The 56,761-nt window shown below is 43.2% G+C and carries 63 protein-coding genes and 1 other annotated feature (2 of these 64 cut by a window edge); of the genes, 55 read left to right on the forward strand and 8 right to left on the reverse strand.

Features of this window, described 5'->3' with window-relative positions; genetic code table 11:
- A protein-coding gene (locus AC4CV5_RS12835) for a peptidoglycan recognition protein family protein (RefSeq protein WP_373923105.1) crosses the window boundary here: on the forward strand, positions 1 to 139 show its 3' end. It extends 614 nt beyond the left edge of the window; the window shows 139 of its 753 coding nt (coding positions 615–753); its start codon lies beyond the left edge, outside the window; its stop codon occupies positions 137 to 139.
- A gap of 247 nt (positions 140 to 386) precedes the next feature.
- Positions 387 to 1,118, forward strand: a complete 732-nt coding sequence (locus AC4CV5_RS12840; protein WP_373923106.1) for an SGNH/GDSL hydrolase family protein — start codon at positions 387 to 389, stop codon at positions 1,116 to 1,118.
- A gap of 304 nt (positions 1,119 to 1,422) precedes the next feature.
- On the opposite strand, the gene AC4CV5_RS12845 is transcribed toward AC4CV5_RS12840, so the two are convergent.
- A complete protein-coding gene (locus AC4CV5_RS12845) occupies positions 1,423 to 1,563 on the reverse strand; it encodes a sporulation histidine kinase inhibitor Sda (protein ID WP_003226124.1) in 141 nt (46 codons plus the stop codon).
- 360 nt (positions 1,564 to 1,923) lie between these two features.
- Here AC4CV5_RS12845 and AC4CV5_RS12850 point away from each other — a divergent pair, with 360 nt between their 5' ends.
- Genes AC4CV5_RS12850 through AC4CV5_RS12885 form a run of 8 tightly spaced genes read left to right on the forward strand, consistent with a single transcriptional unit; the run spans position 1,924 to position 6,936 of the window.
- The gene (locus AC4CV5_RS12850; RefSeq protein ID WP_003226126.1) at positions 1,924 to 2,442 is read left to right on the forward strand and encodes a YqeG family HAD IIIA-type phosphatase; all 519 of its coding nucleotides are present in this window, start codon (positions 1,924 to 1,926) and stop codon (positions 2,440 to 2,442) included.
- 3 nt (positions 2,443 to 2,445) lie between these two features.
- Positions 2,446 to 3,546 carry a ribosome biogenesis GTPase YqeH gene (gene yqeH, locus AC4CV5_RS12855; protein ID WP_166850590.1) on the forward strand — a complete coding sequence of 367 codons (1,101 nt, stop codon included), beginning with the start codon at positions 2,446 to 2,448 and terminating at the stop codon, positions 3,544 to 3,546.
- An 18-nt stretch (positions 3,547 to 3,564) separates the two neighbouring features.
- Positions 3,565 to 4,407 carry a shikimate dehydrogenase gene (aroE, locus tag AC4CV5_RS12860; protein WP_222143199.1) on the forward strand — a complete coding sequence of 281 codons (843 nt, stop codon included), beginning with the start codon at positions 3,565 to 3,567 and terminating at the stop codon, positions 4,405 to 4,407.
- Positions 4,401 to 4,691, forward strand: coding sequence for a ribosome assembly RNA-binding protein YhbY (yhbY, locus tag AC4CV5_RS12865; RefSeq protein ID WP_003226133.1), 291 nt, complete (start codon positions 4,401 to 4,403; stop codon positions 4,689 to 4,691). Before aroE ends, yhbY begins: the two co-directional genes overlap by 7 nt.
- Before the next feature lie 11 nt (positions 4,692 to 4,702).
- Positions 4,703 to 5,272: a nicotinate-nucleotide adenylyltransferase gene (locus tag AC4CV5_RS12870; protein WP_490922953.1), complete on the forward strand. Its 570-nt coding sequence runs from the start codon at positions 4,703 to 4,705 to the stop codon at positions 5,270 to 5,272.
- Positions 5,262 to 5,822 (forward strand): bis(5'-nucleosyl)-tetraphosphatase (symmetrical) YqeK, encoded by a 561-nt coding sequence (gene yqeK / locus AC4CV5_RS12875; RefSeq protein WP_166850599.1) that lies wholly within the window; start codon positions 5,262 to 5,264, stop codon positions 5,820 to 5,822. Before AC4CV5_RS12870 ends, yqeK begins: the two co-directional genes overlap by 11 nt.
- 17 nt (positions 5,823 to 5,839) lie before the next feature.
- Positions 5,840 to 6,196: a ribosome silencing factor gene (rsfS, locus tag AC4CV5_RS12880; RefSeq protein WP_166850602.1), complete on the forward strand. Its 357-nt coding sequence runs from the start codon at positions 5,840 to 5,842 to the stop codon at positions 6,194 to 6,196.
- Entirely contained in the window at positions 6,193 to 6,936 is a 744-nt protein-coding gene (locus tag AC4CV5_RS12885) for a class I SAM-dependent DNA methyltransferase (RefSeq protein WP_490922955.1), read from the forward strand. The genes rsfS and AC4CV5_RS12885 overlap by 4 nt, the downstream gene beginning before the upstream one ends.
- Positions 6,937 to 7,001: 65 nt before the next feature.
- Here AC4CV5_RS12885 and comER read toward each other — a convergent pair whose 3' ends face one another.
- A complete protein-coding gene (comER, locus tag AC4CV5_RS12890; RefSeq protein WP_490922956.1) occupies positions 7,002 to 7,823 on the reverse strand; it encodes a late competence protein ComER in 822 nt (273 codons plus the stop codon).
- 83 nt (positions 7,824 to 7,906) lie between these two features.
- On the opposite strand from comER, the gene AC4CV5_RS12895 reads away from it, so the two are divergent.
- The 3 genes from AC4CV5_RS12895 to AC4CV5_RS12905 all read left to right on the forward strand — a co-directional run bounded on the left by AC4CV5_RS12895 (position 7,907) and on the right by AC4CV5_RS12905 (position 11,494).
- Positions 7,907 to 8,524 (forward strand): helix-hairpin-helix domain-containing protein, encoded by a 618-nt coding sequence (locus AC4CV5_RS12895; protein ID WP_222143196.1) that lies wholly within the window; start codon positions 7,907 to 7,909, stop codon positions 8,522 to 8,524.
- A 66-nt stretch (positions 8,525 to 8,590) separates the two neighbouring features.
- Positions 8,591 to 9,160 carry a ComE operon protein 2 gene (locus AC4CV5_RS12900; protein ID WP_166850614.1) on the forward strand — a complete coding sequence of 190 codons (570 nt, stop codon included), beginning with the start codon at positions 8,591 to 8,593 and terminating at the stop codon, positions 9,158 to 9,160.
- Between the two features lie 3 nt (positions 9,161 to 9,163).
- A complete protein-coding gene (locus AC4CV5_RS12905; RefSeq protein WP_490922957.1) occupies positions 9,164 to 11,494 on the forward strand; it encodes a DNA internalization-related competence protein ComEC/Rec2 in 2,331 nt (776 codons plus the stop codon).
- Between the two features lie 40 nt (positions 11,495 to 11,534).
- Here AC4CV5_RS12905 and AC4CV5_RS12910 read toward each other — a convergent pair whose 3' ends face one another.
- On the reverse strand, positions 11,535 to 11,669 hold the full coding sequence (locus AC4CV5_RS12910; RefSeq protein WP_003229983.1) for a YqzM family protein: 135 nt from the start codon (positions 11,667 to 11,669) through the stop codon (positions 11,535 to 11,537).
- Between the two features lie 40 nt (positions 11,670 to 11,709).
- Here AC4CV5_RS12910 and AC4CV5_RS12915 point away from each other — a divergent pair, with 40 nt between their 5' ends.
- Both AC4CV5_RS12915 and holA read left to right on the forward strand, forming a co-directional pair.
- A complete protein-coding gene (locus tag AC4CV5_RS12915; RefSeq protein ID WP_373923112.1) occupies positions 11,710 to 11,859 on the forward strand; it encodes a hypothetical protein in 150 nt (49 codons plus the stop codon).
- A 39-nt stretch (positions 11,860 to 11,898) separates the two neighbouring features.
- Positions 11,899 to 12,942 (forward strand): DNA polymerase III subunit delta, encoded by a 1,044-nt coding sequence (gene holA, locus AC4CV5_RS12920; protein ID WP_222143193.1) that lies wholly within the window; start codon positions 11,899 to 11,901, stop codon positions 12,940 to 12,942.
- 14 nt (positions 12,943 to 12,956) lie between these two features.
- Here holA and rpsT read toward each other — a convergent pair whose 3' ends face one another.
- Positions 12,957 to 13,223: a 30S ribosomal protein S20 gene (rpsT, locus tag AC4CV5_RS12925; protein WP_003229989.1), complete on the reverse strand. Its 267-nt coding sequence runs from the start codon at positions 13,221 to 13,223 to the stop codon at positions 12,957 to 12,959.
- Between the two features lie 203 nt (positions 13,224 to 13,426).
- On the opposite strand from rpsT, the gene gpr reads away from it, so the two are divergent.
- From gpr to mtaB, 12 genes are all read left to right on the forward strand, one after another.
- Positions 13,427 to 14,533 (forward strand): GPR endopeptidase, encoded by a 1,107-nt coding sequence (gpr, locus tag AC4CV5_RS12930; RefSeq protein WP_166850625.1) that lies wholly within the window; start codon positions 13,427 to 13,429, stop codon positions 14,531 to 14,533.
- A 62-nt stretch (positions 14,534 to 14,595) separates the two neighbouring features.
- Positions 14,596 to 15,801 carry a spore autolysin SpoIIP gene (spoIIP, locus tag AC4CV5_RS12935; protein ID WP_326221493.1) on the forward strand — a complete coding sequence of 402 codons (1,206 nt, stop codon included), beginning with the start codon at positions 14,596 to 14,598 and terminating at the stop codon, positions 15,799 to 15,801.
- A gap of 16 nt (positions 15,802 to 15,817) precedes the next feature.
- Positions 15,818 to 16,156, forward strand: a complete 339-nt coding sequence (locus AC4CV5_RS12940) for a YqxA family protein (RefSeq protein ID WP_166850632.1) — start codon at positions 15,818 to 15,820, stop codon at positions 16,154 to 16,156.
- A 133-nt stretch (positions 16,157 to 16,289) separates the two neighbouring features.
- A complete protein-coding gene (gene lepA / locus AC4CV5_RS12945; RefSeq protein ID WP_222143192.1) occupies positions 16,290 to 18,128 on the forward strand; it encodes a translation elongation factor 4 in 1,839 nt (612 codons plus the stop codon).
- A gap of 52 nt (positions 18,129 to 18,180) precedes the next feature.
- The gene (hemW, locus tag AC4CV5_RS12950) at positions 18,181 to 19,320 is read left to right on the forward strand and encodes a radical SAM family heme chaperone HemW (RefSeq protein WP_373923113.1); all 1,140 of its coding nucleotides are present in this window, start codon (positions 18,181 to 18,183) and stop codon (positions 19,318 to 19,320) included.
- Between the two features lie 80 nt (positions 19,321 to 19,400).
- A complete protein-coding gene (gene hrcA / locus AC4CV5_RS12955) occupies positions 19,401 to 20,432 on the forward strand; it encodes a heat-inducible transcriptional repressor HrcA (protein WP_166854627.1) in 1,032 nt (343 codons plus the stop codon).
- A gap of 71 nt (positions 20,433 to 20,503) precedes the next feature.
- A complete protein-coding gene (gene grpE / locus AC4CV5_RS12960) occupies positions 20,504 to 21,058 on the forward strand; it encodes a nucleotide exchange factor GrpE (RefSeq protein ID WP_166850641.1) in 555 nt (184 codons plus the stop codon).
- Between the two features lie 23 nt (positions 21,059 to 21,081).
- Positions 21,082 to 22,917 carry a molecular chaperone DnaK gene (dnaK, locus tag AC4CV5_RS12965; RefSeq protein ID WP_166850644.1) on the forward strand — a complete coding sequence of 612 codons (1,836 nt, stop codon included), beginning with the start codon at positions 21,082 to 21,084 and terminating at the stop codon, positions 22,915 to 22,917.
- A gap of 198 nt (positions 22,918 to 23,115) precedes the next feature.
- The gene (dnaJ, locus tag AC4CV5_RS12970) at positions 23,116 to 24,243 is read left to right on the forward strand and encodes a molecular chaperone DnaJ (protein WP_166850646.1); all 1,128 of its coding nucleotides are present in this window, start codon (positions 23,116 to 23,118) and stop codon (positions 24,241 to 24,243) included.
- A 24-nt stretch (positions 24,244 to 24,267) separates the two neighbouring features.
- Entirely contained in the window at positions 24,268 to 25,203 is a 936-nt protein-coding gene (gene prmA / locus AC4CV5_RS12975; RefSeq protein ID WP_222143189.1) for a 50S ribosomal protein L11 methyltransferase, read from the forward strand.
- 22 nt (positions 25,204 to 25,225) lie between these two features.
- Entirely contained in the window at positions 25,226 to 25,996 is a 771-nt protein-coding gene (locus AC4CV5_RS12980) for a 16S rRNA (uracil(1498)-N(3))-methyltransferase (RefSeq protein ID WP_490922961.1), read from the forward strand.
- Positions 25,996 to 27,351, forward strand: a complete 1,356-nt coding sequence (gene mtaB / locus AC4CV5_RS12985) for a tRNA (N(6)-L-threonylcarbamoyladenosine(37)-C(2))-methylthiotransferase MtaB (protein ID WP_490922962.1) — start codon at positions 25,996 to 25,998, stop codon at positions 27,349 to 27,351. Before AC4CV5_RS12980 ends, mtaB begins: the two co-directional genes overlap by 1 nt.
- 34 nt (positions 27,352 to 27,385) lie before the next feature.
- Here mtaB and AC4CV5_RS12990 read toward each other — a convergent pair whose 3' ends face one another.
- A complete protein-coding gene (locus tag AC4CV5_RS12990; RefSeq protein WP_490922963.1) occupies positions 27,386 to 28,309 on the reverse strand; it encodes a Na/Pi symporter in 924 nt (307 codons plus the stop codon).
- Between the two features lie 172 nt (positions 28,310 to 28,481).
- Between AC4CV5_RS12990 and rpsU the strand changes: the two genes are divergently transcribed.
- The 25 genes from rpsU (at position 28,482) to AC4CV5_RS13115 (ending at position 51,533) form a co-directional block, all read left to right on the forward strand.
- Entirely contained in the window at positions 28,482 to 28,655 is a 174-nt protein-coding gene (gene rpsU, locus AC4CV5_RS12995; RefSeq protein ID WP_003152957.1) for a 30S ribosomal protein S21, read from the forward strand.
- A 14-nt stretch (positions 28,656 to 28,669) separates the two neighbouring features.
- Positions 28,670 to 29,116, forward strand: coding sequence for a GatB/YqeY domain-containing protein (locus AC4CV5_RS13000; RefSeq protein ID WP_003226182.1), 447 nt, complete (start codon positions 28,670 to 28,672; stop codon positions 29,114 to 29,116).
- 130 nt (positions 29,117 to 29,246) lie between these two features.
- Positions 29,247 to 30,560: an NfeD family protein gene (locus tag AC4CV5_RS13005; RefSeq protein WP_490922964.1), complete on the forward strand. Its 1,314-nt coding sequence runs from the start codon at positions 29,247 to 29,249 to the stop codon at positions 30,558 to 30,560.
- A 21-nt stretch (positions 30,561 to 30,581) separates the two neighbouring features.
- Positions 30,582 to 31,577 (forward strand): flotillin-like protein FloA, encoded by a 996-nt coding sequence (floA, locus tag AC4CV5_RS13010; RefSeq protein ID WP_166850663.1) that lies wholly within the window; start codon positions 30,582 to 30,584, stop codon positions 31,575 to 31,577.
- Positions 31,578 to 31,601: 24 nt separating this feature from the next.
- On the forward strand, positions 31,602 to 32,021 hold the full coding sequence (locus tag AC4CV5_RS13015; protein WP_166850666.1) for a YqfB family membrane protein: 420 nt from the start codon (positions 31,602 to 31,604) through the stop codon (positions 32,019 to 32,021).
- A 56-nt stretch (positions 32,022 to 32,077) separates the two neighbouring features.
- A complete protein-coding gene (gene yqfC / locus AC4CV5_RS13020) occupies positions 32,078 to 32,359 on the forward strand; it encodes a sporulation protein YqfC (RefSeq protein WP_003226191.1) in 282 nt (93 codons plus the stop codon).
- A gap of 18 nt (positions 32,360 to 32,377) precedes the next feature.
- Positions 32,378 to 33,574, forward strand: coding sequence for a sporulation protein YqfD (gene yqfD, locus AC4CV5_RS13025; RefSeq protein WP_166850669.1), 1,197 nt, complete (start codon positions 32,378 to 32,380; stop codon positions 33,572 to 33,574).
- Complete coding sequence (locus tag AC4CV5_RS13030; protein WP_166850672.1) at positions 33,571 to 34,530, forward strand: PhoH family protein; 960 nt, start codon at positions 33,571 to 33,573, stop codon at positions 34,528 to 34,530. The genes yqfD and AC4CV5_RS13030 overlap by 4 nt, the downstream gene beginning before the upstream one ends.
- Before the next feature lie 78 nt (positions 34,531 to 34,608).
- Positions 34,609 to 36,744, forward strand: coding sequence for a cyclic-di-AMP phosphodiesterase PgpH (gene pgpH, locus AC4CV5_RS13035; RefSeq protein WP_166850675.1), 2,136 nt, complete (start codon positions 34,609 to 34,611; stop codon positions 36,742 to 36,744).
- Positions 36,745 to 37,218: an rRNA maturation RNase YbeY gene (gene ybeY / locus AC4CV5_RS13040; protein ID WP_166850678.1), complete on the forward strand. Its 474-nt coding sequence runs from the start codon at positions 36,745 to 36,747 to the stop codon at positions 37,216 to 37,218.
- Positions 37,199 to 37,570 (forward strand): diacylglycerol kinase family protein, encoded by a 372-nt coding sequence (locus tag AC4CV5_RS13045; RefSeq protein WP_490922966.1) that lies wholly within the window; start codon positions 37,199 to 37,201, stop codon positions 37,568 to 37,570. Before ybeY ends, AC4CV5_RS13045 begins: the two co-directional genes overlap by 20 nt.
- A 118-nt stretch (positions 37,571 to 37,688) precedes the next feature.
- Complete coding sequence (locus AC4CV5_RS13050) at positions 37,689 to 38,099, forward strand: cytidine deaminase (RefSeq protein ID WP_003230049.1); 411 nt, start codon at positions 37,689 to 37,691, stop codon at positions 38,097 to 38,099.
- Entirely contained in the window at positions 38,080 to 38,985 is a 906-nt protein-coding gene (era, locus tag AC4CV5_RS13055) for a GTPase Era (RefSeq protein ID WP_003226207.1), read from the forward strand. Before AC4CV5_RS13050 ends, era begins: the two co-directional genes overlap by 20 nt.
- A gap of 145 nt (positions 38,986 to 39,130) precedes the next feature.
- Complete coding sequence (locus tag AC4CV5_RS13060) at positions 39,131 to 39,274, forward strand: YqzL family protein (protein WP_003230053.1); 144 nt, start codon at positions 39,131 to 39,133, stop codon at positions 39,272 to 39,274.
- Between the two features lie 36 nt (positions 39,275 to 39,310).
- Positions 39,311 to 40,078 carry a DNA repair protein RecO gene (gene recO / locus AC4CV5_RS13065; protein ID WP_064814252.1) on the forward strand — a complete coding sequence of 256 codons (768 nt, stop codon included), beginning with the start codon at positions 39,311 to 39,313 and terminating at the stop codon, positions 40,076 to 40,078.
- Positions 40,079 to 40,117: 39 nt separating this feature from the next.
- Positions 40,118 to 40,293: a binding site (T-box leader), on the forward strand.
- 82 nt (positions 40,294 to 40,375) lie between these two features.
- On the forward strand, positions 40,376 to 41,263 hold the full coding sequence (gene glyQ, locus AC4CV5_RS13070) for a glycine--tRNA ligase subunit alpha (RefSeq protein ID WP_003226213.1): 888 nt from the start codon (positions 40,376 to 40,378) through the stop codon (positions 41,261 to 41,263).
- Positions 41,256 to 43,295: a glycine--tRNA ligase subunit beta gene (glyS, locus tag AC4CV5_RS13075; protein ID WP_490922967.1), complete on the forward strand. Its 2,040-nt coding sequence runs from the start codon at positions 41,256 to 41,258 to the stop codon at positions 43,293 to 43,295. The genes glyQ and glyS overlap by 8 nt, the downstream gene beginning before the upstream one ends.
- Positions 43,296 to 43,428: 133 nt before the next feature.
- Positions 43,429 to 44,067: a transcriptional regulator CcpN gene (ccpN, locus tag AC4CV5_RS13080; RefSeq protein WP_003237058.1), complete on the forward strand. Its 639-nt coding sequence runs from the start codon at positions 43,429 to 43,431 to the stop codon at positions 44,065 to 44,067.
- A 24-nt stretch (positions 44,068 to 44,091) separates the two neighbouring features.
- Positions 44,092 to 44,904 (forward strand): pyruvate, water dikinase regulatory protein, encoded by an 813-nt coding sequence (locus AC4CV5_RS13085; RefSeq protein WP_166850690.1) that lies wholly within the window; start codon positions 44,092 to 44,094, stop codon positions 44,902 to 44,904.
- A 253-nt stretch (positions 44,905 to 45,157) separates the two neighbouring features.
- Positions 45,158 to 45,652 (forward strand): YaiI/YqxD family protein, encoded by a 495-nt coding sequence (locus tag AC4CV5_RS13090; RefSeq protein ID WP_003226221.1) that lies wholly within the window; start codon positions 45,158 to 45,160, stop codon positions 45,650 to 45,652.
- 33 nt (positions 45,653 to 45,685) lie between these two features.
- Positions 45,686 to 47,497, forward strand: a complete 1,812-nt coding sequence (dnaG, locus tag AC4CV5_RS13095) for a DNA primase (RefSeq protein WP_222143180.1) — start codon at positions 45,686 to 45,688, stop codon at positions 47,495 to 47,497.
- A 198-nt stretch (positions 47,498 to 47,695) separates the two neighbouring features.
- The gene (rpoD, locus tag AC4CV5_RS13100) at positions 47,696 to 48,811 is read left to right on the forward strand and encodes an RNA polymerase sigma factor RpoD (RefSeq protein WP_003226225.1); all 1,116 of its coding nucleotides are present in this window, start codon (positions 47,696 to 47,698) and stop codon (positions 48,809 to 48,811) included.
- 329 nt (positions 48,812 to 49,140) lie between these two features.
- Positions 49,141 to 49,503 (forward strand): cytochrome c550, encoded by a 363-nt coding sequence (gene cccA, locus AC4CV5_RS13105; protein WP_222143179.1) that lies wholly within the window; start codon positions 49,141 to 49,143, stop codon positions 49,501 to 49,503.
- Positions 49,504 to 49,768: 265 nt separating this feature from the next.
- Positions 49,769 to 50,419 (forward strand): tRNA (adenine(22)-N(1))-methyltransferase TrmK, encoded by a 651-nt coding sequence (trmK, locus tag AC4CV5_RS13110; protein WP_490923189.1) that lies wholly within the window; start codon positions 49,769 to 49,771, stop codon positions 50,417 to 50,419.
- Positions 50,412 to 51,533 (forward strand): Nif3-like dinuclear metal center hexameric protein, encoded by a 1,122-nt coding sequence (locus AC4CV5_RS13115; RefSeq protein ID WP_490922968.1) that lies wholly within the window; start codon positions 50,412 to 50,414, stop codon positions 51,531 to 51,533. The genes trmK and AC4CV5_RS13115 overlap by 8 nt, the downstream gene beginning before the upstream one ends.
- Positions 51,534 to 51,555: 22 nt before the next feature.
- On the opposite strand, the gene AC4CV5_RS13120 is transcribed toward AC4CV5_RS13115, so the two are convergent.
- Together AC4CV5_RS13120 and AC4CV5_RS13125 are read right to left on the reverse strand one after the other, a co-directional pair.
- A complete protein-coding gene (locus AC4CV5_RS13120) occupies positions 51,556 to 52,500 on the reverse strand; it encodes a 4-hydroxy-3-methylbut-2-enyl diphosphate reductase (protein WP_166850715.1) in 945 nt (314 codons plus the stop codon).
- 122 nt (positions 52,501 to 52,622) lie between these two features.
- Positions 52,623 to 53,345 carry a YqfQ family protein gene (locus tag AC4CV5_RS13125; protein ID WP_490922970.1) on the reverse strand — a complete coding sequence of 241 codons (723 nt, stop codon included), beginning with the start codon at positions 53,343 to 53,345 and terminating at the stop codon, positions 52,623 to 52,625.
- Positions 53,346 to 53,513: 168 nt separating this feature from the next.
- On the opposite strand from AC4CV5_RS13125, the gene cshB reads away from it, so the two are divergent.
- Both cshB and AC4CV5_RS13135 read left to right on the forward strand, forming a co-directional pair.
- Positions 53,514 to 54,830 (forward strand): DEAD-box ATP-dependent RNA helicase CshB, encoded by a 1,317-nt coding sequence (cshB, locus tag AC4CV5_RS13130; protein WP_166850731.1) that lies wholly within the window; start codon positions 53,514 to 53,516, stop codon positions 54,828 to 54,830.
- 9 nt (positions 54,831 to 54,839) lie between these two features.
- Complete coding sequence (locus AC4CV5_RS13135; protein ID WP_456520331.1) at positions 54,840 to 55,733, forward strand: deoxyribonuclease IV; 894 nt, start codon at positions 54,840 to 54,842, stop codon at positions 55,731 to 55,733.
- 28 nt (positions 55,734 to 55,761) lie between these two features.
- On the opposite strand, the gene AC4CV5_RS13140 is transcribed toward AC4CV5_RS13135, so the two are convergent.
- Complete coding sequence (locus tag AC4CV5_RS13140) at positions 55,762 to 56,016, reverse strand: DUF2624 domain-containing protein (RefSeq protein ID WP_166850735.1); 255 nt, start codon at positions 56,014 to 56,016, stop codon at positions 55,762 to 55,764.
- 115 nt (positions 56,017 to 56,131) lie between these two features.
- Between AC4CV5_RS13140 and AC4CV5_RS13145 the strand changes: the two genes are divergently transcribed.
- Positions 56,132 to 56,761 carry the 5' portion of a YitT family protein gene (locus tag AC4CV5_RS13145; protein ID WP_222143173.1) on the forward strand. It continues 252 nt past the right edge of the window, so 630 of the gene's 882 nt are visible here — the first part of the coding sequence; the start codon lies at positions 56,132 to 56,134; the stop codon falls past the right edge of the window.

The raw sequence follows: 56,761 nt of genomic DNA on the forward strand, positions 1-56,761 counted from the left end.
CAAAAATAATGGGATAGATGGGGTTTACGGACCAAAAACAGCGAATGCCGTCAAGCGTTTTCAGCTCATGAACGGATTAACTGCAGACGGTATCTATGGACCAAAAACTAAGGCCAAGCTTAAATCGAAGTTAAAGTGAATGCTGAATTCAAGGGATAACCTGTTTCCAGTGTGGATTCAGGTTATTTTCTTTCCTATTCATTGCGTGTTTTTTCAATTGAGAAGAAGGGAATTTGAAAAGAATCACCTGATATGTCGCAGTGAAAGAATGATTTTCATTGAGGGGGACACGTTAACTATAGAAAAAGCAGTGTAACGAAAAACTCTTCGTTGAATCAAGGGAAACAGAGGTATAACATTAAGGTGAGGCTTTTGGGGGTGTAAAGATGAAGCATTTTTTCATTCTTTTCCTGTTGCTGTTCGTTACAGCAGGATGCGAGGGAAGGGGATATGAAGACGTTGTAGCATTTGGTGACAGTAATACGCGAGGCTCTAATTGGGATTATCGCGATTATCCAAAAGCACAGCAGTGGGTCAATATATTAAAAACGGCTGAACGCGGAAAGCTTGATATACTCAATGCGGGAATTGGCGGGCAGACGACAGAGGATGCCCGTCTGCGGTTTCAGACAGATGTGCTGGATCAAAAACCGAAGTATTTGTTTATTATGTTCGGCACAAATGACGCCGCGATATTGACTGAGGGGAAACCGAGAGTGTCGAAGCAGCGTTTTAGAGAAAATCTGGTTTATTTTATTAAAGAAAGCAGAGAACACGAGATCAAGCCAATCCTAATGACATGTATCCCAATTATTGAAGGAAACGGGAAGCATCATCTGTTTTACTATTCGAGATATAAAGCAGCTGCTTTTGAACCGAAAGGCGGGGCGAGGAAATGGCACAACTCATACAACGATATTACAAGAGATGTGTCGAAGCGCCTGGATGTCCCTCTTGTAGACAACTGGAAGCATTTTATAGAAGCAGACGGCGGAGAAGCAACTGATGAAGCGCTTATCCAATCCGGTCTGATAGATCCTTCAGGCAATCATATGACACCTAAAGGGGCAAGGATTGTATATGAAGGAATACAAGATGGGCAGGTTTTGAAGTACTGAGCCGGACAACGGCCTAAGCCGTTTTATTTCTCCTACATAGGCTGTTATAAACCTTATTTAAGGAGGCGCTTCACATGTATGGCGCAGGCAGAGCATATGGATACGCTTTTATTGTTGTTTTAGTTGTTGTTCTCCTAGTTGTGGGCGGCATATATTGGTTAGCGTAGGAACCGGCCCTTTAAAACACCTCTTTTAGGGGTGTTTTTTGCTGAAAACAGTAGTAAAGCCCGTAACTGAAGTGATATAATATCAGTCATCTGAGTAAAAAAAGGAAATACGCCCGGAAAAAATAGACAAATTCCTATTAAGAAGATACGGAAATAATATGTCCGAGCGATCTTCTTTTTATTTCGTTTTCAATTAACTCGATAAAGTCACGGTTTAAATTCATTTCGGTGGCTTTGAAATAAGATTCTATTAGTAATTCATCAGACAGTTTTCTCATGCTAGGAACCCAATTAATGGGAGAGACACCTCCTTAAAAGTTGGAATCATTCATGATTTTAACGCATATATTGATAAGTTGCGTTCATCTGTGGCTGAAGTTATCTTTAATCTACCATGAATTGCATATAAGAACAATCGTTCTGTTATCCACACCAGAAAGTGGATAACTTGTGAGTATCGTGTTTATAATTTGTCTAAAGAGTGATGTAATAAGAGTGGATAGTGTGTGTAATTTTATCCACACCTGGTGAAGAAACCCAATTTTTGTCGAAATTTTTTTGCTCAGTTTTTCTTTAGGCGCAAGTTCGATTTTTTTCGACAATCATTTTGAGAGAAAGAAAAGGGAAGGGTGCGGGTTTTGTTAAAAAAGTTTTTTTTACCTGACGAGTTTGTAAAAAATATTTTTCATATTACACCTGAGAAATTAAAAGAACGAAATGTAAAAGGAATTATTACCGACCTGGATAATACGCTTGTTGAGTGGGACAGACCAAACGCGACGCCGCGTTTGATCGAGTGGTTTGAAGAAATGAAGGAGCACGGCATTAAAGTGACGATTGTCTCTAATAATAATGAGAGAAGAGTAAAACTTTTCTCAGAACCGCTTGGAATCCCATTCATCTACAAAGCAAGAAAACCGATGGGCAAAGCCTTTAACAGAGCGGTGCGCAATATGGAGCTAAAAAAAGAGGACTGCGTTGTCATAGGAGACCAGCTGCTGACCGATGTACTCGGAGGAAACCGAAACGGCTACCATACAATTTTGGTCGTGCCTGTCGCTTCCTCTGATGGATTCATTACGCGCTTTAACCGCCAGGTCGAACGCAGAATACTGAGTGCTCTCAAACGAAAAGGGCACATTCAGTGGGAGGAGTAAGAAATGGAAAAGGTTGTTTGTATCGGCTGCGGAGTTACAATCCAAACCGAGGACAAAACAGGTCTGGGATACGCGCCGCCTGCATCGCTTACGAAAGAGAATGTGATTTGCCAGCGCTGCTTCAGACTGAAAAACTATAATGAAATACAAGATGTTTCCTTAACAGATGATGATTTCTTAAATATTCTTCATGGTATTGGGGAAACGGATTCTCTCGTTGTTAAAATTGTTGATATTTTTGATTTTAACGGCAGCTGGATCAATGGGCTGCAACGCTTGGTGGGAGGAAACCCTATCTTATTGGTTGGAAATAAAGCGGATATTTTGCCTAAGTCTTTGAAAAGAGAGCGTCTGATCCAGTGGATGAAGCGTGAAGCGAAAGAGCTTGGCTTAAAACCGGTTGACGTGTTTTTGGTCAGTGCGGGACGCGGCCAGGGGATCAGAGAAGTGATTGATGCGATTGAGCATTATCGCAACGGAAAAGACGTCTATGTTGTTGGATGTACCAATGTAGGGAAGTCAACCTTTATTAACCGGGTTATTAAAGAAGTGTCAGGTGAAGAAGATATTATTACGACATCCCAATTTCCTGGCACAACTCTTGATGCAATTGAAATCCCGCTGGACGACGGCTCAGCGCTTTATGATACACCGGGAATTATCAACCATCATCAAATGGCGCACTATGTCAATAAAAAGGATCTTAAAATCCTATCTCCTAAAAAGGAGCTGAAACCTCGCACATTTCAGCTTAACGATCAGCAAACACTGTATTTTGGCGGGCTTGCAAGGTTCGATTATGTGTCCGGAGAAAGGGCTCCTTTTATTTGCTATATGCCGAATGAGCTGATGATTCATAGGACAAAACTGGAAAATGCAGACGCGCTTTATGAAAAGCATGCAGGGGAATTGCTCACACCTCCGGGAAAAGATGAAATGGATGAGTTTCCGGAATTGGTCGCCCATACGTTTACGATAAAAGACAAAAAGACAGATATCGTTTTCTCAGGGTTAGGCTGGGTAACAGTGCATGACGCCGATAAAAAAGTAACTGCTTACGCGCCTAAAGGCGTTCACGTATTTGTTCGGCGCTCATTAATTTAATGAAAAGGGGAGAGGAGTATGAAAAAGCTGTACGGAGTTATCGGAAATCCGATTGGCCATTCCATGTCACCTGATATTCATAACGCATCATTGAAAGATCTCGGTCTAGACGGACATTACCATGCTTTCAAGGTAGAAGAGGATGATCTGGAAGATGCGGTAAAAGGAATAAAAGCACTTGGCGTACAAGGAATCAATGTGACTGTTCCGCATAAGGTTTCCATTATGGATTACCTGGATCATATTGATGATAGTGCAAAAGTGATCGGTGCCGTAAATACGGTCAGAAGAGAGGGAGACAAGCTTGTTGGATACAATACCGACGGGGAAGGCTTTGTGAAGTCATTGATGAAGGTATTGGATAAGCCCATCTCTGAACTGTCATTCTTAATGATCGGCGCGGGCGGAGCGGCAAGAGCCATTTTCACAACAATTGCCCGCAATGTTCCGATAAAGTTTGACATTTGCAACCGGACGTTGGAAAAAGCAAAGCAGCTTACAGAATCCACTCCCTCGTTTCACAATAAAGAAGTGTTAAGCATAAAAGAAGCAGAAGCAAGGCTTGAGCAGTATGATGTTATTATCCATACAACGTCTGTGGGCATGTATCCGAACGTGAACGATGTGCCGATTTCATTACAGCGTGCCGCAAGCAGTGCCGTCGTATGTGATATCGTGTATAATCCAATTCAGACGGCTCTTTTAAAAGAAGCAAACCAAAAAGGCCTGAAAACACTCGATGGAGTGGGCATGTTTGTTGAACAAGCAGCATTGTCTTTCCAACTGTGGACTGGACAAGAGCCTGATATTGAAAAAATGAGATCAATTGTCATAGGAAAATTAGGAGGAACAGAATGTTAACAGGTAAACAAAAACGTTTTTTGCGCTCAAAAGCGCATCATTTAACGCCGATTTTTCAAGTAGGTAAAGGCGGAGTAAACGACAACATGATTAAGCAAATTGCTGAGGCGCTTGAAGCGAGAGAGCTGATTAAAGTCAGTGTTCTTCAGAATTGCGAAGAGGATAAAAACGATGTAGCGGAAGCCCTAGTAAAAGGAAGCCGCTCTCAATTGGTGCAGACAATCGGCAATACGATTGTGTTATATAAGGAATCAAAGGAAAATAAACAAATCGAGCTTCCTTAAAGGTGGTTGAAATGAAGAAAATCGGAATTTTCGGAGGCACGTTTGATCCTCCGCATAACGGTCACCTCTTAATGGCCAATGAGGTGCTGTATCAAGCGGGGCTTGATGAAATTTGGTTTATGCCCAATCAAATTCCGCCGCATAAACAGGACGAAAACTATACGGACAGCTTTCATCGCGTGGAAATGCTGAAGCTTGCGATTCAGTCTAATCCGTCCTTTAAGTTGGAACTCGCTGAAATGGAAAGAGAAGGGCCTTCATATACCTTTGATACCGTTTCTTTACTGAAGCAGCGTTATCCGAATGATCAGTTGTTTTTTATTATCGGTGCCGATATGATTGAATATTTGCCGAAATGGTATAAGCTGGCCGAGCTGCTGAACCTCATTCAATTTATTGGAGTAAAGCGCCCCGGTTTTCATGTTGAAACCCCTTATCCGCTTCTCTTTGCAGACGTTCCGGAATTTGAGGTATCATCAACTATGATAAGAGAACGGTTTAAAAGCAAGAAGCCCACTGACTACTTAATCCCTGACAAAGTGAAGAAGTATGTAGAGGAGAATGGTTTATATGAATCGTGAGGAGGCACTTGCATGCGTTAAGCAGCAATTGACCGAACACCGATATACCCACACTATTGGCGTGATGAACACGGCGATCGAACTTGCGGAGCGTTTTGGAGCCGACCCTAAAAAAGCGGAAACAGCAGCTATCTTTCATGATTACGCCAAATTCCGCCCGAAAGAAGAAATGAAACAAATTATTGCGCGAGAAAAAATGCCTTCACATTTATTGGATCATAATCCGGAGCTATGGCACGCTCCGGTCGGCGCTTATTTGGTCCAAAGAGAAGCTGGAGTTCAAGATGAAGACATTCTTGACGCCATCAGGTATCATACCTCTGGGCGGCCTGGCATGACACTTTTAGAAAAAGTCATTTACGTTGCCGATTACATTGAGCCCAACCGAGCATTTCCCGGTGTCGATGAGGTACGTAAACTTGCTGAGACAGATTTAAATCAAGCGCTGATTCAATCCATCAAAAATACAATGATGTTTCTTATGAAAAAAAATCAACCGGTTTTTCCAGACACATTTTCAACGTATAACTGGCTTGTGTCTGGCAACTGAACAGGAGGAATTTGTGAATGAACCAAAAGTCCATTTTAAAGATCGCAGCTGCGGCTTGCGATGATAAACGGGCAGAGGATATTTTAGCACTGGATATGGAAGGCATTTCTCTGGTTGCTGATTATTTTCTGATCTGCCACGGGAATTCAGATAAACAGGTGCAAGCGATTGCCCGTGAAATCAAAGATCAAGCTGAAGAAAACGGCATTCAAGTCAAAAAGATGGAAGGCTTCGATGAAGCAAGATGGGTGCTCGTTGATCTTGGTGATGTGATTGTCCATGTCTTCCACAAGGACGAAAGAAGCTACTACAACCTTGAAAAGCTGTGGGGGGACGCTCCGCTCGCAGATCTTGAGCTTGGATTGAACCAATGATTTACCAAGGCTTTGCAAGCGTGTATGACGAGTTAATGTCACACGCACCTTACGATCAATGGACAAAGTGGATTGAAACATCTCTCCCGGAAAAAGGCCGTATCCTCGATCTTGCATGCGGCACGGGAGAAATCTCAATCCGGCTTGCCGACAAAGGCTTCGAGGTCACGGGGATCGACCTCAGTGAGGAAATGCTTTCCTACGCCCAGCAAAAGGTCTCTAGTAACCAGCCTATTCTTTTTCTTCAGCAGGATATGAGAGAGATTACCGGCTTTGATGGCCAGTTTGACGCTGTTGCGATATGCTGTGACTCATTAAATTATTTAAAATCGAAAAATGATGTGATCGAAACCTTTAAAAGTGTATTTCGAGTGCTGAAGCCTGGAGGCATTTTGTTGTTTGATGTTCACTCATCTTATAAAATGGCCGAAGTCTTTCCGGATAGCACATTTGCTGACCAAGATGAAGATATCAGCTATATTTGGCAGAGCTTTGCCGGGAGTGAAGAGCTTTCTGTCATTCATGACATGTCTTTTTTTGTGTGGAACGGAGAGGCGTATGACCGCTTTGATGAGATGCACGAGCAAAGAACGTACCCGGTGGATGAATACGAAGAAATGCTGAAGAGCTGCGGCTTTCAGCTTCATCGCGTGACAGCTGATTTTACGGATTCAGAGCCGACAGCACAATCAGAACGCCTATTTTTCAAGGCGCAGAAATCAAAAACCATCGTTTCCTAAGACGATGGTTTTTTAAAATGCTTTTTTATGTTTTTGCAGTACAGACAAACGTATGACACACTCGTCTACACATGAAACTGCTTCTTCACTGCGGATATATCCTCTTCGTATTTCAAATGAGTATTTTGAAATACCCGGTGAAACATATCCTGCACACCGCTTTCCAGCGCTTTAATGCCTTCTCCTGTCACACCGCCTTTAACGCAAACCTTTTCCTGTAATGCTGGCAGGCTATACAATTCGGTTTCTAACAGTTTTCCCATTCCGACAAGCATTTCCTTACACATTAGAATAGCGTCCTGTTTGGACACTGACGTTTCCGAAACGGCTGCATCTATAAACCGCTGAATCAGATAGCTCATAAAAGCGGGGCCGCAGCTTACGATATCTGATGCCACTCTCGTGATGTCACTGTCAATTTGCAGCGGATGAGAGATATGCTTCATCAGCTCATTGATTTTCGCTTTTGCAGCTTCTCCGCAGCTTGTGCCGAAAGTGACGAGAGACACGCCCGCCAGCGCCCTGTTCGTAATACTTGGGATCACTCGCGCCACTTGACACGGCACATACTGTTCGAGCTGTTCGGTTTGAACTGGGCTTGTAATTGAAATGAGAATATGATCCTTTCTTAAATAAGGTAACGCTCTTGCGAGTAAAGGGTATATATCCAACGGCTTAACACAAATAAAAATCATCTCGTTTTCAGAAACAAGCCTTTCCAGACTTTCTGTTACGTTTATGCTGTTGTAGCGGTTTTTTATGTGCAACGCTTTTTCAATTGTGCGGTTTGTGATTGTTATGTTTGAGGGATCGGCTGCTTTTGATTCAATAAATGATTCTATAAGGATCGTACCCATATTTCCTGTGCCGATAAAGCCTATCTTCAATGGTTTCCCCTCCTTTTAGCTATTATCCTCTAAACCATATGTGTTATGAAAATAAAATATGACGAAAGCGAGGAACATGCACAATGAATTGGTTGAATCAGCATAAGAAAGCAATTGTTTTAGCTGCTTCTGCGGCTGTTTTCATAGCGGTTATTGTCTTCCTGGCCAGCGGAAAAAACAAAGAGCCGGTGAAGCACGCTGTATCAACTGAGACAGAAAATACGGAGGTAAAGCAGGAAGAAGTCAAAGACGAGTCAAACGAAACAATTGTGATTGACATCAAAGGTGCTGTTCAGCATCCTGGCGTTTATGAAATGCGAACAGGGGATAGAGTGTCTCAGGCAATTGAGAAAGCAGGCGGAACCAGTGAACAAGCAGACGAAATGCAAGTGAATTTGGCGGAGCTGCTGCAGGACGGGATAGTAGTGTACATCCCGAAAAGGGGGGAGGAGTCAGCGGTGCAGCAAGCAGCCGGAGGCGCTATCCAGAGCGATGGAGGGAAGGGGGCGCTGGTAAATATCAATACAGCAACCTTAGAGGAATTACAAGGCATCTCAGGGGTGGGGCCATCCAAAGCTGAAGCTATTATTGCATACCGGGAAGAAAACGGGCGTTTCCAGACAATTGAAGATATCACGAAGGTTTCAGGAATCGGTGAAAAGTCGTTTGAGAAAATAAAGTCCTCCATTACAGTAAAGTGATTTGACGGTCATGCATAATGATAGGTAAACTAAAGGTCAGGCAACACACAATTTGGAGGGAACAACGTGGAACGAATTTCATGGAATCAATACTTTATGGCTCAAAGCCATTTACTGGCGCTGCGCAGCACCTGCCCTAGATTGTCTGTCGGCGCTACTATAGTCAGAGACAAACGCATGATTGCAGGAGGCTATAACGGGTCAATCGCTGGCGGCGTGCATTGTGCAGATGAAGGATGCCTTATGATAGATGATCATTGCGCAAGAACGATTCACGCTGAAATGAATGCAATTCTTCAATGCTCTAAGTTCGGGGTGCCGACTGATGGAGCAGAGATCTATGTGACGCATTATCCGTGCATTCAATGCTGTAAATCTATCATACAGGCTGGTATCAAAACGGTTTATTATGCTGAGGATTACAAAACAAATCCTTATGCACAGGAATTATTTGAACAGGCGGATGTAACTGTTGAACAGGTTGAACTCGATGAAATGATCGTCGATCTGAAAAACAGGGAAAAGCTTTCATTTGTAGCTGGTCTTTTAGAGAAACTGGCGGATGCTGGTCTGGCAGAGGAAGATTTGAAAAAGATACATGAACAGGCGAATACACTTTTCACGAGCTATGTGTGATTAATGCGTAATTCGCGTTTGTTATTGCCTTTGGCGGCAGCTTCGGCGACAGCTGGAATTACTGCCGCCGTTTATATCTCCGCTGTTTTTCTTTTCTTCCTCTTTTTCCTCATCATTTTAATCAAAACGAGACACGCTTTTCTCATTTTTGTTTGTTTCTTCTCTTTTATGTTATTTTTTGCACTTCATGCAGTCACAGATTCCCAGAATGTCTCTTTATATCAGCGGGGCACCTATCAAGTCAAGGCAGTGATTGACAGTATTCCTAAAATTGATGGTGACCGTATGTCTATGGTAGTTAAGACGCCTGATAGTGAAAAATGGGCCGCATCGTATCGCATTCAGTCTGCTGCTGAAAAGGATCGGCTGTCATATGTAGAACCGGGAATGGCATGTGAATTAACTGGTTCATTGGAAGAACCAAAACATTCAACTGTGCCGGGTACATTTGATTATAACGAATATCTTTACCGACAGCATATTCACTGGAACTATTCTGTCACATCGTTCCAAAATTGCAGCGAACCTGCAAATGTCAGGCATAAGCTGCTCAGTTTGAGAAAATACATCGTATCATTCACAAACGGTCTGCTGCCCCCTGATTCGGCAGGAATCGTACAAGCACTTACAGTCGGTGACAGATTTTATGTGGAGGACGAAGTGCTTAACGCGTATCAAAAGCTCGGTGTCGTCCATCTCTTGGCGATTTCAGGACTTCACGTCGGCATTTTGACAGCTGGCTTGTTTTATATCATGATCCGTATTGGTATAACAAGAGAAAAGGCGTCAATCCTGTTGCTGTTATTTCTGCCGCTATATGTGATATTGACTGGTGCTGCTCCTTCAGTGCTTCGCGCAGCGCTGATGTCAGGCATTTACTTAACTGGAAGTCTAGTGAAATGGCGTGTAGATTCAGTCGCTGCAATCTGCCTTTCATACATCGTCCTCTTGCTCTTCAATCCTTACCATCTCTTCGAAGTGGGTTTTCAGCTGTCATTCGCCGTCAGTTTTTCTTTGATACTTTCCTCTTCTATTTTTCAGCAAGTCAAAACCTTCTTAGGTCAGCTGGCAATGGTATCGATGATCGCTCAGCTGGGCTCACTTCCTGTTCTCCTGTATCATTTCCAGCAGTTTTCTATGATCAGTATGCCGATGAACATCGTGCTTGTTCCTTTTTATACGTTCTATGTTTTGCCGGGGGCTATTGCAGGTGTTTTTCTATTAAGCCTTTCAGCATCGGCCGGTCAATTGTTCTTCCGCTGTTTTGATTTCTTGATGAGCTGGACCAACAAGCTGATTACAAAAATTGCAGAGATTGATGTATTCACGATCATCATTGCACGTCCCGCACCTGCTCTGCTCTTTTTGTTCACGGCCACAATCATTCTATTGCTTATGGTGATTGAAAAACGCTCCGTTTCGCAGTTGATGGCAACTGGCGGTATGTGCTGCGCTGTGCTCTGTCTTCTCTTTATTTTTCCTCGTCTAAGTTCTGAAGGAGAGGTCGATATGATTGATATTGGGCAGGGTGACAGCATGTTTGTAGGTGCTCCCCATCAGCGTGGCCATGTCTTAATTGATACTGGTGGCACTTTGTCTTACTCGTCAGAGCCTTGGCGGGAAAAACAGCATCCTTTTTCACTGGGAGAAAAGGTGCTGATTCCGTTTTTAACTGCCAAAGGAATCAAACAGCTTGATGCCTTAATTTTAACGCACGCTGATCAAGATCATATCGGAGAGGCAGAGACTCTGTTGAAGCATCATAAAGTGAAGCGCCTCTTGATTCCGAAAGGGTTCGTCTCAGAACCTAAAGACGAAAAAGTGCTGCAGGCAGCCAGAGAGGAGGGAGTGCCAATTGAAGAGGTGAAGCGAGGGGATGTATTGCAAATAAAGGATTTGCAGTTCCATGTACTGTCACCGGAAACACCTGATCCGGCAAGCAAAAATAATTCTTCTCTCGTTCTGTGGATGAGAACGGGCAGTATGAGCTGGGTATTGACGGGTGATCTGGAGAAAGAAGGGGAACAGGAGGTAATGAACGTGTTTCCGAATATAAAAGCAGACGTTTTAAAGGTGGGGCACCATGGAAGCAAAGGCTCTACCGGTGAAGAATTCATCAAACAGCTTCAGCCGAAAACGGCCATTATCTCGGCCGGGGAAAACAATCGGTACCATCATCCCCATCAAGAAGTTCTTCAAATATTACAGAGACATTCCATCCGCGTGCTCCGCACCGATCAAAACGGAACGATCCAATATAGATATAAAAACAGAGTTGGAACCTTTTCTGTCTATTCCCCATATGATACATCAGATATAACAGAGACGAACTAAAAAAAGACTGCCGAGAAATCAGCAGCCCGGGCAGTCGCTGTTATGAACCAACCAGGTGAATAACCGTTGCCATAACAAACAAGAAGGCGAAAAATCCGAAGGACACAACAAAACCAACAGCTGAATCTACAGCATCATTTCGTTTGCTTTGAACGTTTTTTTCAAAATCATTCAACTTTATCCCTCCTGACTGATTTAAGTATAATGGAATCGTTTTGAAAAATCTAGAAGCTAAGGTAACGTTTTCTGTTCTGGTGATTATCGCCTTTTTACAAGCTGTCCCGGGGGCTTGCAAACTGGCGTTTAATATAAATGGGGAAGCAGCAGTCAGGCTTCCTCTTTACTATTTAGCAAACTCAATTTAGGATAGAAGGGGATGACGAAAGAGAGGAAGTCGTACAACAATGGTATTTGATGTGTGGAAAAGCCTGAAAAAAGGAGATGTCCATCCGGTTTATTGTTTATACGGAAAAGAGACGTATCTGCTGCAAGAAACCGTCAGCAGGATCAGACAGACAGTTATTGATCAGGAGACAAAGGATTTCAATCTATCCGTTTTTGATCTGGAAGAGGACCCGCTGGATCAAGCAATTGCAGATGCTGAAACGTTTCCGTTTATGGGGGAGCGGCGTCTTGTTATTGTGAAAAATCCCTATTTTTTAACAGGTGAAAAGAAAAAAGAAAAAATTGAGCACAACGTCAGTGCGCTTGAAACATATATACAATCACCTGCGCCATACACGGTCTTTGTCCTTCTTGCCCCGTATGAAAAGCTGGATGAGCGGAAAAAATTGACGAAAGCGTTAAAGAAGCACGCGTTTATGGTGGAGGCGAAGGAATTAAACGCAAAGGAGACGACAGATTTTACTGTCAACCTTGCAAAAACAGAGCAGAAAACAATCGGCACGGAAGCCGCCGAGCATTTGGTTCTGCTTGTGAATGGACATCTGTCATCGATTTTTCAGGAGATTCAAAAGCTCTGCACGTTTATTGGAGATCGTGAAGAAATTACGTTGGATGATGTGAAAATGCTTGTTGCGAGAAGCCTTGAACAAAATATTTTCGAGCTGATTAATAAAATCGTCAACCGGAAACGAACGGAGAGTCTGCAAATTTTTTATGATTTGCTCAAACAAAATGAAGAACCTATCAAAATTATGGCGCTTATTTCGAACCAGTTCCGGCTGATTCTGCAGACAAAGTACTTCGCGGAACAAGGATACGGGCAAAAGCAAATCGCTTCTAATTTAAAAGTTCATCCATTTCGGGTTAAGCTGGCGATGGATCAAGCAAGGCTTTTTTCAGAGGCCGAGCTCCGGTCAATTATTGAACAGCTTGCCGTCATGGACTATGAGATGAAAACAGGGAAAAAGGACAAGCAGCTTCTGCTCGAACTGTTCCTTTTGCAGCTGTTAAAAAGAAATGAAAAAAACGATCCTCATTATTGAGGATCGTTTTTATATTATGCAGAAAGTCCGTTCACTTTTTTCGCTAGTCTTGATTTGTATCGAGCTGCGGTATTTTTGTGTACAAGACCTGTTTTCACTGCTTTATCAATACGTTTAGCTGCTTCAGTAAGAGCAGTTTTCGCTTTGTCAGCTTCGTTGTTGGCAACAGAAGCTTCAACTTGTTTGATTGCAGTACGCATAGCAGATTTGATTGTCGCGTTATGAACGCGGCGTTCGTTGTTTGTTTTTGTACGTTTAATCGCTGATTTAATGTTTGGCATGTGTTTCACCTCCTAAGATACAACCTGTAGCACAGTGTCTTAAGGTTAAATCTTCTTCACAATAGAACAAATTGTATTCTATCAAACACATCTTTAGATTGCAATATAAATGTAAAGTATTTTTCATTGAAGGATCTCTTTTTCGCATGATTCATTCAGCAAATGGCAACAATATAGGTACTTAATTTGAAGGAGGCCCCCTGATGAAAAAGAGTGAGCTGGATGTTAATCAGTATTTGATACGTACCGATTTAGCAGTTGAAACGAAGGAAGCGATGGCCAATCAGCAGGCTGTGCCGACAAAAGAAATTAAAGGTTTTATTGAAAAAGAACGGGATCGCGGCGGAATTAAAATCCGCACTGTTGATATTACAAAGGAAGGCGCGGAGCTCTCGGGAAAAAAAGAAGGACGCTATTTAACACTTGAGGCGCAAGGCATCAGAGAGAATGATTCGGAAATGCAAGAAAAGGTCTCTGCTGTCTTTGCGGAGGAATTCTCAGCCTTTCTTGAAAGCCTTAATATCTCAAAAGATGCGAGCTGTTTGATCGTCGGGCTCGGTAACTGGAACGTGACACCTGATGCGCTGGGACCGATGGCTGTAGAAAATCTATTGGTAACAAGGCACTTGTTTAAGCTTCAGCCGGAAAACGTGCAGGATGGCTACAGGCCTGTCAGTGCATTTGCCCCTGGTGTGATGGGGATAACGGGAATCGAAACAAGCGACATTATTAAAGGTGTGATTGAGCAATCGAAGCCTGATTTTGTCATTGCGATTGATGCATTGGCGGCGCGGGCGGTGGAAAGGGTCAACACAACCATTCAAATATCGGATACAGGCATTCACCCGGGATCAGGGGTGGGGAATAAAAGAAAAGATTTAAGCAAAGATACGCTTGGCGTACCGGTGATTGCCATCGGAGTTCCGACGGTCGTTGACGCTGTGACGATTGCCAGCGATACGGTGGACTACATATTAAAACATTTTGGCAGAGAAATGAAGGATAACAGGCCGTCAAGATCGCTTGTTCCGGCTGGCATGACGTTTGGGAAAAAGAAAGTGCTCACTGAAGAAGATCTTCCTGATCAAAAGCAGCGTCAATCGTTCCTCGGCATTGTCGGAACCCTTCAAGAAGATGAAAAACGACAGCTCATTCATGAGGTGCTTTCGCCTTTAGGCCACAACTTAATGGTTACGCCGAAGGAAGTTGATTCTTTTATCGACGATATGGCAAATGTTCTGGCGAATGGGTTAAACACAGCGCTACACGAAAAAGTGTCACAAGAAAACAAAGGCTCCTACAATCACTAAACAGTTCTACTTCCTCTAGCTTGTTCATAGAGTAATTACTAGACAAGCGCTGGAGGGATTTAATGAGAAATAAACGCAGAAACAGACAAATTGTTGTTGCGGTAAATGGCGGGAAAGCGGTAAAAGCCATCTTTCTATTTATCGCAAGCCTTATCGTGATTTTTGTTCTATCCGGTGTGCTGACGTCTCTCCGGCCGGAACTCAGGCCGTCGTCTGACTCTTTTTACGGGATTGCTGAAGAATTGCCGGGTGACGTGTTTGCACACTTGCTGCGGATGGAAAACCATTATTTCGCTTCTGATCTTTCTCAAACCGACAGCTCATTTCATCTTTCGCGTCTTTCTTTGAAGCTGGCGACAAGCATTAACCTCGAAGATCCGCGGAGCTTTCTCGGCCGGGAGCTGCCGGGGTTTGCACAATTTGATACCGAGATTCTGTTAGCTGGACAAGGCACGGACTATACGAATATGCCTGCGGAATCTCCGCCGCCGTCTAAGGTAATGGAGGAAGAAAGAGAAGCGAATTTGGCAGAGATTGAAAAACAGCAAACACAATCAGACAATGCACAAAAGGATCCGCCGAAACAAACAACCGGTGATAAAAAAGTTGTCTTTATCTATCACACGCACAATACAGAATCATATCTCCCTCTATTAAAAGGCGAAACCGATCCTGATATGGCGCGCCATTCTAAAGCCAACGTCACCCTTGTAGGGGATATGTTCGGAAAAGCGCTTGAATCCCAAGGCATCGGAGCCACAGTGAACAAAACGGATATACAGGCAAAGCTGAACAAAAAAGGCTTAAACTATGCCAGATCCTATGATGAATCAAGGCCGGTCGTCAAAGATGCGCTCGCCTCGAACAAAAATCTGCAATATATCATTGACATCCACAGAGACTCACGGCGCAAAAAAGATACGACGGCAACGATTAAGGGAAAAAGCTATGCCCGGGTAGCCTTTGTCGTCGGCAAAAAAAGCAAAAACTTTGAAGAAAACTATAAAATTGCGAGCGAGCTTCATAAGCTGATGGAGAAAAAATACCCCGGACTCAGTACAGGTGTCTTTTCAAAAGGCTCGCCAGGCGATAATGGTGTTTACAACCAGGATTTAACCGACAGAGCGCTTTTGCTCGAATTTGGCGGAGTAGATAATAATCTCGAAGAGCTGCAGCGTGCGGCTGACGCAGCCGCAGACGTATTCAGCGAAATGTACTGGGATGCTGAAAAGGTCAACGCGGAGAGCGGCGAGACGAAAAAACAATAAGAAATAGGTGGTTGATTTGATTGCATACTTTGGGAAATGCTTGCTGCTAGTCACGATCATGTTTTTAGGCGTCCTGTTCGGCATGCAGCAGGCGAATAACGGGATGCTCAGTATGAAGGGCTATCATGACCCTTCACTTAAGGGAGCGTTTACGCTCACCGACGGAAAAAACAATGAAAAAGAAGCCTCGATCTTAGGAGAAACAGTCACAGCGAAAGATTTAGAAGAAAAACAAAAAGAGCTTGAAAAGGTGGAAACGTTCAATATGTTCTCTAAAGCCGGAAAAGCGCTTTCGGATACCGTAACCAACACTGCCCAGTCAATGTATGAATGGATACGGGATCTGAATCAATAGGTGCGTGAAAGAGAAAAGCAGCCCAGGTATAACAGGGAACTTTTCTCTTTCTTGTTTTACATTGAATCTTTACAATCCTATTGATATAATCTAAGCTAGTGTATTTTGCGTTTAATAGTAGGAGTGATAGATTGTGACAGATAAAGAAAAGCGTTTAGAGAGGCAGTCGAGAATACGGAACTTCTCTATTATTGCCCATATTGACCACGGAAAATCGACCTTAGCGGATCGTATTTTAGAAAAAACGTCGGCAATCACTCAACGAGAAATGAAAGAACAATTGCTCGATTCTATGGATCTTGAACGTGAACGGGGCATAACGATTAAGTTAAACTCTGTTCAGCTTAAATACAAAGCAAAAGACGGAGAGGAATACATTTTTCATCTGATTGATACGCCGGGACACGTCGACTTCACGTACGAAGTATCCCGAAGCCTAGCTGCCTGCGAAGGAGCGATTCTTGTCGTGGATGCAGCACAGGGGATTGAAGCGCAGACGCTCGCCAATGTCTACTTAGCGCTTGACAACGATCTTGAAATACTTCCAGTCATCAATAAAATCGATCTGCCGAGTGCCGAGCCGGAACGCGTGCGTCAAGAGGTAGAGGATGTCATCGGCCTTGACGCATCGGAAGCCGTGCTGGCTTCAGCAAAAGCCGGTATTGGGATTGAGGAGATTTTAGAACAGATCGTAGAAAAGGTGCCTGCTCCGACCGGAGACCCGGAGGCGCCGCTCAAAGCGCTGATCTTCGACTCACTTTATGACGCCTACCGCGGTGTCGTGGCGTATATCAGAGTCGTTGAAGGGACGGTAAAGCCGGGACAAAAAATCAAAATGATGGCAACCGGCAAAGAATTCGAAGTAACAGAAGTCGGCGTATTTACGCCGAAAGCGACTCCGACAAATGAACTGACGGTCGGTGATGTAGGCTTCCTGACTGCCTCAATCAAAAATGTCGGTGACACACGTGTCGGTGATACGATAACGAGCGCTGCCAATCCTGCAGACGAAGCTCTGCCGGGATACCGCAAGCTCAACCCGATGGTGTACTGCGGTTTGTATCCAATTGATACAGCGAAATATAATGATTTAAGAGAAGCCCTTGAAAAACTTGAGCTGAATGATTCCTCCCTTCAATATGAAGCGGAAACTTCACAAGCGCTTGGGTTCGGGTTCCGCTGCGGGTTTTTAGGCATGCTCCACATGGAGATCATTCAGGAGCGGATTGAGCGTGAGTTCAACATCGATCTGATTACGACAGCGCCAAGCGTTATCTACGACGTGTATATGACAGACGGCGAAAAGGTCGTTGTCGACAACCCGTCAAACATGCCGGATCCTCAAACGATCGAACGGATTGAGGAGCCGTACGTTAAAGCGACGATGATGGTGCCAAATGACTATGTCGGCGCTGTAATGGAGCTTTGCCAAGGCAAACGCGGCAATTTCATTGATATGCAGTATTTAGACGCAAACCGTGTCAGTATCATTTATGACATGCCGTTAGCAGAAATCGTATATGAGTTTTTTGACCAGCTGAAATCAAGCACAAAAGGCTATGCGTCCTTTGATTATGAATTGATCGGCTACAAACCGTCTAAGCTTGTGAAAATGGACATTATGCTTAACGGTGAAAAAATCGATGCTTTGTCCTTTATCGTGCATCGTGATTACGCATATGAACGCGGAAAAGTGATCGTTGAAAAACTGAAAGAGCTCATTCCGCGCCAGCAGTTTGAAGTTCCGGTACAAGCCGCAATCGGCCAGAAAATCGTGGCCCGCTCTACCATAAAAGCAATGCGTAAAAACGTATTGGCTAAATGTTACGGAGGGGACATCTCGCGTAAACGGAAACTTCTTGAAAAACAAAAAGAAGGAAAACGCCGAATGAAGCAGGTCGGCTCAGTTGAAGTGCCGCAAGAAGCATTCATGGCAGTTCTGAAAATGGACGACAGTCCGAAAAAACAATAGAAGCCGCCGCAGTCCTGTACTGCGGCTTCTTTCTGTAAAGAAGGTGAATTCGTTGAAATCAGCTTATATCCACATCCCGTTTTGTGAGCACATTTGCCACTACTGCGATTTCAATAAATATTTTATTCAAAGCCAGCCTGTTGACGAGTATTTAAACGCGCTCGAACAGGAAATGATAAATACAATAGCAAAAACAGGGCAGCCTGACCTTAAAACGATCTTCATCGGAGGAGGCACGCCAACATCTCTCTCTGTGGAACAGCTCAAAAAGCTGATGGACATGATCATCCGAGTGCTGAAGCCCTCAAGCGCCTTATCGGAATTTGCGGTTGAAGCGAATCCGGACGACTTGTCCGCAGAGAAATTAAAAGTATTAAAAGAAGCCGGCGTAAATCGCCTCAGCTTTGGTGTCCAAACGTTCGAAGACGATCTGTTAGAAAAAATCGGCCGGGTGCACAAACAAAAAGATGTATTTACTTCTTTTGAAAGGGCTCGGGAAATCGGTTTTGACAATATCAGTCTTGATTTAATGTTCGGGCTCCCGGGACAAACCCTTAAGCATCTGGATCATTCCTTAAACACTGCTTTATCGCTGGATGCCGAGCATTATTCCGTATACTCCCTCATTGTAGAGCCGAAAACGGTATTTTATAATTTGATGCAAAAAGGGCGGCTTCATCTTCCGCCGCAGGAGCAGGAAGCTGAAATGTATGAAATGGTGATGAGCCGCATGAAAGCTCATGGCATTCATCAATATGAAATCAGCAACTTTGCCAAGGCAGGTATGGAATCAGAGCACAATCTGACGTATTGGAGCAACGAAGAATATTTCGGCTTCGGAGCAGGGGCCCACGGATATATCGGCGGCACACGGACCGTGAACGTCGGGCCTGTTAAACATTACATTGACTTGATAGCCGAAAAAGGCTTTCCGTACAGAGATACACATGAAGTGACAACAGAAGAACAAATTGAAGAAGAAATGTTTTTAGGTTTGAGAAAAACAGCCGGTGTCAGCAAAAAACGATTCGCAGATAGATACGGTCGTTCTCTGGATGAACTTTTTCCAAGCGTATTAAAAGACCTCACTGAAAAAGGGCTGATTCACAATTCGGAGTCTGCTGTTTGTTTGACTCATCAGGGGAAATTATTAGGTAATGAAGTTTTTGGCGCTTTTTTGGGTGAGTTATAATTGACATTTTTCTTGTGGTTTGATACTTTTGTTATAGAATTAGCACTCGCTTATTGAGAGTGCTAACAGAGGTGATGATGATGTTAACAAATCGTCAGCTGCTGATCCTTCAGGTCATAATCAACGATTTTATTAAATCGGCACAGCCGGTAGGATCAAGAACTCTTTCGAAAAAAGATGAAATCACATTTAGCTCTGCAACAATAAGAAACGAGATGGCTGACTTGGAAGAATTGGGCTTCATTGAAAAAACCCATTCATCCTCAGGGCGTGTTCCGTCAGAAAAAGGGTACCGGTACTATGTTGACCATTTGCTGTCACCCGTCAAACTGACAAAAAGCGACCTGAACCAAATCCACTCGATCTTCAAAGAGAAAATTTTCGAGCTGGAGAAGACAGTTCAAAAATCAGCTCAAATTTTGTCCGATCTGACGAATTATACATCCATCGTACTCGGGCCGAAGCTGAGTGAGAATTACCTTAAACAGATTCAAATCATACCGATTCAGCCTGATATGGCGGTAGCAATTCTCGTTACCAATACGGGGCATGTGGAAAACAAAACGATTAATTTTCCAGCCAAAATGGATCTGTCTGATATTGAAAAACTGGTAAATATATTGAACGAGCGTTTAAGCGGCGTTCCAATGGATGAACTGAATGAGCGCATATTTAAGGAAGTCGTCATGTACTTAAGACAGCACATTAAGAACTATGACAATATACTTGACGCGCTTCGTTCAACCTTTCATTCCACAAATCACGTTGAAAAATTGTTTTTCGGCGGAAAAATCAATATGCTAAACCAGCCGGAGTTCCATGATATCACCAGAGTTCGGTCGCTGCTCTCATTAATCGAAAAAGAACAGGATGTTTTAAAGCTTGTTCAATCCCCGCACACGGGAATTTCGATTAAAATCGGGAAAGAAAATGATTATGAAGAAATGGAAAACTGCAGTCTGATTACGGCTTCTTATTCCGTTGATCAGAAGCAGATCGGCTCAATTGCGATCATCGGTCCGACACGCATGAATTATTCCAGGGTTGTCAGCCTGCTTCAGCATGTGACTTCGGACTTGTCAAAAGCATTAACAAGTTTGTATGATGAATAAGGGAATTTTGGCAAATTTTATCGAAGGGCAGAACCCGCCCTTCTCCTTACACTTTGAGGGAGGTGAACACAATGTCAGAAGAAAAACAAACCGTTGAACAAGTTGAAGAAAACGAAACAGAAGAGCAAGAAGTCGTTGAAGAACAGCAGGAAGAAACAAATGAAAGCGATCTTCTTCAAAATCAAATTAATGAATTGCAAGGTTTGCTTGAGGAAAAAGAAAACAAACTTTTGCGTGTTCAAGCAGACTTTGAAAACTATAAACGACGCAGCCGTTTAGAGATGGAAGCGTCCCAAAAATACCGTTCTCAAAACATCGTGGCTGATTTGCTGCCGGCTCTTGACAGCTTTGAAAGAGCGCTTCAGGTTGAAGCCGACAATGAACAGACGAAAAGTTTGCTCCAGGGAATGGAAATGGTCCACCGTCAGCTCGTAGAAGCCTTGAAAAAAGAAGGCGTGGAAGCCATCGAAGCTGTAGGGCAGGAATTTGATCCTAATCTGCACCAAGCCGTAATGCAGGCTGAAGATGAAAATTATGGCTCCAACATTGTTGTTGAGGAAATGCAAAAAGGCTATAAGCTGAAGGATCGCGTCATTCGCCCTTCCATGGTTAAAGTGAATCAATAATTACATAGCAGGAGGTTATTCAAGTGAGTAAAGTTATCGGAATCGACTTAGGAACAACAAACTCATGTGTGGCAGTGCTCGAAGGCGGCGAGCCTAAAGTTATTGCTAACGCTGAAGGAAACCGCACAACGCCATCAGTTGTTGCATTCAAAAACGGCGAACGCCAGGTAGGGGAAGTGGCTAAGCGACAATCTATCACAAACCCTAACACAATCATGTCTGTTAAACGCCATATGGGTACTGATTATAAAGTTGAAATTGAAGGAAAAGATTACACTCCTCAAGAAGTGTCTGCTATCATCCTTCAACACCTTAAATCATACGCTGAAAGCTATCTTGGCGAAACAGTATCAAAAGCAGTTATCACAGTTCCTGCTTACTTTAACGATGCTGAGCGTCAAGCGACAAAAGACGCTGGTAAAATTGCAGGTCTTGAAGTAGAACGTATTATCAACGAGCCGACTGCAGCAGCGCTTGCATACGGACTTGATAAAACAGATGAAGATCAAACAATCCTAGTATACGACCTTGGCGGAGGTACATTCGACGTTTCAATCCTTGAACTTGGCGACGGTGTATTCGAAGTTCGCTCAACTGCCGGTGACAACCGTCTGGGCGGTGACGATTTTGACCAAGTCATCATCGATCACCTTGTGTCTGAATTCAAAAAAGAAAACGGCATTGACCTGTCAAAAGACAAAATGGCGCTTCAACGTTTGAAAGACGCAGCTGAAAAAGCGAAAAAAGATCTTTCCGGCGTATCTTCTACGCAAATTTCTTTACCGTTTATCACAGCTGGAGAAGCAGGACCGCTTCACCTTGAACTTACATTAACTCGCGCTAAATTCGAAGAGCTTTCTGCTCATTTAGTAGAGCGCACAATGGGTCCTGTCCGTCAAGCGCTGCAAGATGCAGGACTTTCTGCAAGCGAAATCGACAAAGTCATCCTTGTCGGCGGATCAACTCGTATCCCTGCCGTACAAGAAGCAATCAAAAAAGAAACTGGAAAAGAAGCGCATAAAGGCGTAAACCCAGATGAAGTTGTAGCGCTTGGTGCTGCGATTCAGGGCGGCGTTATCACTGGTGACGTAAAAGACGTAGTTCTTCTTGACGTTACACCGCTTTCTCTTGGTATCGAAACTATGGGCGGCGTGTTCACAAAACTGATCGACCGCAACACTACGATCCCGACAAGCAAATCTCAAGTGTTCTCAACTGCTGCTGATAACCAAACAGCTGTTGATATCCATGTTCTCCAAGGTGAGCGCCCAATGTCTGCCGACAACAAAACACTCGGCCGCTTCCAGCTTACTGATATTCCGCCAGCACCGCGCGGCGTGCCTCAAATCGAAGTTTCTTTCGATATTGACAAAAACGGTATCGTAAACGTAAGAGCAAAAGACTTAGGCACAGGAAAAGAACAAAACATTACAATCAAATCTTCTTCAGGTCTTTCTGATGATGAGATCGAACGCATGGTAAAAGAAGCGGAAGAAAATGCTGACGCTGATGCGAAGAAAAAAGAAGAAATCGAAGTCCGCAACGAAGCAGATCAACTTGTTTTCCAAACTGAGAAAACATTAAAAGATCTAGAAGGCAAAGTGGACGAAGAACAAGTGAAAAAAGCCAACGATGCCAAAGACGCTTTAAAAGCAGCGATTGAGAAAAACGAATTTGAAGAGATCAAAGCGAAAAAAGATGAACTTCAAACAATCGTTCAAGAGCTTTCTATGAAGCTTTATGAAGAAGCTGCTAAAGCACAGCAAGCTCAAGGCGGAGAAAACGCTGAAGGTAAAGCGGATGACAACGTTGTCGACGCTGAATACGAAGAAGTAAACGACGATCAAAACAAAAAATAAGTTCTTTTTAGAGTCAGTCCCGCTTCTGGGGCTGACAATAAGAACACATTTCATAATCTGATTCAATGATTAGAAAGTCAAAGTCAGGCATCTCTTGGCTTTGACTTTTTTTCTTGCCCGGGATAAAAGGAATTGAAAAATCATAATTCAAAATGATACAATCTAATTTATGTGAGAAATTCGGGAGAGTGAAGCGAGATGAGTAAGCGTGATTACTATGAAGTGCTGGGAGTAAGTAAGAGCGCTTCAAAGGATGAAATTAAAAAAGCTTATCGGAAGCTGTCAAAAAAATATCATCCTGATATTAATAAAGAAGCCGGATCAGATGAAAAATTTAAAGAGGTAAAAGAAGCGTACGAAACGCTGTCAGATGACCAAAAACGTGCGCATTACGACCAATTTGGCCATACTGATCCTAATCAGGGCTTCGGCGGCGGAGGTTTTGGCGGCGGCGATTTCGGCGGTTTTGGTTTCGATGATATTTTCTCAAGTATTTTCGGCGGAGGCACAAGACGAAGAGATCCAAACGCACCGCGCCAAGGTGCCGATTTGCAGTATACGATGACCTTGTCATTTGAGGATGCCGCTTTCGGTAAAGAAACAACCATTGAAATTCCGCGCGAGGAAACGTGTGATACATGTAAAGGCTCAGGTGCGAAACCTGGAACAAACCCGGAAACGTGCTCGCACTGCGGAGGCTCCGGCCAGTTAAACGTGGAGCAAAATACGCCGTTTGGAAAAGTCGTGAACAGACGGGTCTGCCACCACTGTGAAGGTACGGGCAAAATCATTAAAGACAAATGTGCGGATTGCGGCGGCAAAGGAAAAATCAAAAAACGCAAAAAAATTAACGTGACAATTCCAGCCGGTGTAGATGACGGACAGCAGCTTCGTCTCGCAGGACAGGGTGAACCAGGCGTAAACGGCGGCCCAGCCGGAGATTTATTTGTCGTGTTCCACGTGCGCGCCCACGAGTTCTTCGAGCGTGACGGCGATGATATTTACTGTGAAATGCCGTTAACGTTTGTTCAGGCAGCTCTTGGAGATGAAGTGGAAGTTCCGACGCTGCATGGAAAAGTGAAATTAAAAATCCCTGCAGGTACACAAACAGGAACGAAATTCAGATTAAGAGGCAAAGGCGTTCAAAATGTCAGAGGCTATGGACAGGGTGACCAGCATATCGTCGTCCGCGTCGTTACGCCGACTAACCTGACAGACAAACAAAAAGACATTATACGCGAATTCGCCGAGGTCAGCGGAAACCTGCCTGACGAACAGGAAATGAGTTTCTTTGACAAGGTAAAACGCGCGTTTAAAGGCGATTAATTATTGGATGAGGAGTTGGTAGTTTTGAAATGGTCCGAATTAAGCATTCACACAACACATGAAGCGGTCGAACCTATCTCAAATATATTGCATGAAGCTGGTGCAAGTGGGGTTGTGATAGAGGACCCGCTTGATTTAATTAAAGAACGTGAGAATGTATACGGGGAAATCTACCAGCTCGACCCCAATGATTATCCAGACGAGGGTGTCATTGTCAAAGCATACCTGCCGGTTAACAGTTTTCTAGGCGAAACGGTGGAAGGCATTAAAGAAACGATTAATAATCTGCTTCTTTACGATATTGATTTGGGCAGAAATCACATCACTATTTCTGAAGTGAATGAAGAAGAGTGGGCGACTGCCTGGAAAAAGTATTATCATCCTGTGAAAATTTCTGAAAAGTTTACAATTGTGCCGACGTGGGAGGAATATACGCCGGTCCATACTGATGAACTGATTATTGAAATGGACCCGGGAATGGCCTTCGGCACAGGCACACACCCGACAACCGTACTCTGCATTCAGGCGCTTGAACGCATTGTGCAAAAGGGTGATAAGGTGATTGATGTCGGTACAGGTTCGGGAATTTTAAGTATTGCGGCTGCAATGCTTGAGGCTGAATCAGTCCATGCCTACGATCTTGATCCTGTAGCTGTAGAAAGTGCACGCCTCAATCTCAAGCTAAACAAAGTGAGCGATATTGCTCAAGTAAAGCAAAACAATTTGTTAGACGGGATTGACGGGGAACATGATGTGATCGTTGCCAACATTTTGGCTGAAGTCATTCTTCGCTTTACCTCACAAGCGTACGGCCTGTTAAAAGAAGGCGGACATTTTATTACGTCAGGAATCATCGGGCATAAAAAACAAGAAGTAAAAGAAGCACTGGAACAAGCTGGCTTTACCATTGTAGAAATCCTTTCAATGGAAGATTGGGTCAGCATTATTGCGAAAAAATAACAGTTAGTAGGTGTCACAGCGTATGCAACGATATTTTATCGAGCTCACGAAGCAGCAAATGGAGGAAGCGCCGGCTTTTTCGATTACCGGCGAAGATGTTCATCATATTGTGAACGTTATGAGAATGAATGAGGGTGATCAGATTATCTGCTGCTCTCAGGACGGCTCCGAGGCAAAATGTGAACTTCAATCTGTTTCCAAAGATAATGTGTCCTGCCTTGTGGTAGAATGGACGAATAAAAACAGAGAGCTTCCGATAAAGGTCTATATTGCGAGCGGCCTCCCGAAAGGAGATAAGCTTGAATGGATTATCCAAAAGGGGACTGAGCTCGGAGCTCATGCCTATATTCCTTTTCAAGCCGCGCGTTCTGTTGTCAAGCTGGATGATAAAAAGGCAAAGAAAAAGCGGGAAAGATGGGCGAAAATTGCGAAGGAAGCGGCTGAACAATCGTACCGTAACGAAGTGCCGCAAGTGATGGATGTTCATTCTTTTCAGCAGCTTCTTCAAAGGATGCAGGATTTCGATAAATGTGTCGTTGCATACGAGGAGTCATCGAAGCAAGGGGAAATAAGCGCATTCAGCGCGGTTGTAAGCAGCCTTCCGAAAGGATCATCCCTTTTGATCGTATTTGGCCCTGAAGGTGGTTTAACAGATGCGGAGGTTGAACGGCTCACAGAGAAAGACGGTGTGCCGTGCGGTCTTGGACCGAGAATTTTAAGGACAGAAACCGCTCCGCTCTATGCGTTGAGTGCGATTTCTTATCAAACAGAGTTATTAAGAGGTGATCAGTAATGGCAACTGTTGCTTTCCATACGCTTGGCTGTAAAGTCAACCATTATGAAACAGAAGCAATCTGGCAGCTTTTTAAAGAAGCGGGCTATGAAAGAAGAGACTTTGAACAAACAGCTGATGTATATGTCATTAATACATGTACGGTAACAAATACGGGAGATAAAAAAAGCCGCCAAGTGATCAGACGCGCCATTCGTCAAAATCCTGACGGTGTCATCTGTGTCACAGGCTGCTATGCGCAAACCTCGCCTGCTGAGATTATGGCAATCCCTGGTGTCGATATTGTAGTCGGAACGCAGGACCGGGAAAAAATGCTTGGTTACATTGACCAATACCGTGAAGAACGCCAGCCAATTAACGGCGTCAGCAACATCATGAAAGCAAGAGTGTATGAAGAGCTTGATGTACCTGCTTTCACGGACCGGACAAGAGCGTCATTGAAAATACAGGAAGGCTGCAATAATTTCTGCACATTCTGTATCATTCCATGGGCGCGCGGCTTGCTCCGCTCCCGTGACCCTGAAGAAGTCATTAAACAAGCGCAGCAGCTTGTCGATGCCGGGTATAAAGAAATTGTTCTTACCGGTATTCATACAGGCGGCTACGGCGAAGATATGAAAGATTACAACTTCGCTAAGCTTTTGAGTGAATTAGACACTCGTGTTGAAGGCGTTAAACGAATCAGAATTTCTTCAATTGAAGCCAGCCAAATCACAGACGAAGTGATCGAGGTCTTAGACCGCTCAGATAAGATTGTGAATCATTTGCATATTCCTATCCAATCTGGATCAAACACAGTGCTTAAACGGATGAGACGTAAATATACGATGGAGTTTTTTGCAGACCGTTTAAACAAACTGAAAAAAGCACTGCCAGGCTTAGCTGTCACTTCTGATGTCATTGTAGGGTTCCCTGGCGAAACAGAAGAAGAATTTATGGAAACCTATAACTTTATTAAAGAACATAAATTCTCTGAGCTGCATGTTTTTCCTTATAGTAAACGTACAGGAACGCCAGCTGCGCGAATGGAAGACCAAGTGGATGAAAACGTAAAAAATGAACGTGTACACCGCCTGATTGCTCTTTCTGACCAGCTCGCGAAGGAATATGCTTCTCAGTATGTAAATGAAGTGCTTGAGATCATCCCTGAAGAAGCGTATAAGGAAACGGAAGAAGAGAACATGTTTGTCGGTTACACAGACAACTATATGAAGGTTGTTTTCAAAGGTACGGAAGATATGATCGGCAAAATCGTGAAAGTCAAAATTCTAAAAGCAGGCTATCCTTACAATGAAGGGCAATTTGTCCGTGTTGTTGAGGATGAAATAACTGAACACATGCGTTTGTCTTCTTAATCTAAAACCGGTGCATCTACATGTACCGGTTTTTTTATTTAGTTGGAATAATAAAGTGAATCAAACGGTAAAACAAGTTTGTAAGCGGAAGAAATAAAAGAGCTGTCACCACATTAAATAAAAGGCTGAAATGCGCGATCCTTTGTGCGGGATCAGGTGATAACTGGTCTACAAAGCCGGTCGCTGCCGTCAGAAAAGGAAATACTAGAGCCACACCCAGCACGTTAAACACCACATGAGCATACGCTGTCTGTTTCGCCGCATATCCGCCGGATACAGCAGCCATGACAGCTGTAATGCATGTCCCGATATTGGATCCAAGCACGACGCTCATCGCCTGCGTCAGTCCGATAATGCCTCCATTCATAAAGCTCATCAAAATGCCGATACAGACAGAGCTTGAGTGAATGATAGCAGTTAAGACCATACCGATGAGCAAAGCGGACCAGTTTGAATCGTTAACGTGGTATAGAACTTCAGCTCCCGTTTTCAGCTTTGTAAGCGGCCCTGCAAGGTGGCTGAACCCGCTGATGCAAAAAAAGATGATGCCGAGACCGAGGAAGCTTGTTCCCAGCTGTTTCAAGGGATACCTGCCAGTCAGAAAAAACACTAACCCGCCTATCAAAAGAATCCAAATCAAAACATCCATTTTGATAGCAATAAATTCAGTTGTAAAAGTAGATCCGATATTTGTTCCCAGAATCATTGGTATCGTCCGCTTAAAAGAAAGAACGCCCGCACTGACAAAGCCGATGACAATGACCATAAAGGCTGAACTGCTCTGAAGAATGCCTGTAAATACAATACTAATCAGAAACGCTTTTAACGGATGATCCGTAAATAAAAGCAAACGTTCTTCAATTTTTGAGTACGCCATAGAAATTAAGCCTTTTCGAAGCATGTTCATGCCTGCAAGAAAGAATAATATAAGAGCAGTAAAGCTAATCAGAATTAACATCCTATTCACCAACCCCTTTCCATCATTATATAGACAGGCAGTCGTACTCATGACGGAAAAGTGAACTCACTTAGTTGACCTGACTCATGGCTTATATTATAATGTCAAAGTACATGTTTATATGTGTAACTTAAAGGTAGTCGATTGGTGTATTCGGAGGGAGGGAAAGAGAATGTCAAAAACGGTCGTTAGAAAAAACGAATCGCTTGAAGATGCTCTTCGTCGCTTCAAACGCAGTGTATCAAAGACAGGTACTTTGCAAGAAGCAAGAAAGCGCGAATTTTATGAAAAACCTAGCGTAAAGCGCAAGAAAAAGTCTGAAGCTGCTAGAAAACGCAAATTCTAAAAGAGGGTGGATTTATGAGTCTTCTTGAGCGTCTTAACCAGGATATGAAGCTATATATGAAAAACCGTGAGAAAGACAAACTAACTGTCGTTCGAATGGTTAAGGCTTCACTTCAAAATGAAGCAATTAAGCTTAAGAAAGACAGTTTGACCGAGGATGAGGAACTCACTGTCCTTTCTCGTGAACTTAAGCAACGTAAAGACTCCCTCCAGGAATTTTCAAACGCTAATCGTTTAGATTTAGTAGATAAAGTTCAAAAAGAGCTGGACATTTTAGAAGTTTATTTACCCGAGCAGCTGTCAGAAGAAGAACTGCTTACAATCGTAAATGAAACCATTGCTGAGGTTGGTGCGAGCTCAAAAGCGGACATGGGAAAAGTAATGGGTGCAATTATGCCTAAAGTAAAAGGTAAAGCTGACGGAAGCTTAATTAATAAGCTTGTCAGCAGTCAATTGTCTTAAATGGCGTAAAAAAGGACATCTTTCTAAGAGAGATGTCTTTTTTTATACATAATAAAATGAAACCTTTGATACATTTGTTACGTATGAAGAGAAGGCACTTATTATAAATGGAAGGAGGGATACACCGCCCTTGCTTCAAATCAAAGGACTCCGTGCTGCTCTTTTGAGTATATTTTTACTTTCTTTATTAGGCGTACAGATGAACGCCAAAGCAGAAAAACAAACGGTTTATGTGATCCCGGTTGAAAAAAATGTCGAACAGGGCCTCGCCTCGTTTTTGTCACGTTCGTTACATGATGCGAAAGAAGCGCATGCAGATCATATTATTCTTGATATCAATACGCCGGGAGGATTGGTCAAATCAGCTATTGATATAGCGGACTCGATAACCGAAAGCGAGATCCCCGTAACTGCATATGTAAACAAACGCGCGTTGTCGGCTGGTGCATATATAGCTCTGCAAGCCGATAACATTTATATGGCGCCTGGCGGAAAAATGGGAGCGGCCGCGATTATTGACGGTAAAGGCAATGCCGCTGACCAAAAAGCTGAATCACTTTGGCTGGCAGAGCTGGAAGATGCCGCATTGAAAAATAATCGCGATCCAAAATATGCACTCGCAATGGCTGACCCGGCTATAGATGCCAAGGAAGCTGGCGCGCCGAAGGGAGATCTGCTGACACTTAACGCCGATAAAGCAATTGATGTAGGTTATTCAGAAGGCACGGCTGACAATTTATCCGCGCTCGTAAAGAAGCTTGGGTTCGAAAAGGCGGAAACCATCTATTCAAAGGAAAGTTTTGCAGAAAAGACAGCAAGATGGCTGACAAACCCGGTCATTGTTCCTATTCTGCTGACAATCGCTTTTTTAGGTCTGACAGTAGAGCTTTTTTCACCGGGTGTCGGCATTCCTGGAACAGTTGGATTTATCGCTTTGTTGCTATTCTTTTACGGGCATCTCGCGGCCGGCTTTGCCGGATACGAGACGATTCTTCTCTTTATAGCAGGGGTGATCCTCATCCTGCTTGAGATTTTCCTTCCCGGAGGAATTATTGGATTACTGGGCTTAGGAGCGATTGTTACGAGCCTGTTTTTAGCCGCGGGGAGCTTCACTGTCATGGCGGTTTCTCTCTTGATCGCCTTAGCTGTTTCTATAACAGCTTTCATCTTACTGACAAGGGTGTTGGGAAAGCGTATGAAATTCTTTAAGAAATTTGTATTAAATGATTCTACAAATACGGAGAGCGGCTACGTTTCAAATCAAACGCGTACGGATTTAATAGGCAAAGTAGGAGTAACCTTTACACCGCTGCGTCCTGCTGGTACTGTTATTATTGATGATGAACGCCTAGACGTTGTGTCAGAGGGATCGTTTACAGAAAAAGATAAGAAAGTAAAAGTGGTTAAAGTGGAAGGATCACGCATCGTCGTGAGAGAAATTTAAACAGAAACGAGGAGAATAGATATGGATCCATCAACACTCATGATTCTGGCTATTATCGTAGTAGGGATCATTGTTTTAGCTGTATTTTTTACATTTGTGCCTGTTATGCTTTGGATTTCAGCATTAGCAGCCGGAGTGAGAATTAGCATTTTCACTCTAATCGGGATGAGGCTTCGCCGCGTTATACCAAACCGAGTGGTGAACCCATTGATTAAAGCCCATAAGGCTGGGCTTAATGTTGCTACCAACCAGCTTGAAAGCCATTATCTCGCCGGAGGAAACGTTGACAGAGTTGTCAACGCGCTGATCGCTGCTCAGCGTGCCAATATTGAACTCACATTTGAACGCTGTGCTGCTATTGATCTTGCCGGCCGTGACGTATTGGAAGCCGTTCAAATGAGCGTCAATCCTAAGGTGATTGAAACGCCGTTCATTGCCGGTGTTGCTATGGACGGGATTGAAGTAAAAGCGAAAGCGAGAATTACAGTAAGAGCAAATATCGAGCGTCTCGTTGGAGGAGCGGGGGAAGAAACCATTGTAGCCCGTGTCGGAGAAGGGATCGTCTCTACAATCGGTTCATCCGAAAGTCACAAAAAAGTGCTTGAAAACCCTGATATGATTTCTCAAACGGTACTTGGGAAAGGATTGGACTCAGGAACTGCGTTTGAAATTCTCTCGATCGATATTGCTGATGTTGACATTGGCAAAAACATTGGCGCGATTTTACAAACCGATCAGGCCGAGGCTGATAAAAACATCGCGCAGGCAAAAGCGGAAGAACGCCGTGCGATGGCTGTCGCTCAAGAACAGGAAATGCGCGCCCGCGTAGAGGAAATGCGCGCGAAAGTGGTAGAAGCCGAAGCGGAAGTGCCGCTTGCGATGGCAGAAGCCTTGCGTGAAGGGAATATTGGCGTCATGGACTACATGAATATCAAAAACATCGATGCTGACACAGAAATGCGTGATTCATTCGGCAAGCTGACGAAAGATTCGTCTGATGAAGACAGTAAATCATAATCTCTCTAAGAAGGGAGAACGCTGATGGAAGATATACTGACCAATCCGCTAATTATCGCAGCGGTTATCGGGATCATTTCTATGATTTTCGGTAAAAAGAGCAAAGAGGAAAAGAACAACAGCCAAAGCAGAAATAAACCTCAGCAGGTGCAAACTGCTTCTCCTCAAAAGAAGCAGTCAAAAGAAGAGGCTCCTGTACCTATTCCCAACCGCATGGAACAGGTAAGGCGGGAAGCGGAAGAAAGACGCAGAGAAACAGAAAGAAACCTGAAAGGGCTGGAACGTGACCTTACTGCAGTTAAACAAAAAGCAGTATACACAAAACAAAAAATGCTCCAGGTTAATAAAGACACTGTGGTACAGGGGATCGTCTTAGGAGAGGTATTCGGGCCTCCTAGGGCGAAAAAACCTCACCATACGATGCGCTCGGTCCGTAAAAATTAAAGTGTTAGAACCTTCTTTCAAATCATACATATGAGATGAAAGGGGGTTCTTTTTGTATGGGGCAAAGAAAGAATCGTATGAAAGCTTGGCTGACAAGAGCATTGGAAATTCCCCCGGACGTTATGATGGATCTGCCGCGGATTACAATGGTTGGCAGACTTCATATCTACATAGAAAACCACAGAGGCCTATTGCTTTTCAGTGAGAATGAAGTGAGGCTGATGCTGAAGCAGGGCCAGTGCATCATATCAGGTAAAAATTTTGTCATCAAGGCAATTCTTCCGGAAGAAATTCTTTTGGAGGGTACGATTGATGTCGTTCGATATGTTGAGTCATAAAGCCGAGGGGGAAATGTTGTGAAAAATAAATGGCTGTCTTTTTTTTCGGGTAAGGTCCAGCTTGAATTGACGGGAAGAGGGATCGAGCGGCTCCTTAATGAATGCACAAGACAGGGGATTCCGGTCTTTCATGTCAAAAAAAAGAAAGAAGCCGTATCGTTATATATACAGCTTCAGGATGTACATGCCTTTCGGCGGGTCAGAAGAAAATTTAAATGTAAAGCCCGATTTATCAATCGGAAGGGATTTCCTTTCCTGCTGCTGAAATCAAAGCTGAATATAGGGTTTACGATCGGTTTTTCAATGTTTTTCATCCTTTTGTTTTTGCTTTCCAATATGGTGTGGAAAATTGATGTGACAGGCGCTAAGCCTGAAACGGAACATCAAATGATGCAGCATCTTAATGAAATCGGCGTCAAAAAGGGGCGTCTGCAGTTTTTAATGATGTCCCCCGAAAAAATACAAAAATCGTTAACCAATGGAATAGACAATATCACCTGGGTCGGAGTTGATCTGAAGGGGACGACCATTCACATGAAAGTCGTGGAGAAAAATGAGCCTGAAAAAGAAAAGTATGTTAGCCCGCGCGATATTGTCGCCAAAAAGAAAGCAACCATTACAAGAATGTTTGTGCAAAAAGGACAGCCGATGGCCGCAATCCACGATCATGTGGAAAAGGGTCAGCTGCTTGTTTCGGGACTGATCGGCAGTGAAGAGCATCAGCAGGAAGTCGCCTCAAAAGCAGAAATTTACGGAGAAACTTGGTACAGATCTGAAGTGACGGTCCCGCTTGAAACATTATTTAACGTCTATACGGGCAAAGTAAGGACAAAGCACAAGCTTTCTTTTGGCTCTTTGGCAATCCCGATCTGGGGGATGACGTTTAAAAAAGAGGAATTGAAGCATCCAAAAACAGAACAAGAAAGGCATTCGCTGAATTTTCTCGGATTTAAGCTCCCTGTTTCCTATATCAAAGAGCAGACGAGAGAAAGTGAAGAGGCTTTGCGAAAATATACGAAAGAAGAAGCAGTTCAAGAAGGCATTAAATTGGGTAAACAGGATGTAGAGGATAAAATAGGCGAAAACGGCGAGGTGAAAAGTGAAAAAGTTTTGCACCAGACTGTTGAGAATGGTAAAGTAAAGTTGATTATTCTCTACCAAGTTATAGAAGATATCGTTCAAACCACACCTATTGTCAGGGAGACTGAAGAATGACAGAACATTTACTTGCGATGAATCAAAAACTGAAAAGCCCGGACGAGGCGCTTTCACTGTTCGGGAACCAAGATTCTTTTTTGAAATTGATGGAGAAAGATCTGAATGTAAATATCATTACGCGCGGCGAAACGATTTATGTCTCAGGCGATGAAGAATCGTTTCAGATTGCAGACAGGCTGCTGGGATCGCTCCTCGCTTTAATTCGCAAGGGGATAGAGATCTCTGAACGTGATGTGATTTACGCCGTCAAAATGGCAAAGAAGAATGAACTTGAATACTTTGAAAGCATGTATGAAGAAGAAATAACAAAAAACGCAAAAGGCAAACCAATCCGTGTAAAAACGATAGGACAGCGGGAATACGTGGCCGCTATGAAGCGGAATGACCTTGTATTCGGCATCGGCCCGGCGGGAACCGGGAAAACGTACCTGGCTGTCGTAAAAGCAGTCCATGCTTTAAAAAACGGACACATCAAAAAAATCATTTTAACAAGACCTGCCGTGGAAGCCGGTGAAAGCCTCGGTTTTCTCCCAGGTGACCTCAAAGAAAAAGTAGATCCTTATTTGCGCCCGCTGTATGACGCTCTTCATGATGTGCTTGGAGCAGATCATACAGAACGACTGATGGAAAGAGGCATCATTGAAATTGCTCCGCTTGCATATATGAGGGGACGGACGCTAGATGATGCTTATGTTATACTTGATGAAGCACAGAATACCACGCCTGCTCAAATGAAAATGTTTTTGACGAGACTGGGTTTTGGCTCTAAAATGATCATTACAGGTGACGTTAGCCAAATTGATCTGCCGAAAGGCGTCAAATCGGGACTTGCAGTAGCGAAGGAGATGCTGAGAGGAATAGACGGCATTTCTATGATTGAGCTAGACCAGACAGACGTGGTCAGACATCCGCTTGTTGCGAAAATTATTGAAGCATACGATAAGCAAAATTAATGCTGAATGACCCGATCGCGCGTTATCGGGTCATTTTTATGATGGCTTATGGGCTTGATGTTTCAAGAGGAGGTTCTTGTGTTGAAAAAGAAGGGGAAGACCAAAAGCAGCTCAAAAAAATGGAGCAGCTTTAAAAATGCCCGCTCCATGCATGTACTGCTGTATCTTCTGCTGGCTGCCATTATGTTTGCTTTGCTCTTTGTACATGTTAAGCCGGAAACACTTGATTTAGACCTATTTTCAGTCAGCGACAAGACCATTTATGCTCCGGCAACCGTGGAAGATCAAAAAGCCACAGAGGAAAAAAAGCAAGCCGCTGAGGACGCGGTTGAAGATCAATATACATTGAAAAAAGAATATACAGACAATCGGATTGACCTTGTGTCATCTATATTCGACAGTATCAGTGAAGTGAAAAAATCATCGGAAGAAGACAGCAAATCACCATCGGAAAAATCAATGGTTAAGTCTGTGAAGAACAAATTAACGTCAGATGTGAATGATGCCATCTCAGAGGATTCCATCAAGACATTGCTGAAAGCAGACAGTGAAGACTTTTCCTTTGTCAGAGATACGGTCATTACGGCAGTGAATACGGTCATGAGCAGTGAAATCTCATCAGATAAACTATCTGATGCAAAGGATAAAGTAGAAAAAGAGCTAAAGGGCAATTCGATCCCATCTAAATACTTGGGAGCTGCGACAGAAATCGGGCGTTTTGCTATTATTCCGAATTACGTCTTCGATCCGAAAGCGACAGAAGCAAAGCGGCAGGAAGCGTCAGACAATGTCCAGCAGGTTCAGATCAAACAGGGGCAGGTGCTCGTGGAAGAAAATGACCTCATTGATCGGGAAGTGTACCGAAAACTCGAGCTGACCGGGTTATTAAATAACTCAAATCTCTTTAAACCGATCAGCGGCCTATTGATTATGATCGGACTTTTCATTGCAACACTTGTATATTATTTTGAAAAACAGAAACAAAACCTGAAGTTTAAAAACCAATCCATCCTGCTGTTCTCCATTATCACAACGCTTTTGCTTGTTATTATGGAGGTTGTCAGTTTATTCCAAAAGATGGAATATAATAATATTGGCTATCTGGTTCCCATTGCTGCAGGCGCAATCTTAATCAAACTGCTGATGAATGAACGCATTGCCATTTTGGGAAGTATCATTCTTGCGATTTGCGGAAGTATGATGTTTAATCAGGGTGTGACAGGTACATTCAATTATGTCATAGGAATTTATTATTTGATCAGCGGGATTTCAGGGGTTTTATTTTTAGGAAAACACAATGCTAGATCAAAGATTCTGCAGACAGGGCTTTTCGTAGCGTTTATCAATATGGTTGTCGTTCTTTCCTTGTTATTGATCCAAAACACTGCGCTGTCAGGTCTTGAAATTGGCACGTTAATGCTGATGGGCGTTGTGTCAGGATTTGCTTCGTCCGTATTGATCATCGGCCTGATGCCGTTTTTTGAGACAGGCTTTGGTATTTTATCCACTATGCGGCTGCTTGAGCTGTCTAATCCTAACCATCCGTTGCTGCGCAAAATATTAACAGAAACACCAGGTACATATCATCACAGTGTAATGGTCGCCAATTTGTCAGAGGCAGCTTGTGAGGCGGTTGGAGCTAATGGTTTGCTTGCAAGAGTCGGCGCGTATTATCACGATCTCGGAAAAACAAAGCGTCCGCAATATTTTATTGAAAACCAAATGAATATTGACAATCCGCATGACAAGCTGTCTCCTCAGCTGAGTAAAAATATCATCATTTCTCATACAACTGACGGTGCGAATATGCTGAGAAGCTATAAGTTTCCGAAAGAGCTTGTCGACATTGCTGAGCAGCATCATGGAACCTCGCTTTTAAAGTTCTTTTATTATAAAGCAAAGGAAAAAGGAGACCAGATTACAGAAGAAGAGTTCCGTTATCCGGGACCGAAACCGCAGTCAAAGGAAGCTGCGATTATATCAGTGGCAGACAGTGTTGAAGCGGCAGTCAGATCCATGCATAATCCAAATCCTGAACGAATTGAAAAGCTTGTCCGGGGTATTATATCCGATAAGCTGCAGGACGGACAGTTCAGTGAATGTGATTTGACATTTAAAGAGCTGGATACAATCGCAAAAACGCTCTGTGCAACATTAAAAGGCATTTTCCACTCCCGGATCGAATATCCGGAGGCTACTAAGAAGGTGAAATAGATGAGTTTACTGATTGATATTGTTGATGAAACAGGGAGTGTCTCTGAAGAGATGCTCAAAGAAGTAGAAAATCTGCTTCAATTTGCCGCTGAGCGTGAAGGCGTTCAGGATCAGGCTGAAGTCTCTGTCACGATCGTTACTAATGAAGACATCCAGCAGATCAATAAAGAATACCGCGGAAAGGATACCCCAACAGATGTCATCTCATTTGCTCTTGAAGAAGAGGGAGAAGGCGAGGTTGAAATTGTCGGAGCCGAAATGCCGCCGGTTTTAGGCGATATTATTATCAGTGCGGATCGCACAAGGGAGCAGGCAGAGGAATATAATCATTCTTTTAAAAGAGAGCTCGGATTTCTTGCCGTGCACGGATTTCTGCATCTTTTAGGATATGACCATATGACGAAAGAGGAAGAAGAGGAGATGTTTACTAAGCAAAAGGATTTGCTGGACGCTTATGGACTCAAGAGATCATAGAAATGAGCTGAAGCGATTCTTCAAAAGCTTCGTGTACGCAGGCCGGGGCATCTGGGAAACAGCGCGGACGGAGCGGAATTTCCAATTTCATGCCGCAGCCGCCTGCGCTGTTCTCATTTGCGGCTTCCTCGTGGAGCTCAGCCCGATTGAGTGGGCGATAATTTTCCTTTTGATCGGAGGAATGTTTTCGCTGGAGCTTTTAAATACAGCCGTTGAACATACGGTTGATTTAATAACAGACAAACATCACCCTCTTGCTAAAGCGGCTAAGGACGCTGCCGCCGGGGCTGTTTGCGTTTTTGCCATCATTTCGTGTATCATTGGTTTACTTATTTTTTTGCCAAAGCTGTAATGGCTGAAAATTCTTACATTTATTTTACATTTTTAGAAATGGGCGTGAAAAAAAGCGCGCGATTATGTAAAATATAAAGTGATAGCGGTACCATTAAAGGTAAGAGAGGAATGTACACATGAACAGACAGGAATTGATAACAGAAGCATTAAAAGCACGTGATATGGCATATGCGCCGTATTCCAAGTTTCAAGTAGGAGCCGCTCTTCTTACCAAGGATGGAAAAGTGTACAGAGGCTGCAACATCGAGAACGCGGCATACAGCATGTGCAATTGCGCTGAGCGTACCGCTTTATTCAAAGCTGTTTCTGAAGGGGATACAGAGTTTCAGATGCTGGCCGTCGCGGCTGACACCCCTGGACCGGTATCTCCGTGCGGAGCCTGCCGCCAGGTGATTTCTGAGCTTTGCACAAAGGACGTTATTGTCGTGCTGACTAATTTACAAGGACAAATAAAAGAAATGACTGTGGAAGAATTATTGCCAGGCGCATTTTCATCGGAGGATTTACATGACGAACGAAAGCTTTAAATCAGGATTTGTATCCATTATTGGAAGACCAAACGTAGGAAAGTCTACATTTTTGAACAGAGTCATTGGACAAAAAATCGCGATCATGAGCGATAAGCCCCAAACGACGAGAAACAAGGTGCAAGGAGTTTTGACGACAGGCACATCACAAACGATTTTCATTGACACACCAGGGATTCATAAGCCTAAGCATAAACTTGGGGACTTTATGATGAAAGTGGCGCAAAATACATTAAAAGAAGTCGATTTGATCCTGTTTATGATCAACGCTGAGGAAGGCTACGGGAAAGGCGACGAATTCATCATTGAGAAATTGCAGAAGATGTCTACGCCTGTATTTTTAATCGTAAACAAAATTGACAAAATTCATCCCGATCAATTGCTTCTGTTAATTGACGAATACCGCGGGCGCTATCCTTTTAAGGAAATTGTTCCGATTTCTGCTTTAGAAGGAAATAATATCGAAACGTTGCTCGCTCAGATTGAAGCGTATTTGCCGGAAGGGCCGCAATTCTATCCGAGTGATCAGGTAACCGACCACCCAGAGCGCTTTATCATTTCTGAATTAATTAGGGAAAAGGTGCTGCATCTGACAAGAGAAGAAATCCCGCACAGCATTGCGGTGGCCATCGAATCCATCAAAGGACAGGACAACGGTTCTGTGCACGTAGCGGCAACGATCGTGGTCGAACGGGATTCCCAGAAAGGCATTGTGATCGGGAAAAAAGGAAGCCTGCTAAAAGAAGTCGGAAAAAGAGCGAGAGCGGATATTGAAGCACTGTTAGGCTCCCGTGTCTACCTTGAATTGTGGGTCAAAGTGCAGAAAGACTGGCGTAATAAAATGTCCCAGCTTCGCGATTTTGGCTTTAAAGAGGACGAATATTAATATCTCTTGCTGTGTCATTATCTCACAGGAACAGGGATACATTAGCAAATTTTGTTTAACATGAAATGGAGGACATCTGGTCAAGATAAAGGTAAGAATTTGGAGTTTAGGTAAGCTAGTTTAACTACAGAAAGGTGGGTTTCTTGTGTTGAATTTTACCTGGAACGTATTTTCTCAAACAGGAAATGTTGATACGTATCTTCTTTTTAAAGAACTGGAAAAAGAGAACATGGAAAGACCCGAAGAACTAGAAGATGAGCTAGCCCGATTTGATTATCCAATTTTATAAACCTCTTGGCCGCTCCTGCTTTGGGAAGGTGCGGAAATGCTGACAAAATGTGAAGGAATCGTTCTTCGCACAAATGATTACGGAGAAACGAATAAAATCGTTACATTACTGACAAGAGAACACGGAAAAATAGGTGTTATGGCAAGAGGCGCCAAAAAACCGAACAGCCGTTTATCAGCAGTCAGCCAGCCCTTTTTGTATGGTTCATTCTTAATGCAAAAAACAACGGGCCTCGGAACGCTTCAGCAGGGTGAAATGATCCTCAGCATGAGAGGCATCAGGGAAGATTTGTTTTTAACAGCATATGCTGCGTATATTGCTGAGCTAGTCGACAAAGGCACAGAAGAAAAGAAGCCAAACCCTTATTTGTTTGAATTTATTTTAGAATCGTTTAAACAGCTGAATGAAGGAACAGATCCGGATGTTATCACCTTCATTGCTCAAATGAAGATGCTCGGTGTCATGGGGCTGTATCCTGAGCTGAATCACTGTGTGCATTGTAAAAGCCAGGACGGGACCTTTCATTTTTCTGTCCGTGATAACGGTTTTATTTGCCACCGCTGTTTTGAAAAAGATCCTTACAGGGTTCCGATCAAACCGCAAACGGCAAGGCTTTTGAGACTGTTTTATTACTTTGATCTTTCGAGGCTGGGCAATGTGTCCTTAAAGCAGGAAACGAAAGCTGAATTAAAGCAAGTGATTGATTTATATTATGAAGAATATTCAGGGTTATATTTAAAATCGAAGCGCTTTTTAGATCAAATGGAAAGCATGAAACATCTTATGGATGAAAACAAAAGTTGACATCTGGTCCATCTTTTTATATGATCATTTATTATAAAATATGTTGCAGTGAGAGAAAGAAGTACTTGCGTTTACCTCATGAAAGCGACCTTAGGGCGGTGTAAGCTAAGGATGAGCACGCAACGAAAGGCATTCTTGAGCAATTTCAAAAAAAGAGGCTGGGATTTTGTTCTCAGCAACTAGGGTGGAACCGCGGGAGAACTCTCGTCCCTATGTTTGCGGCTGGCAAGCATAGAGACGGGAGTTTTTTGGTTGCTGCCGCAGTCATTTTATGAAGGAAAAGTGGAGGTGCTTGAAATGAATATTCAAGACATGATTCTAACCTTGCAAAAGCATTGGTCCAGTCAGGGCTGTGTGCTAATGCAGGCTTACGATGTAGAAAAAGGGGCCGGCACGATGAGCCCATATACATTTTTGCGCAGTATCGGCCCTGAGCCGTGGAAAGTGGCTTATGTAGAGCCTTCCAGACGCCCTGCAGACGGCCGCTACGGGGAAAACCCGAACAGACTGTATCAGCATCATCAGTTTCAGGTCATTATTAAACCGTCTCCTGATAACATTCAAGAGTTGTATTTAGATTCCTTGCGTGCTCTAGGAATTGATCCGCTTGAGCACGATATCCGTTTTGTTGAAGACAACTGGGAAAATCCGTCTTTAGGCTGCGCGGGTCTTGGATGGGAAGTATGGCTTGACGGAATGGAAATTACACAATTTACGTATTTCCAGCAGGTCGGGGGACTAGAGTGTAAACCGGTCTCTGTAGAGATTACGTACGGAATTGAGCGTCTCGCGTCTTATATCCAGGATAAAGAAAATGTTTTCGACTTGGAATGGACGTCAGGGTTTACAGTAAAAGATTTATTCATGATGGCGGAATACGAGCATTCCGTTTATACGTTTGAAACATCAGATGTCGATATGCTGTTCCAATTGTTCAGCACGTATGAAAAAGAAGCGATTAAGCAAATGGATAACGGACTTGTTCATCCAGCATATGATTATGTGCTGAAATGCTCGCACACTTTCAACCTGCTTGACGCCAAAGGTGCGATCTCTGTTACCGAGCGGACAGGCTATATCGCAAGAGTGCGGAATTTAGCGAGAAAAGTAGCAAAAACCTATTATGAGGAACGAGAAAAACTAGGGTTCCCAATGCTTAAAGGGGAGGGTTCTTCTCATGAGTAAACAGGATTTACTTTTAGAGATCGGTTTAGAGGAAATGCCGGCGCGCTTTTTAAATGATAGCATGGTTCAGCTTGGCGAAAAGCTGACAAGCTGGCTTAAAGAAAAAAATATCACTCACGGTGAAGTGAAGCTCTTCAATACACCGAGACGTCTTGCTGTATTCGTAAAGGATGTAGCAGAAAAGCAGGATGATATAAAAGAAGAAGCGAAAGGGCCTGCGAAAAAAATTGCCCTTGATGCAGACGGCAACTGGACAAAAGCGGCAATCGGCTTTTCAAAAGGCCAAGGGGCTAATGTGGAAGACCTGTACATGAAAGAAGTGAAAGGCACAGAATATGTATTCGTGCAAAAATTCCAAGCCGGCCAAGAAACGAAATCGCTTCTGCCGGAACTGAGCGGCTTAGTTACAAGCTTGCATTTCCCGAAAAATATGCGCTGGGGAAATGAAGATTTGCGTTATATCCGGCCAATCAAATGGATTGTCGCTTTATTTGGACAGGATGTCATTCCATTTTCGATCACAAACGTTGAGTCTGGACGTACAACACAAGGACACCGTTTTCTTGGACATGAAGTGTCAATTGAATCACCTTCAGCTTATGAAGAGCAGCTGAAAGAACAGCACGTTATTGCAGATCCTAACCTTCGGAAACAAATGATTCAATCTCAGCTGGAAGCAATGGCTGCAGAAAACAATTGGAGCATTCCAATTGACGAAGATCTACTTGATGAAGTGAATCATTTAGTAGAATACCCGACAGCTCTTTACGGTTCATTTGAATCTGAGTTTCTGTCAATTCCTGAGGAAGTGCTTGTCACGACAATGAAAGAGCATCAGCGCTACTTCCCTGTCAAAGACAAGAACGGTGATTTGCTGCCTCACTTTATCACAGTCCGAAACGGGAACAGCCACGCGATCGAAAATGTGGCCCGAGGCAATGAAAAAGTGCTGCGCGCGCGTCTATCTGATGCTTCATTCTTCTACAAGGAAGATCAGAAACTAAACATTGATGCAAACGTGAAGAAGCTTGAAAACATTGTTTTTCATGAAGAGCTTGGTTCTCTTGCTGATAAGGTTAGAAGAGTCACTTCAATCGCAGAAAAGCTTGCCGGCCGTCTTCAGGCTGATGAAGTTACATTAAAACATGTGAAGCGGGCTGCTGAGATTTCTAAATTTGATCTTGTCACGCATATGATATATGAATTCCCTGAGCTTCAAGGGATTATGGGCGAAAAATATGCGAGAATGCTTGGTGAAGATGAAGCTGTGGCTGCGGCAGTCAACGAACACTATATGCCTAGATCAGCGGGAGGAGAAACGCCTTCTACTTTCACTGGAGCTGTTGTAGCAATGGCGGATAAGCTTGATACAATCGTTTCATTCTTCTCTATCGGCGTTATTCCGACCGGTTCTCAGGATCCTTACGGGCTGCGCCGCCAAGCAAGCGGTATTGTTGCGATTCTTCTAGACCGCAACTGGGGAATTTCGTTTGAAGAGCTTCTTACTTTTGTACAAACGGATAAAGAAAATGAACTGCTGGATTTCTTCACTCAGCGTCTGAAATATGTCTTGAATGCTGAACAGATCAGACACGATGTCATCGACGCCGTGCTAGAAAGCTCTGAGCTTGAGCCGTACTCAGCGCTGCACAAAGCACAAGTTCTGGAACAAAAGCTTGGTGCACCTGGCTTTAAGGAAACAGCTGAAGCATTAGGCCGAGTGATCTCTATCAGCAAAAAAGGAGTCCGCGGAGACATTCAGCCTGATCTGTTTGAAAATGAATACGAGGCAAAACTGTTTGATGCCTACCAAACAGCGAAGCAAAATCTGCAGGAAAGCTTCAGCAAAAAAGATTACGAGGCGGCGCTTGCTTCACTTGCAGCCTTAAAAGAACCGATCGATGCTTACTTCGATCATACAATGGTTATAGCAGATAATGAGACATTAAAGGCAAACCGTTTGGCGCAAATGGTAAGCTTGGCGGATGAGATCAAGTCCTTTGCGAATATGAATGCCCTTATTGTAAAATAAAGAGAGAAAAGGCGGTTGCTGTGTGATCGGCAATCGTCTTTTCCCCATTTATGAGTTTTTTTGTTTGATTACAAGATATTTACGATATAATATGGATTATTATTTCTTTACATAGATATGAAGTGAAAAGGTGGTGAGTACGATCGAACTAAATAAACGGCAAGAACATATTTTGCAGATTGTAAAAGAAAACGGGCCGATTACAGGGGAGCATATTGCAGAAAAGCTGAACCTTACCAGGGCAACATTGCGTCCGGATTTAGCCATACTCACCATGTCAGGATTCCTCGAGGCGCGCCCGAGAGTCGGTTATTTCTACACTGGGAAAACCGGCACCCAGCTTTTGGCAGATAAACTCAAAAAGCTTCAGGTGAAAGACTTTCAATCTATCCCCGTCGTGATTCATGAAAATGTTTCTGTGTACGATGCGATTTGCACCATGTTTTTAGAAGATGTAGGTACTCTGTTTGTGGTGGACCGCGATGCTGTTTTAGTCGGGGTGCTTTCACGAAAAGACTTGCTGAGAGCGAGCATAGGCCAGCAGGAGCTTACATCTGTCCCAGTTCACATCATCATGACAAGGATGCCGAATATTACAGTGTGCAGACGCGAGGATTATGTAATGGACATTGCAAAGCACTTGATAGAAAAACAAATTGATGCACTGCCTGTCATCAAAGATACCGATAAAGGCTTTGAAGTAATCGGCAGAGTGACAAAAACAAATATGACAAAAATACTTGTCAGTTTATCTGAAAATGAAATCCTATAAGATCGCAAACTACGGGGGGATAATATGAATAACCGCATCATCTATGTTGTATCGGATTCCGTCGGTGAAACGGCTGAATTGGTAGTGAAAGCAGCGCTCAGCCAATTTAACGGTTCAGCGGACGATACACATGTAAGAAGAATACCTTATGTTGAAGATATAGGCACTATCAATGAAGTGATTTCACTTGCAAAGACAGACGGCGGCATTATTTGTTTTACACTCGTGGTGCCGGAAATCAGAGAATATTTGATTGCCGAAGCGGAAAAAGCAAATGTTTTATATTATGATATTATCGGCCCGTTAATTGATAAAATGGAAACAGCCTACGGTTTAACAGCGAAATACGAACCGGGGCGGGTGCGCCAGCTTGATGAAGACTATTTCAAAAAAGTGGAGGCCATCGAGTTTGCAGTTAAATACGATGATGGACGTGATCCTAGAGGGATTTTAAAAGCTGATATCGTTTTGATCGGCGTATCGAGAACGTCTAAAACACCGCTGTCGCAATACCTAGCCCACAAGCGCCTGAAGGTTGCCAATGTTCCGATTGTTCCCGAGGTGGACCCGCCGGAAGAACTCTTTAACGTTGATCCGAAAAAATGCATCGGCTTAAAGATTAGCCCGGATAAACTGAATCATATCAGAAAAGAACGGTTAAAATCACTCGGGCTTAATGACAAAGCAATCTATGCAAATATCAACAGAATCAAAGAGGAACTGGAATATTTCGAAAAGATTGTGGATCGGATCGGGTGCCAGGTTGTTGATGTTTCAAATAAAGCGGTTGAAGAAACAGCAAATATTATCCATCATCTCAAAACAAAAAACATGTAACTCAGGACGCTCTATCCTGGGTTTTTGGCTATGCCAAAAGGGAATAATGAAAAACAATAGCATCTTTGTGAAGTTTGTATTATAATAAAAAATTGTGATAAAATGATTAATTTTAGGTTTAAGGTTCGTGTGATACGAATAAACTATTATGGGTAAGATGTCAAGAATTTCTCCTGAAAATTTTTCGACAAATTCATATACGTCCGCAATGATAAAGGATGTGCGATTTTGCTTGCTTTTATGCAGGAGTTTAATGGAGGGATGGAGAATTACTCTTCTTAATGAACAAGAAAAGACGATTTTTGTCGATGCAGATGCTTGTCCGGTAAAAGATGAAATTTTACAAACAGCATCCGAGTATGAAGTTCAAGTTCTTTTTGTCGCTTCATTTGAACATTATCAGCTTTCCAGAAGCAATGAAGAAAAATGGAAGTATGTTGATCCTCATAAAGAAGCTGCTGATTTATATATCGCAAATCACGTAAAACCGGGAGATATTGTCGTGACGCAGGACATCGGATTAGCATCCCTGCTGTTGAACAGAAATGTCTCCGTCATGTCGGAAAGAGGGCGTCTTTACAAAGAAGGCACGATTGATTTTGCTCTTGAGAGCCGTCATTTTTCCGGTAAACAAAGGAGAAAAGGCATATACGCCAAAGGGCCTAAAAAATTGAATAAAGAAGATCGAGAACGATTTATTACACTGCTGCAAAAAATCCTGTCGAACGATGAAGGGATTTTGCACTAAAGCATCGAATAATGTACGACGGAGTGTTATAAGATGGGAAATCGGATACCAGATGAAATTGTAGATCAGGTGCAAAAGTCGGCAGATATCGTTGAAGTCATAGGTGATTATGTTCAATTAAAGAAGCAAGGCCGAAACTACTTTGGACTCTGTCCTTTTCATGGAGAAAGCACACCTTCGTTTTCCGTATCGCCCGACAAACAGATTTTTCATTGCTTCGGCTGCGGAGCGGGCGGCAATGTTTTCTCTTTTTTAAGGCAGATGGAAGGCTATTCATTTGCCGAGTCGGTTTCTCACCTTGCTGACAAATACCAAATTGATTTTCCAGATGATATAACAGTCCATTCCGGAGCCCGGCCAGAATCTTCTGGAGAACAAAAAATGGCTGAGGCTCATGAGCTCTTGAAGAAATTTTACCATCATTTGTTAATAAATACAAAAGAAGGTCAAGAGGCACTGGATTATCTGCTTTCCAGGGGCTTTACGAAAGAGCTGATTGATGAATTTCAGATCGGCTATGCTCTTGATTCTTGGGACTTCATCACAAAATTTCTCGTAAAGAGAGGCTTTAGCGAGGCGCAAATGGAAAAAGCGGGTCTCCTGATCAGACGCGAAGACGGAAGCGGATATTTTGACCGCTTCAGAAACCGCGTCATGTTTCCGATCCATGATCATCACGGGGCTGTTGTTGCTTTCTCAGGCAGGGCTCTTGGCAGCCAGCAGCCTAAGTATATGAACAGTCCTGAAACACCGCTCTTTCATAAAAGTAAACTGCTTTACAATTTTTATAAGGCCCGCCTTCATATCAGAAAGCAGGAAAGAGCAGTCTTATTTGAAGGATTTGCCGATGTCATATCGGCCGTAAGCTCGGGTGTAAAAGAAAGCATAGCCACGATGGGAACGTCTCTGACAGATGAGCATGTCAAGATCCTAAGAAGAAATGTCGAAGAAATCATTCTTTGCTATGACTCTGATAAAGCCGGTTATGAAGCCACCTTAAAAGCTTCAGAGCTTCTGCAAAATAAAGGCTGTAAAGTCAGAGTTGCAATGATTCCTGACGGATTGGACCCTGACGATTACATCAAAAAGTTCGGCGGGGAAAAATTTAAAAATGACATTATCGACGCCAGTGTTACCGTTATGGCGTTCAAGATGCAATATTTCCGAAAGGGAAAGAACCTGTCCGATGAAGGCGATCGCTTAGCTTACATTAAAGACGTACTGAAAGAAATCAGCACGCTTTCAGGGTCTCTTGAGCAGGAAGTGTATGTAAAACAGCTTGCTTCAGAGTTTTCGCTTTCACAGGAGTCTTTAACCGAGCAACTGTCTGTTTTCAGCAAGCAAAACAAACCTGCTGAAAATGGCGGTGAAACGAAAACGCGGCGAGCGCATCTGACGACAAAAGCAAGGCAAAAACGTCTGCGTCCGGCGTATGAAAATGCAGAAAGGCTGTTACTCGCCCACATGCTTCGAGATCGGAGCGTTATCAAAAAAGTGATTGACCGGGTAGGTTTTGAATTTAACGTTGATGAGCATCGCGCATTGGCCGCCTATCTATACGCTTTTTATGAAGAGGGTGCCGAGCTGACGCCTCAGCATCTGATGGCCAGGGTGACGGATGATCATATAAGCCAGCTCTTGTCTGATATATTAATGCTTCAAATTAATCAAGAGCTCAGCGAAGCCGAGTTATCAGATTATGTAAAAAAAGTGTTGAATCAAAGAAATTGGTCAATGATAAAAGAAAAAGAGGCGGAAAGAGCCGAAGCCGAAAGGCAAAAAGATTTTTTAAGAGCTGCTTCTCTAGCTCAAGAAATCGTTACATTGAACCGATCTTTAAAATAACTGGAAAACTGGTGAGAAGCATTTATTGGCAATGATTCCTTGCGGAGGAGCAAATAGATCGCTTAACCTCATCATGAATTGTCATTTGATTATTCGCACATTGTTAAAGGCAGTTCACATAGAAAACGCCTGAATGGACCGAATAAGAATCATACCGCTTATAGAATTCGTTGCAAGCTTTGGAAGGAGGGATCCATAATGGCTGATAAACAAACCCACGAGACAGAATTAACATTCGACCAAGTAAAAGAGCAATTAACAGAGTCTGGTAAAAAACGTGGTGTTTTGACATATGAAGAAATTGCCGAGCGTATGTCCAGCTTTGAAATTGAATCAGACCAAATGGATGAGTATTATGAATTTTTAGGTGAACAAGGTGTTGAATTAATTAGTGAGAATGAAGAAACAGAAGATCCTAATATTCAGCAGCTTGCCAAAGCCGAAGAAGAATTTGACCTTAATGACCTAAGTGTACCGCCTGGCGTCAAAATCAATGACCCAGTTCGTATGTATCTAAAGGAAATTGGCCGGGTTAACCTTCTTTCTGCAAAAGAAGAGATCGCCTACGCTCAAAAGATTGAAGAGGGTGACGAAGAATCTAAACGCAGATTGGCTGAAGCGAACCTGCGCCTTGTTGTCAGTATCGCAAAACGGTATGTCGGACGCGGTATGCTGTTCCTTGACCTGATCCAGGAAGGCAACATGGGTCTGATGAAAGCCGTTGAAAAATTTGATTACCGTAAAGGTTATAAATTCAGTACGTATGCCACGTGGTGGATCAGACAGGCGATTACCCGGGCCATTGCCGATCAGGCGAGAACGATACGGATTCCCGTTCATATGGTTGAAACCATTAATAAATTAATCCGTGTGCAGCGTCAATTACTGCAAGATTTAGGCAGAGAACCAACACCTGAAGAAATTGCGGAAGATATGGATTTAACACCTGAAAAAGTACGCGAAATCTTAAAGATTGCACAAGAGCCGGTATCGCTGGAAACACCGATCGGTGAAGAGGATGACTCGCATCTTGGTGATTTCATTGAAGACCAAGAAGCAACTTCACCTTCAGATCATGCCGCATATGAGCTATTGAAAGAGCAGCTGGAAGATGTACTTGATACGTTAACTGATCGTGAAGAAAATGTATTGCGTCTTCGATTCGGTCTTGATGACGGCCGTACAAGAACATTAGAAGAGGTCGGCAAGGTATTTGGAGTAACGAGAGAGCGTATTCGACAAATCGAAGCCAAAGCGTTGCGGAAACTGAGACATCCTAGCAGAAGTAAACGTTTGAAAGATTTCCTCGAATAGGATAGAACGGGTCTTGCAGATCCGTTCTTCTTTTTTTAAAAAGATATATGGATAATATGCCTTTATTTTACTGAAAAATGATGTCATTTGCAAATGGACATTGTGATGAAAAATTTAAAAATAAGATTCCATATTTTCTATTGTAAGCGTATACAATACATTATACAATAGAATAAAAAGGATACTCAGAGAAATAGGCATGTTTCTATTCAATTTTGTATAAAGTGTGAATAAAAAACTTTTGTATAGCAATCCATTTACTTTTTGTTAAAATAAGTTAGAATTAGAAGTGTTTACATAGGGGAAAGGATCAAAAAGGGGGAAGGGAAATGAAATGGAACCCGCTTATTCCATTTTTACTGATCGCTGTTTTAGGAATTGCTCTAACTTTCTTTTTATCAGTAAAGGGGCTTGATGACTCTCGGGAGATTGCAAGCGGCGGAGAAAGCAAGTCTGCTGAAAAGGACGATGCAAACGCTTCACCAGAGGATATTTACAAGGCAAACTGCATCGCGTGCCACGGGGAAAATTATGAAGGTGTTTCAGGTCCGAGCTTAAAAGGTGTAGGGGATAAGAAAGATGTCGCAGAAATTAAAACAAAGATCGAAAAAGGCGGTAATGGAATGCCTTCCGGTCTTGTTCCGGCCGATAAGCTGGATGATATGGCAGAGTGGGTGTCAAAAATTAAATAAAAGATGCTATTTTTCTATTTTTCTCCTTATGCGTTCTCAGGCCGCCGAGATGTTCTCGACAGCCTTTTATTTTTGTCTGCCGTGTGTAGAGACGCATTAAAAGAAAATAAACTGAAAATCATTCGCTCAGCTTGGATTCCGGGCTGATTTTTTATATGATAGTAAAGGAAAAAATGATTGAGAAAAGTTGTGATGACAAGTGAACGAATTAAAATTATCTAAACGATTGCAAACAGTAGCGGAATACATACCGAATGGAGCGGTGATGGCCGATATCGGGTCTGACCACGCTTACCTTCCTTGTTATGCGGTGCTGAATCATAAAGCCAGCGGGGCAATTGCCGGAGAAATAACAGACGGCCCGTTTTTGTCTGCCAAGCGGCAGGTTGAAAAATCAGGCTTGAGCGCGCACATTTCTGTAAGGCAGGGAGACGGCCTGGAAGTCATACAAAAAGGTGAAGCCGATGCCATTACGATTGCCGGAATGGGCGGGTCTTTGATCGCTCACATTTTAGAAGCGGGTAAAGACAAATTAACGGGGAAGGAACGGCTTATTTTACAGCCGAATATTCATGCTGTTCATATCAGAGAGTGGCTTTATAAAGAAGGATATGCGCTGACAGATGAAGTGATCCTTGAAGAAGACGGAAAGTGCTATGAGGTGCTTGTCGCCGAAGCGGGAGACAGAGATGCGGCTTATGCCGGTATTTCTTTATCAGCCGGGATGCTCGTCGGCCCTTTCTTGGCAAAAGAAAAGAATGCTGTCTTTTTGAAAAAATGGACAAAAGAGCTTCAGCACACGCAAAACATTTATGAACAGATCAGCCGAGCTGCAAGTACAGAGCAAAATAAACAGAAATTAAAGGAGCTCGCAGATCGAATAGAGCTGCTAAAGGAGGTTATCGATCATGGCTAAAAGCGTAAATGGGCAGCAGATTATCCAGCTGTTTGAACAATTTTCCCCGAAAGCCTATGCGGTCGAAGGGGATAAAATCGGCCTGCAAATCGGCACCTTAAACAAACCGATTAAAAACGTGATGGTTACACTTGATGTGTTGGAGAGTGTTATCGATGAAGCGATTGAAAAAGAGGTTGATTTAATTATTGCACACCATCCGCCTATTTTCAGACCGCTAAAGCACATTTCAACAGATCAGCCTGCCGGTAGGTTAATTGAAAAGTGTTTGAGGCATGATATCACTGTTTACGCAGCTCATACAAATTTAGACGTTGCGGACGGCGGCGTAAATGATTTGCTTGCTGAAGCATTAGAGCTGATTGAAACGGAGGTGCTGGTGCCTACTTATACTGATCCTCTGAAAAAGCTGGCCGTGTACGTGCCGAAGGAATATGAAGAGCAGGTGAGAACAGCACTTGGAAATGCAGGAGCCGGCCATATCGGCGAATACAGCCATTGCGCATTTTCATCTGAAGGAATCGGCAGCTTTAAGCCGTTGGACGGCGCCAAGCCTTTTATCGGTGAAGTGGGAGAGCTTGAGCTTGTTCATGAAGTTAGGCTAGAGACTGTGTTTCCTAAAAGCGTCGAAAAAGCCGTTATAAATGCAATGATAAAAAGCCATCCATATGAAGAAGTCGCTTACGACATCTATCCTGTCGAACAGTCTCCTGCCGAAAAAGGGCTTGGCCGTGTTGGAACACTTAAAAATGAGATGACACTGAAGGAATTCGCTTTATTTGTGAAAGACAAGCTTGAAATGAATGGTGTCAGAATGGTGGGTGAAGCTGACAGCATAGTGAAGAAGGTAGCTGTTCTTGGCGGAGATGGAAACAAGTATATTCATCATGCGAAACGAAAGGGCGCCGATGTTTACGTTACAGGAGATTTATACTTCCATGTGGCTCATGATGCGATGATGCTAGGCCTGAATGTTGTTGATCCGGGCCATTACGCGGAAAAAATCATGAAAGAAGGCGTCACAAAAAAACTGACGTCAATGTGCAAGGATAACAAGCTGGACGTGAATATCTTTGCTTCTGAAGCAGATACAAATCCATTTACATTTCTATAAAAAAACTGAGGCTTACACAGCCTCAGTTTTTTGCTTTTACTTTCGGGAGTATTTTTTTGAGCGGTACATTGTGTTCCGTTGTCCAAGTTGATGGATCTTCATGCTCATACTGCTCCAAAAAACGAATGACTTCTTTTGTGATCGGTGTTGGTGTTGATGCCCCCGCAGTAACTGCAACGGTATTAACGCCTTTCAGCCATTCGAGCTTTAATTCGCTTAGGTCGCCGATTCGGTATGCTTTTGTGCCGGCTATTTCCTCTGACACTTGAGCGAGCCTATTGGAATTGTTGCTTTTCGGGTCGCCGACAACGATTGTTAAGTCCGCTTTTTTCGCCTGTTCTGATACAGCTTCCTGCCGTACTTGAGTAGCGAGGCAAATCTCTTGGTGATATTCGACATGAGGATATTTCTCTTTGACAAGCTCCATAATGTCGTGAACATCCCATTGAGACATTGTTGTTTGATTGGTCACGATTAATTTCTCTGCTTGGATATCAAGGTTTTTCACATCTTCTTCTGTTTCAACTAAGTGAACGATCTCAGGCGCTACGCCAACGGCTCCTTCAGGCTCCGGATGCCCTTTTTTGCCGACATAGATCACGTGATAACCTTTTTCTTTCATCTCTAGAATTAAATTGTGAGTTTTCGTCACATCCGGACATGTAGCATCAATTGCGACTAATCCTTTTTCCTCAGCGATTCTTCGGACTTCGGGAGAAACACCATGCGCAGTGAAAATAACAGTTCCTTTTTCAACCTGCTTCAGGATATCCAGACGATTAACACCGTCTAAAGTAAAGATTCCTTCCTCTTCAAACGCATCAGTGACGTGTTTATTATGAACAATCATCCCGAGTATATAGATGGGTCTTGGCAAGCTTTTATCTAGTGCCGCGTTTTTGGCGATGACCATAGCATCAACAACGCCATAGCAATAGCCGCGCGGCGAAATTTTAATTACGTCCATTTTCGGTTATCCTCCAATACTGAAGTAGGTAAAGGCAATATAAAAAGCCGTAATCAAACGGCTCTATTCTTGCATTCTTCTGATCTCATTATAGCCAATCTCACTTCAGATATCAAAGAATGTTAAATATATAATCTCGGCTTTGAACTGCCTGATGTTCTTTTCGGAGAAGGAGAGGCAGCTTCATTTTTCTTCGGGGCAGATGTTTTTGATTTTTGTTCTTTCCTGTCAGATGTTTTTGATTGCTTGGGCAGAGAAGAACTTTTTGGTTTGGATTTTTTGTTCCCATCTGAGGTTTTTGCTTCAGCCTCGTTCTCTGTTTCTGAGGTTTCTTCTGAATCTGTTTGATTTTCATTTTCCTCATTGCTCTCTGTATCATCACTTTTACTTAATTGGCTATACAGCTTCATCATTGCCGGCAGATTGCGGACTAATGGGCCGTACTGCTGGATCATAGGAGTGACTTGCTGCGCCATGCCGAGCACTTTTTGCACATTCCCGAGCATGCTGGATAAAGAAGCAGGATTGGCGATATTTTGAATGCCTTGCAGACCAGCTCCTCCACTCGCTGCTGCGCCTGCTCCTGGAGCTCCCGCGCCGCCAGCGCCTCCTCCGCTGGGTAAGAACCTTGAAAGCATCCCTTTTAAGCCTCCGCCCGCACCATTTCTCGCTCCGGCATTTGCCTGAGGAAGAAATTGTCCGGATTGCTGAAAACCTTGCTGCTGCGGTCCAAATGAAGGGCTTCGCATATTAGGCGGTCTTCTGCCCATCATTTGCTGATTTGGCATGGGGCGGGGCGGTCCGGGCTGCGGATAATTTCTCATCGGCTGCTGTGGTGAAAACATACTTGTACCTCCTTTCAGCTCTCTCTGCTATTAGAATATGCATGGGCTGCGGTATTTGCTTTACATAACTGAATAAAACAAACGCCTTGCAAACGTGGTGTTTTTATTCAAAATCGGGTATAATGTGATGATGGACACATAATGTGCCGCTTTAAGGAGCTGGGAAAAATGAAAGAAACCAAATTTGAACTTTATGAATTGAAACCGTTTATTATAGATGCAGTACATCGCCTTGGTTTTTACGAACCGACTGATATTCAGAAAAGGCTGATTCCTGCAGTGTTAAAAAAAGAAAGCGTCATTGGCCAATCCCAGACGGGAACCGGAAAGACGCACGCTTATTTACTGCCTTTATTAAACAAAATTGATCCTGCCAAGGATGTCGTTCAGGTTGTCATTACGGCTCCGACAAGAGAGCTTGCCAACCAGATTCATCAGGAAGCGCTTAAAATCACACAGGGTGAGGAAGGCAGCCAGATTCGCTCGAAATGTTTTATCGGGGGCACAGATAAACAAAAATCGATTGATAAACTGAAGATACAGCCGCATCTTGTTGTCGGTACGCCCGGACGGATTGCCGATTTAATCAAAGAACAGGCGTTAAGTGTTCATAAAGCGGAATCTCTCGTCATTGATGAAGCGGATTTAATGCTGGACATGGGATTTATTGCAGATGTAGATTACATTGGTTCCCGCATGCCTGAGGACCTGCAGATGCTTGTGTTCTCAGCGACGATTCCGGAAAAGCTGAAACCATTTTTGAAAAAATACATGGAAAATCCGAAGTACGCCCACGTAGAGCCAAAACAGGTGACAGCTGCGAAAATCGAGCATATTCTCATTCCTTCGAAACATCGTGACAAGGACAAGCTCCTTTTTGATATCATGTCTCATCTGAATCCATACTTGGGCATTGTGTTTGCTAATACGAAAAACACTGCTGACCATATCGCTCAATATCTAACTGGAAAAGGTATGAAAATCGGGCTGCTGCACGGCGGATTAACGCCTCGTGAACGGAAAAAAGTCATGAAGCAGATCAATGACTTGGAATTCACTTATGTCATTGCAACTGACCTTGCTGCAAGAGGCATTGATATTAAAGGTGTCAGTCATGTTATCAACTATGAGCTGCCGGATGATCTCGATTTCTATGTTCACCGTGTGGGCAGAACCGCTCGCGCCGGCTCATCGGGACAAGCGATGACCATTTACGAGATTTCTGATGAGGATGCTTTAGCCAGACTTGAGAAAATGGGCATCGAATTTGATTACTTAGAGCTTGAAAAGGGCGAGTGGAAAAAAGGCGATGACCGCCAGCGCCGAAAAAAACGCAAAAAAACGTCTAACGAAGCGGATGAAATTGCGCATCGTCTCGTGAAAAAGCCGAAGAAGGTTAAGCCTGGATATAAAAAGAAAATGAGCTACGAGATGGAGAAAATCAAGAAAAAACAGAGAAGAAACCAATCTAAAAAAAGAAAGTAGGGGAACCTGTTGTTGAGAATAGGCTCACACGTCTCGATGAGCGGAAAACATATGCTTCTTGCTGCTAGCCAGGAAGCAGTCTCTTATGGGGCGAACACGTTTATGATCTATACAGGCGCACCGCAAAATACGCGCCGAAAGAAAATTGAAGACTTAAATATAGAAGCGGGCCGGGCACACATGCAAGAAAACGGCATTGACGAAATTATTGTACACGCACCTTATATTATTAATATTGGCAACACGACAAATCCGTCAACTTTTGAGCTTGGTGTCAATTTTCTTCGTTCTGAAATTGAACGGACAGCGGCCATCGGAGCGAAGCAAATTGTCCTTCACCCGGGCGCTCACGTAGGAGCGGGAGCTGAAGCAGGCATCAAAAAAATTATTGAAGGCTTAAATGAAGTGATTGATCCGAATCAAAATGTCCAGATTGCATTAGAAACAATGGCAGGAAAAGGGTCAGAATGCGGCAGAAGCTTTGATGAGCTTGCACAGATTATTGATGGCGTTACTCATAATGAGCATCTTTCAGTGTGCTTTGATACGTGCCATACACATGATGCTGGATATAACATTATCGAAGACTTTGACGGTGTGCTGAATGAGTTCGATAAAATCATCGGCATTGACCGTATTAAAGTGCTTCATATCAATGACAGCAAAAATGTCAAAGGCGCAAGAAAAGACCGCCATGAAAACATTGGCTTTGGTGAAATTGGATTTGACGCATTGCAATATGTTGTTCACCATGAGCAGTTGAAAGACATTCCAAAAATCCTTGAAACACCGTATGTCGGTGAAGATAAAAAGAATAAAAAACCGCCATACCGTTTTGAGATTGAAATGCTGAAAGAAAAACAATTTGATGACACATTGCTCGAAAAGATTTTACAGCAATAAAAAAATGGGGGAATTATCCCCCATTTTTTTAGGTTGTAAATTGTTTGAAAAGTTCGTTAACAGTTTGAGCTGTTTCTTTTGATGTAATTGCCTCTACTTGTTTTAGCAGCCGCATTCGTTCACTCTCATTAAAAATGTTCACATTTTTTCCGTATAATAGGTTTGCTACTTCAATGGCCTGCGGTCTTGTTAAACTGATTCCGTATTGTTTTGAGTACTTCAGCAAATCGTCAGCAGTAGCCTGATTAAGCCGCTGCAAAATAATTTTTTGAAATAAAATCATCGACCATTCCACCTCCAGACTTAATGTATGGGCAAATCAGTAAAATGTGTCAGTGTTTAATGGTAAAATAGATTTATAATGTATTTAAAATAGTTATTGCAGGAAAGGAGATTTTATGACCCCAACAAAACAACATAAGAGAGAAACATTTTCCCGCTTTATTTTCAGGGTCTTCATGATTCTGTCAGGAGCTGCATGTGCGGCTGTAAGTATCGAATTATTTTTAATCCCCAACGATTTTATTGATGGCGGGATCATCGGTGTATCACTTATATTAGACCACCTCTTTATGTCAACCCCAATTCTGAATTTCGCTTTATTTGTTGTCATGTTAAATATTCCTTTTATGATCTTCGGATATAAATATATCGGTAAGACCTTTCTTGTCTCTACGATGATTGGAATTGTGGGGCTTGCCGTTATTGAATCCTCGCTTCACCATGTAGAAGCCATTACAACTCAGCCTATATTGGCCACTGTGTTCGGAGGTCTTTTACTCGGCTTTGGCGTCGGCCTCGTTATTCGAAACGGAGGTTCGATGGATGGTACAGAAATTCTCGGTATTTTGCTGACGAAAAAGCTGCCGTTTTCAGTAGGTGAGTTTGTTATGCTCATCAATGTATTCATTTTCATTTGGGCTGTTTTTGTGTTTGGTCCTGAGCAAGCGATGTACTCTTTCATGACTTATTATATTGCGATGAAAACCATTGATGCTGTGATCCAGGGACTTGATGAAACAAAAGCT

This window comes from Bacillus sp. NS1 (genome assembly GCF_058248265.1).

What these genes read in the sequence shown, in the direction of transcription:
- AC4CV5_RS12840 (WP_373923106.1), top strand. Translation starts at nt 387, where the DNA reads ATGAAGCATTTTTTCATTCTTTTCCTGTTGCTGTTCGTTACAGCAGGA.
- AC4CV5_RS12845 (WP_003226124.1), bottom strand. Translation starts at nt 1,563, where the DNA reads ATGAGAAAACTGTCTGATGAATTACTAATAGAATCTTATTTCAAAGCC.
- yqeH (WP_166850590.1), top strand. Translation starts at nt 2,446, where the DNA reads ATGGAAAAGGTTGTTTGTATCGGCTGCGGAGTTACAATCCAAACCGAG.
- aroE (WP_222143199.1), top strand. Translation starts at nt 3,565, where the DNA reads ATGAAAAAGCTGTACGGAGTTATCGGAAATCCGATTGGCCATTCCATG.
- yhbY (WP_003226133.1), top strand. Translation starts at nt 4,401, where the DNA reads ATGTTAACAGGTAAACAAAAACGTTTTTTGCGCTCAAAAGCGCATCAT.
- AC4CV5_RS12870 (WP_490922953.1), top strand. Translation starts at nt 4,703, where the DNA reads ATGAAGAAAATCGGAATTTTCGGAGGCACGTTTGATCCTCCGCATAAC.
- yqeK (WP_166850599.1), top strand. Translation starts at nt 5,262, where the DNA reads ATGAATCGTGAGGAGGCACTTGCATGCGTTAAGCAGCAATTGACCGAA.
- rsfS (WP_166850602.1), top strand. Translation starts at nt 5,840, where the DNA reads ATGAACCAAAAGTCCATTTTAAAGATCGCAGCTGCGGCTTGCGATGAT.
- AC4CV5_RS12885 (WP_490922955.1), top strand. Translation starts at nt 6,193, where the DNA reads ATGATTTACCAAGGCTTTGCAAGCGTGTATGACGAGTTAATGTCACAC.
- AC4CV5_RS12895 (WP_222143196.1), top strand. Translation starts at nt 7,907, where the DNA reads ATGAATTGGTTGAATCAGCATAAGAAAGCAATTGTTTTAGCTGCTTCT.
- AC4CV5_RS12905 (WP_490922957.1), top strand. Translation starts at nt 9,164, where the DNA reads ATGCGTAATTCGCGTTTGTTATTGCCTTTGGCGGCAGCTTCGGCGACA.
- holA (WP_222143193.1), top strand. Translation starts at nt 11,899, where the DNA reads ATGGTATTTGATGTGTGGAAAAGCCTGAAAAAAGGAGATGTCCATCCG.
- rpsT (WP_003229989.1), bottom strand. Translation starts at nt 13,223, where the DNA reads ATGCCAAACATTAAATCAGCGATTAAACGTACAAAAACAAACAACGAA.
- gpr (WP_166850625.1), top strand. Translation starts at nt 13,427, where the DNA reads ATGAAAAAGAGTGAGCTGGATGTTAATCAGTATTTGATACGTACCGAT.
- spoIIP (WP_326221493.1), top strand. Translation starts at nt 14,596, where the DNA reads ATGAGAAATAAACGCAGAAACAGACAAATTGTTGTTGCGGTAAATGGC.
- hrcA (WP_166854627.1), top strand. Translation starts at nt 19,401, where the DNA reads ATGTTAACAAATCGTCAGCTGCTGATCCTTCAGGTCATAATCAACGAT.
- grpE (WP_166850641.1), top strand. Translation starts at nt 20,504, where the DNA reads ATGTCAGAAGAAAAACAAACCGTTGAACAAGTTGAAGAAAACGAAACA.
- dnaJ (WP_166850646.1), top strand. Translation starts at nt 23,116, where the DNA reads ATGAGTAAGCGTGATTACTATGAAGTGCTGGGAGTAAGTAAGAGCGCT.
- AC4CV5_RS12980 (WP_490922961.1), top strand. Translation starts at nt 25,226, where the DNA reads ATGCAACGATATTTTATCGAGCTCACGAAGCAGCAAATGGAGGAAGCG.
- mtaB (WP_490922962.1), top strand. Translation starts at nt 25,996, where the DNA reads ATGGCAACTGTTGCTTTCCATACGCTTGGCTGTAAAGTCAACCATTAT.
- AC4CV5_RS12990 (WP_490922963.1), bottom strand. Translation starts at nt 28,309, where the DNA reads ATGTTAATTCTGATTAGCTTTACTGCTCTTATATTATTCTTTCTTGCA.
- rpsU (WP_003152957.1), top strand. Translation starts at nt 28,482, where the DNA reads ATGTCAAAAACGGTCGTTAGAAAAAACGAATCGCTTGAAGATGCTCTT.
- AC4CV5_RS13000 (WP_003226182.1), top strand. Translation starts at nt 28,670, where the DNA reads ATGAGTCTTCTTGAGCGTCTTAACCAGGATATGAAGCTATATATGAAA.
- floA (WP_166850663.1), top strand. Translation starts at nt 30,582, where the DNA reads ATGGATCCATCAACACTCATGATTCTGGCTATTATCGTAGTAGGGATC.
- AC4CV5_RS13015 (WP_166850666.1), top strand. Translation starts at nt 31,602, where the DNA reads ATGGAAGATATACTGACCAATCCGCTAATTATCGCAGCGGTTATCGGG.
- yqfC (WP_003226191.1), top strand. Translation starts at nt 32,078, where the DNA reads ATGGGGCAAAGAAAGAATCGTATGAAAGCTTGGCTGACAAGAGCATTG.
- AC4CV5_RS13030 (WP_166850672.1), top strand. Translation starts at nt 33,571, where the DNA reads ATGACAGAACATTTACTTGCGATGAATCAAAAACTGAAAAGCCCGGAC.
- ybeY (WP_166850678.1), top strand. Translation starts at nt 36,745, where the DNA reads ATGAGTTTACTGATTGATATTGTTGATGAAACAGGGAGTGTCTCTGAA.
- AC4CV5_RS13045 (WP_490922966.1), top strand. Translation starts at nt 37,199, where the DNA reads ATGGACTCAAGAGATCATAGAAATGAGCTGAAGCGATTCTTCAAAAGC.
- AC4CV5_RS13050 (WP_003230049.1), top strand. Translation starts at nt 37,689, where the DNA reads ATGAACAGACAGGAATTGATAACAGAAGCATTAAAAGCACGTGATATG.
- era (WP_003226207.1), top strand. Translation starts at nt 38,080, where the DNA reads ATGACGAACGAAAGCTTTAAATCAGGATTTGTATCCATTATTGGAAGA.
- recO (WP_064814252.1), top strand. Translation starts at nt 39,311, where the DNA reads ATGCTGACAAAATGTGAAGGAATCGTTCTTCGCACAAATGATTACGGA.
- glyQ (WP_003226213.1), top strand. Translation starts at nt 40,376, where the DNA reads ATGAATATTCAAGACATGATTCTAACCTTGCAAAAGCATTGGTCCAGT.
- glyS (WP_490922967.1), top strand. Translation starts at nt 41,256, where the DNA reads ATGAGTAAACAGGATTTACTTTTAGAGATCGGTTTAGAGGAAATGCCG.
- AC4CV5_RS13085 (WP_166850690.1), top strand. Translation starts at nt 44,092, where the DNA reads ATGAATAACCGCATCATCTATGTTGTATCGGATTCCGTCGGTGAAACG.
- AC4CV5_RS13090 (WP_003226221.1), top strand. Translation starts at nt 45,158, where the DNA reads ATGGAGGGATGGAGAATTACTCTTCTTAATGAACAAGAAAAGACGATT.
- dnaG (WP_222143180.1), top strand. Translation starts at nt 45,686, where the DNA reads ATGGGAAATCGGATACCAGATGAAATTGTAGATCAGGTGCAAAAGTCG.
- rpoD (WP_003226225.1), top strand. Translation starts at nt 47,696, where the DNA reads ATGGCTGATAAACAAACCCACGAGACAGAATTAACATTCGACCAAGTA.
- cccA (WP_222143179.1), top strand. Translation starts at nt 49,141, where the DNA reads ATGAAATGGAACCCGCTTATTCCATTTTTACTGATCGCTGTTTTAGGA.
- trmK (WP_490923189.1), top strand. Translation starts at nt 49,769, where the DNA reads ATGGCCGATATCGGGTCTGACCACGCTTACCTTCCTTGTTATGCGGTG.
- AC4CV5_RS13115 (WP_490922968.1), top strand. Translation starts at nt 50,412, where the DNA reads ATGGCTAAAAGCGTAAATGGGCAGCAGATTATCCAGCTGTTTGAACAA.
- AC4CV5_RS13120 (WP_166850715.1), bottom strand. Translation starts at nt 52,500, where the DNA reads ATGGACGTAATTAAAATTTCGCCGCGCGGCTATTGCTATGGCGTTGTT.
- AC4CV5_RS13125 (WP_490922970.1), bottom strand. Translation starts at nt 53,345, where the DNA reads ATGTTTTCACCACAGCAGCCGATGAGAAATTATCCGCAGCCCGGACCG.
- cshB (WP_166850731.1), top strand. Translation starts at nt 53,514, where the DNA reads ATGAAAGAAACCAAATTTGAACTTTATGAATTGAAACCGTTTATTATA.
- AC4CV5_RS13140 (WP_166850735.1), bottom strand. Translation starts at nt 56,016, where the DNA reads ATGATTTTATTTCAAAAAATTATTTTGCAGCGGCTTAATCAGGCTACT.